Source organism: Kocuria sp. CNJ-770, from assembly GCF_001942375.1.
GTDB lineage: Bacteria > Actinomycetota > Actinomycetes > Actinomycetales > Micrococcaceae > Kocuria > Kocuria oceani.
Genome location: NZ_MKJW01000080.1, coordinates 1 through 56,483 on the forward strand (window position 1 = coordinate 1; position 56,483 = coordinate 56,483).

General features: G+C 74.0%; 48 protein-coding genes, 1 tRNA gene and 1 pseudogene (1 of these 50 running past the window's edge). 30 read left to right on the forward strand and 20 right to left on the reverse strand.

The features are described 5' to 3' along the window. Positions 1–45: 45 nt before the first annotated feature. The 5 genes from BJF77_RS05725 to BJF77_RS05745 all read right to left on the reverse strand — a co-directional run bounded on the left by BJF77_RS05725 (position 46) and on the right by BJF77_RS05745 (position 7,776). Positions 46–1,500: an NAD(P)/FAD-dependent oxidoreductase gene (locus BJF77_RS05725; RefSeq protein WP_075871556.1), complete on the reverse strand. Its 1,455-nt coding sequence runs from the start codon at positions 1,498–1,500 to the stop codon at positions 46–48. Between the two features lie 8 nt (positions 1,501–1,508). Beyond that, complete coding sequence (locus BJF77_RS05730; RefSeq protein ID WP_187347256.1) at positions 1,509–6,431, reverse strand: NAD-glutamate dehydrogenase; 4,923 nt, start codon at positions 6,429–6,431, stop codon at positions 1,509–1,511. A 132-nt stretch (positions 6,432–6,563) separates the two neighbouring features. Beyond that, positions 6,564–7,142, reverse strand: coding sequence for a histidine phosphatase family protein (locus BJF77_RS05735; RefSeq protein WP_075871557.1), 579 nt, complete (start codon positions 7,140–7,142; stop codon positions 6,564–6,566). 84 nt (positions 7,143–7,226) lie between these two features. Then, entirely contained in the window at positions 7,227–7,433 is a 207-nt protein-coding gene (locus BJF77_RS05740; protein ID WP_047804709.1) for a hypothetical protein, read from the reverse strand. Between the two features lie 64 nt (positions 7,434–7,497). Next, entirely contained in the window at positions 7,498–7,776 is a 279-nt protein-coding gene (locus BJF77_RS05745; RefSeq protein WP_075871558.1) for a hypothetical protein, read from the reverse strand. A 152-nt stretch (positions 7,777–7,928) separates the two neighbouring features. Here BJF77_RS05745 and BJF77_RS05750 point away from each other — a divergent pair, with 152 nt between their 5' ends. Continuing rightward, positions 7,929–9,311, forward strand: a complete 1,383-nt coding sequence (locus BJF77_RS05750; RefSeq protein ID WP_075871559.1) for a TIGR01777 family oxidoreductase — start codon at positions 7,929–7,931, stop codon at positions 9,309–9,311. A 91-nt stretch (positions 9,312–9,402) separates the two neighbouring features. Here the strand turns inward: BJF77_RS05750 and BJF77_RS05755 are convergent, their stop codons facing one another. Next, positions 9,403–11,598, reverse strand: a complete 2,196-nt coding sequence (locus tag BJF77_RS05755) for a catalase (protein WP_083664993.1) — start codon at positions 11,596–11,598, stop codon at positions 9,403–9,405. Positions 11,599–11,854: 256 nt separating this feature from the next. Next, positions 11,855–12,763 (reverse strand): YsnF/AvaK domain-containing protein, encoded by a 909-nt coding sequence (locus BJF77_RS20460; RefSeq protein WP_158041192.1) that lies wholly within the window; start codon positions 12,761–12,763, stop codon positions 11,855–11,857. Positions 12,764–12,908: 145 nt separating this feature from the next. On the opposite strand from BJF77_RS20460, the gene BJF77_RS05765 reads away from it, so the two are divergent. Genes BJF77_RS05765 through BJF77_RS05775 form a run of 3 tightly spaced genes read left to right on the forward strand, consistent with a single transcriptional unit; the run spans position 12,909 to position 14,853 of the window. Further along, the gene (locus tag BJF77_RS05765) at positions 12,909–13,172 is read left to right on the forward strand and encodes a PLD nuclease N-terminal domain-containing protein (RefSeq protein WP_047804712.1); all 264 of its coding nucleotides are present in this window, start codon (positions 12,909–12,911) and stop codon (positions 13,170–13,172) included. A gap of 44 nt (positions 13,173–13,216) precedes the next feature. Beyond that, a complete protein-coding gene (locus tag BJF77_RS05770; protein ID WP_047804713.1) occupies positions 13,217–13,900 on the forward strand; it encodes a tetratricopeptide repeat protein in 684 nt (227 codons plus the stop codon). Beyond that, on the forward strand, positions 13,897–14,853 hold the full coding sequence (locus BJF77_RS05775) for an aldo/keto reductase family oxidoreductase (RefSeq protein WP_222844970.1): 957 nt from the start codon (positions 13,897–13,899) through the stop codon (positions 14,851–14,853). The genes BJF77_RS05770 and BJF77_RS05775 overlap by 4 nt, the downstream gene beginning before the upstream one ends. Positions 14,854–14,859: 6 nt before the next feature. On the opposite strand, the gene BJF77_RS05780 is transcribed toward BJF77_RS05775, so the two are convergent. Continuing rightward, positions 14,860–15,333: a thioesterase family protein gene (locus BJF77_RS05780; RefSeq protein WP_083664994.1), complete on the reverse strand. Its 474-nt coding sequence runs from the start codon at positions 15,331–15,333 to the stop codon at positions 14,860–14,862. 256 nt (positions 15,334–15,589) lie between these two features. On the opposite strand from BJF77_RS05780, the gene BJF77_RS05785 reads away from it, so the two are divergent. Then, positions 15,590–16,180: a hypothetical protein gene (locus tag BJF77_RS05785; protein ID WP_075871560.1), complete on the forward strand. Its 591-nt coding sequence runs from the start codon at positions 15,590–15,592 to the stop codon at positions 16,178–16,180. A gap of 14 nt (positions 16,181–16,194) precedes the next feature. Here BJF77_RS05785 and BJF77_RS05790 read toward each other — a convergent pair whose 3' ends face one another. Beyond that, on the reverse strand, positions 16,195–16,446 hold the full coding sequence (locus BJF77_RS05790; protein WP_075871561.1) for a hypothetical protein: 252 nt from the start codon (positions 16,444–16,446) through the stop codon (positions 16,195–16,197). A 45-nt stretch (positions 16,447–16,491) separates the two neighbouring features. On the opposite strand from BJF77_RS05790, the gene BJF77_RS05795 reads away from it, so the two are divergent. Next, on the forward strand, positions 16,492–16,779 hold the full coding sequence (locus BJF77_RS05795) for a hypothetical protein (protein ID WP_047804717.1): 288 nt from the start codon (positions 16,492–16,494) through the stop codon (positions 16,777–16,779). 261 nt (positions 16,780–17,040) lie between these two features. Then, positions 17,041–17,823: a metal-dependent hydrolase gene (locus BJF77_RS05800; protein WP_047804718.1), complete on the forward strand. Its 783-nt coding sequence runs from the start codon at positions 17,041–17,043 to the stop codon at positions 17,821–17,823. A gap of 4 nt (positions 17,824–17,827) precedes the next feature. Here the strand turns inward: BJF77_RS05800 and BJF77_RS05805 are convergent, their stop codons facing one another. Continuing rightward, complete coding sequence (locus BJF77_RS05805) at positions 17,828–18,685, reverse strand: formate/nitrite transporter family protein (RefSeq protein WP_047804719.1); 858 nt, start codon at positions 18,683–18,685, stop codon at positions 17,828–17,830. A 146-nt stretch (positions 18,686–18,831) separates the two neighbouring features. On the opposite strand from BJF77_RS05805, the gene BJF77_RS05810 reads away from it, so the two are divergent. The 3 genes from BJF77_RS05810 to BJF77_RS05820 all read left to right on the forward strand — a co-directional run bounded on the left by BJF77_RS05810 (position 18,832) and on the right by BJF77_RS05820 (position 21,759). Continuing rightward, positions 18,832–18,918 (forward strand) — tRNA-Leu (locus BJF77_RS05810). Positions 18,919–19,587: 669 nt separating this feature from the next. Further along, positions 19,588–20,067, forward strand: coding sequence for a hypothetical protein (locus BJF77_RS05815; protein ID WP_075871562.1), 480 nt, complete (start codon positions 19,588–19,590; stop codon positions 20,065–20,067). Positions 20,068–20,520: 453 nt separating this feature from the next. Beyond that, a complete protein-coding gene (locus BJF77_RS05820; RefSeq protein WP_083664995.1) occupies positions 20,521–21,759 on the forward strand; it encodes a heparan-alpha-glucosaminide N-acetyltransferase domain-containing protein in 1,239 nt (412 codons plus the stop codon). Positions 21,760–21,831: 72 nt separating this feature from the next. Here BJF77_RS05820 and BJF77_RS05825 read toward each other — a convergent pair whose 3' ends face one another. From BJF77_RS05825 to BJF77_RS05835, 3 genes are all read right to left on the reverse strand, one after another. Then, a complete protein-coding gene (locus BJF77_RS05825) occupies positions 21,832–22,917 on the reverse strand; it encodes a cell wall metabolism sensor histidine kinase WalK (protein WP_255396152.1) in 1,086 nt (361 codons plus the stop codon). A gap of 80 nt (positions 22,918–22,997) precedes the next feature. Then, positions 22,998–23,735 carry a response regulator transcription factor gene (locus BJF77_RS05830; protein ID WP_075871563.1) on the reverse strand — a complete coding sequence of 246 codons (738 nt, stop codon included), beginning with the start codon at positions 23,733–23,735 and terminating at the stop codon, positions 22,998–23,000. A 266-nt stretch (positions 23,736–24,001) separates the two neighbouring features. Then, entirely contained in the window at positions 24,002–25,192 is a 1,191-nt protein-coding gene (locus BJF77_RS05835; protein ID WP_075871564.1) for a M14 family zinc carboxypeptidase, read from the reverse strand. A 329-nt stretch (positions 25,193–25,521) separates the two neighbouring features. Between BJF77_RS05835 and BJF77_RS05840 the strand changes: the two genes are divergently transcribed. From BJF77_RS05840 to BJF77_RS05860, 5 genes are all read left to right on the forward strand, one after another. Next, positions 25,522–26,154, forward strand: a complete 633-nt coding sequence (locus tag BJF77_RS05840) for a TetR/AcrR family transcriptional regulator (RefSeq protein ID WP_075871565.1) — start codon at positions 25,522–25,524, stop codon at positions 26,152–26,154. An 86-nt stretch (positions 26,155–26,240) separates the two neighbouring features. Next, positions 26,241–28,805 carry an MMPL family transporter gene (locus BJF77_RS05845; RefSeq protein ID WP_075871566.1) on the forward strand — a complete coding sequence of 855 codons (2,565 nt, stop codon included), beginning with the start codon at positions 26,241–26,243 and terminating at the stop codon, positions 28,803–28,805. A 74-nt stretch (positions 28,806–28,879) separates the two neighbouring features. Then, positions 28,880–30,076, forward strand: a complete 1,197-nt coding sequence (gene serA, locus BJF77_RS05850; protein ID WP_047803050.1) for a phosphoglycerate dehydrogenase — start codon at positions 28,880–28,882, stop codon at positions 30,074–30,076. Positions 30,077–30,133: 57 nt separating this feature from the next. Further along, the gene (locus BJF77_RS05855; RefSeq protein WP_075871567.1) at positions 30,134–33,145 is read left to right on the forward strand and encodes a glycosyl hydrolase family 65 protein; all 3,012 of its coding nucleotides are present in this window, start codon (positions 30,134–30,136) and stop codon (positions 33,143–33,145) included. Positions 33,146–33,296: 151 nt separating this feature from the next. Next, positions 33,297–34,184 (forward strand): endonuclease/exonuclease/phosphatase family protein, encoded by an 888-nt coding sequence (locus BJF77_RS05860; protein ID WP_047803052.1) that lies wholly within the window; start codon positions 33,297–33,299, stop codon positions 34,182–34,184. Between the two features lie 3 nt (positions 34,185–34,187). Here BJF77_RS05860 and BJF77_RS05865 read toward each other — a convergent pair whose 3' ends face one another. Continuing rightward, positions 34,188–35,399, reverse strand: a complete 1,212-nt coding sequence (locus BJF77_RS05865) for a CapA family protein (protein ID WP_047803053.1) — start codon at positions 35,397–35,399, stop codon at positions 34,188–34,190. A 47-nt stretch (positions 35,400–35,446) separates the two neighbouring features. After that, a complete protein-coding gene (locus tag BJF77_RS05870; protein ID WP_075871568.1) occupies positions 35,447–36,172 on the reverse strand; it encodes a DUF1028 domain-containing protein in 726 nt (241 codons plus the stop codon). A 234-nt stretch (positions 36,173–36,406) separates the two neighbouring features. Between BJF77_RS05870 and BJF77_RS05875 the strand changes: the two genes are divergently transcribed. Genes BJF77_RS05875 through BJF77_RS05900 form a run of 6 tightly spaced genes read left to right on the forward strand, consistent with a single transcriptional unit; the run spans position 36,407 to position 43,723 of the window. Beyond that, complete coding sequence (locus BJF77_RS05875) at positions 36,407–37,945, forward strand: ABC transporter substrate-binding protein (protein WP_075871569.1); 1,539 nt, start codon at positions 36,407–36,409, stop codon at positions 37,943–37,945. Beyond that, complete coding sequence (locus BJF77_RS05880) at positions 37,942–38,898, forward strand: ABC transporter permease (RefSeq protein ID WP_047805161.1); 957 nt, start codon at positions 37,942–37,944, stop codon at positions 38,896–38,898. The genes BJF77_RS05875 and BJF77_RS05880 overlap by 4 nt, the downstream gene beginning before the upstream one ends. Continuing rightward, complete coding sequence (locus BJF77_RS05885; protein WP_083664996.1) at positions 38,895–39,854, forward strand: ABC transporter permease; 960 nt, start codon at positions 38,895–38,897, stop codon at positions 39,852–39,854. The genes BJF77_RS05880 and BJF77_RS05885 overlap by 4 nt, the downstream gene beginning before the upstream one ends. Next, positions 39,854–40,885, forward strand: a complete 1,032-nt coding sequence (locus BJF77_RS05890) for an ABC transporter ATP-binding protein (protein WP_047805162.1) — start codon at positions 39,854–39,856, stop codon at positions 40,883–40,885. The genes BJF77_RS05885 and BJF77_RS05890 overlap by 1 nt, the downstream gene beginning before the upstream one ends. Continuing rightward, entirely contained in the window at positions 40,882–42,039 is a 1,158-nt protein-coding gene (locus BJF77_RS05895) for an ABC transporter ATP-binding protein (protein WP_075871570.1), read from the forward strand. The genes BJF77_RS05890 and BJF77_RS05895 overlap by 4 nt, the downstream gene beginning before the upstream one ends. Before the next feature lie 37 nt (positions 42,040–42,076). After that, entirely contained in the window at positions 42,077–43,723 is a 1,647-nt protein-coding gene (locus BJF77_RS05900) for a DASS family sodium-coupled anion symporter (RefSeq protein ID WP_075871571.1), read from the forward strand. A 12-nt stretch (positions 43,724–43,735) separates the two neighbouring features. Here the strand turns inward: BJF77_RS05900 and BJF77_RS05905 are convergent, their stop codons facing one another. Beyond that, positions 43,736–44,503, reverse strand: a complete 768-nt coding sequence (locus BJF77_RS05905; RefSeq protein ID WP_139318457.1) for an endonuclease/exonuclease/phosphatase family protein — start codon at positions 44,501–44,503, stop codon at positions 43,736–43,738. 107 nt (positions 44,504–44,610) lie between these two features. Further along, positions 44,611–45,174, reverse strand: coding sequence for a Dps family protein (locus BJF77_RS05910; RefSeq protein WP_075871573.1), 564 nt, complete (start codon positions 45,172–45,174; stop codon positions 44,611–44,613). A 209-nt stretch (positions 45,175–45,383) separates the two neighbouring features. Between BJF77_RS05910 and BJF77_RS05915 the strand changes: the two genes are divergently transcribed. From BJF77_RS05915 to BJF77_RS05935, 5 genes and pseudogenes are all read left to right on the forward strand, one after another. Further along, a complete protein-coding gene (locus tag BJF77_RS05915; protein ID WP_047805166.1) occupies positions 45,384–45,599 on the forward strand; it encodes a hypothetical protein in 216 nt (71 codons plus the stop codon). A 312-nt stretch (positions 45,600–45,911) separates the two neighbouring features. Beyond that, positions 45,912–46,193 carry a hypothetical protein gene (locus tag BJF77_RS19375; protein ID WP_083664998.1) on the forward strand — a complete coding sequence of 94 codons (282 nt, stop codon included), beginning with the start codon at positions 45,912–45,914 and terminating at the stop codon, positions 46,191–46,193. Positions 46,194–46,272: 79 nt separating this feature from the next. Then, positions 46,273–48,314: pseudogene (locus tag BJF77_RS05925) on the forward strand (FAD-dependent oxidoreductase). 111 nt (positions 48,315–48,425) lie between these two features. Further along, positions 48,426–50,057: an amidohydrolase gene (locus BJF77_RS05930; protein ID WP_075871574.1), complete on the forward strand. Its 1,632-nt coding sequence runs from the start codon at positions 48,426–48,428 to the stop codon at positions 50,055–50,057. A 19-nt stretch (positions 50,058–50,076) separates the two neighbouring features. Then, positions 50,077–50,577 (forward strand): GNAT family N-acetyltransferase, encoded by a 501-nt coding sequence (locus BJF77_RS05935; RefSeq protein ID WP_338130222.1) that lies wholly within the window; start codon positions 50,077–50,079, stop codon positions 50,575–50,577. 4 nt (positions 50,578–50,581) lie between these two features. On the opposite strand, the gene rraA is transcribed toward BJF77_RS05935, so the two are convergent. From rraA to BJF77_RS05950, 3 genes are read right to left on the reverse strand one after another with little or no spacing between them, the layout of a single operon-like run. Then, positions 50,582–51,061 (reverse strand): ribonuclease E activity regulator RraA, encoded by a 480-nt coding sequence (gene rraA, locus BJF77_RS05940; protein WP_047805170.1) that lies wholly within the window; start codon positions 51,059–51,061, stop codon positions 50,582–50,584. A gap of 40 nt (positions 51,062–51,101) precedes the next feature. Continuing rightward, positions 51,102–52,655, reverse strand: coding sequence for an MDR family MFS transporter (locus tag BJF77_RS05945; protein ID WP_255396153.1), 1,554 nt, complete (start codon positions 52,653–52,655; stop codon positions 51,102–51,104). Positions 52,656–52,659: 4 nt separating this feature from the next. Beyond that, the gene (locus BJF77_RS05950; protein WP_053005213.1) at positions 52,660–53,397 is read right to left on the reverse strand and encodes a PepSY domain-containing protein; all 738 of its coding nucleotides are present in this window, start codon (positions 53,395–53,397) and stop codon (positions 52,660–52,662) included. Between the two features lie 159 nt (positions 53,398–53,556). Between BJF77_RS05950 and BJF77_RS05955 the strand changes: the two genes are divergently transcribed. The 4 genes in view from BJF77_RS05955 to BJF77_RS05970 are tightly spaced (at most 3 nt apart) and all read left to right on the forward strand, a layout consistent with a single transcriptional unit that may run on beyond the window. Further along, positions 53,557–54,342, forward strand: a complete 786-nt coding sequence (locus BJF77_RS05955) for a DUF3662 and FHA domain-containing protein (protein ID WP_075871576.1) — start codon at positions 53,557–53,559, stop codon at positions 54,340–54,342. Further along, positions 54,343–54,846, forward strand: coding sequence for an FHA domain-containing protein (locus BJF77_RS05960; RefSeq protein ID WP_075871577.1), 504 nt, complete (start codon positions 54,343–54,345; stop codon positions 54,844–54,846). Between the two features lie 3 nt (positions 54,847–54,849). Next, positions 54,850–56,358 (forward strand): PP2C family serine/threonine-protein phosphatase, encoded by a 1,509-nt coding sequence (locus tag BJF77_RS05965; RefSeq protein WP_047805174.1) that lies wholly within the window; start codon positions 54,850–54,852, stop codon positions 56,356–56,358. Then, positions 56,355–56,483, forward strand: partial view of an FtsW/RodA/SpoVE family cell cycle protein gene (locus tag BJF77_RS05970; RefSeq protein ID WP_075871578.1) — the 5' portion only. The gene runs 1,614 nt beyond the window's last position; 129 of the gene's 1,743 nt are visible here — the first part of the coding sequence; its start codon is at positions 56,355–56,357; its stop codon lies beyond the right edge, outside the window. The genes BJF77_RS05965 and BJF77_RS05970 overlap by 4 nt, the downstream gene beginning before the upstream one ends.

The window sequence follows — 56,483 nt, forward strand, 5'->3', positions numbered from 1 at the left end:
CCACCCGCGCGCCCGCCCCGTCCCGCCGTCCCGCGGGCCGGTGCGCTACCGCCGGGCCCCGCCGGCGCCGGCGCGTTCGCGGGCCAGGCCGGTCAGGGCGCGGCGGGCCGCGTGGTAGCCGGCCATCCCGTGCACCCCGCCGCCGGGCGGGGTCGAGGAGGAGCACAGGAAGACCCCGGGCACGCCGGTGGCGTAGGGGTCGGTCCGGACGACGGGCCGGAAGACCTGCTGCAGCCCGTCCAGGGCGCCCCCGCCGATGTCGCCGCCCACCAGGTTGGCGTTCCACGCCTGCAGCCCGGACGGCGGGGTGTCGACCCGGGCCAGGACCCGGTCGCGCACGCCGGGGGCGAAGCGCTCCAGCTGCTCGAGCACCCGCTCCCCGGCCCGGGGGTCGTCGCAGCCGTGCGGGACGTGGGCGTAGGCCCACAGCACCTGCTGCCCGGCCGGTGCCCGGGACGGGTCCGCGGCCCCCTGCTGGGCCACCAGGACGAACGGCCGCTCGGGGAGCCGTCCCGCGCGGGCCTGGGACTCCGCGGCCCCGATCTGCGCGAGCGTCCCGCCCACGTGCACGGTCCCGGCCCGGGCCACCCGCGGGTCGCGCCAGGGCACGGGGCCGTCCAGCAGGAGGTCGACCTTGTAGCAGGCCGTCCCGTAGCGCCAGCGGGACAGCGCCCGGCGGTACCGAGGCGGCAGCCCGAGCCCGCCCAGGCCCAGCACCTGCCGGGGCGTGAGGTCCAGCAGGACCAGCTCGGCCGGGCGCACCTGGGCGAGGTCGGTCACCGGGCGGTCCAGCAGCACGCGGCCCCCGTGCTCCCGGAGGTCGGCCACGAGCGCGTCGGCGATCGCCTGGGACCCGCCCCGGGCCACGGGCCAGCCCGTGGCGTGGGCGGCGGCGCCGAACAGCGTGCCGAACGCCGAGGTCAGCACGTGGCGCGGGGGCAGCACGGCGTGCGCCGCGGATCCCGCGAACAGGCCCCGGGCCTGCTCGGTGCGGAACAGCGCCCGCGCCGTGGCCGCGGCCGGCCACGGCGCCCGGAGTCCGAAGGACGCCAGGGCCGCCGGGTGCTCGGGCACCCGCACGAGCGGGCCCAGGGCGGACTCCACCGTCTGCTCCCAGCGCCCGACCACGCCCCGGTGCAGCGCCGACCAGGCCCGGCCGTCCGGACCCAGCTCCGCGGCGGTGCGCTCGAGGGAGCGGTGCAGCAGCCCGGGCGGGCCGTCGTCGAGGGGATGGGCCGCGACCACCGGCGGGTGCAGCCACTCCAGCCCGTGGCGGTGCAGGCCCAGCCGCGAGAACAGCGGGCTGGCCACCCCGAAGGGGTGCACCGCGGAGCCGAGGTCCACCACCGTGCCCGGGCCGAGCGCCGCGGCGGAGCGCGCCGCCCCGCCGGGTGTGCCGGCCGCCTCGTGCACCGTGACGTCGAGCCCGGCCCGGGCCAGGACCACGGCCGCGGCCAGCCCGTTGGGCCCCGCGCCGACGACCGCGGCCGTTCCCTCCACCGGTCGGCCTACCCGGTCAGGGCGCTGCGCATGGTCCGCAGGGCCACGGACAGGGACGCGAGCTCGGTGGCGGGCTCGCCCGTGCTCTCGGCCTCGATCTCCCCGAGCACCTGGCGCAGCCGCGCCAGGCGGGACTCGTTGGCCTCCTCCCAGGCGTCGACCTTCTCGCGGGCGGTCCGCCCCGGGGCCCGGAGCGCCTGGTCGGCCAGCGCCACGAGCGTGGCGTAGACGTCCTCCCGCATGGACATCCGCGCGAGGTTCTCCCAGCGGGTGGTCTGCGGCAGGTCCGTGATGCGGTTGAGCAGGCTCTCGATCCGGTACCGGTCGTAGAGCCGGAAGTAGACCTTGGCGATGGTCTTGATCTGCTCCTCGTCGAGGGCGCCGTCCTCGGTCACGGCCTCGCCCGAGGCGTGGGCGAGGCGGGCGACGTCGAGCAGCGCGAACGCGTCCAGCAGCTGCGACCACTCGGTGGCCAGCGGGCCCGGCACGCCCTGCCGCGCGGCCGCCTCCGCGTGGGAGTCGACCCGCTGACGGGAGTCCTCCCCCAGCAGCCGGTCCTCGAGGAAGCGGATGTCCACCGTGGGCTTGTACCGCTCGATGACCTCGGCGACCGGGTTGGCGGTCTCCTGCCGGTGGATGAGCCAGCGCACCACGCGGTCCAGCAGCCGGCGCATGTCCAGGAACATCCGGTCCCACACCTCCGTGGGCACGTCGGCGGGCAGCTCCTGGTGCTGGTGGGCGTAGCGCTCGATCTCGTAGATCTGCACCGCCGCCACGAACGCGCGGGCGACCTCCACGGGCTCGCAGCCGGTCTCCTCCATGACCCGGTAGACGAAGGCGATCCCGCCGTAGTTGATCATCTGGTTGGCGACCATCGTGCCGATGATCTCCGCCCGCAGGGGGTGGGTGCCGACGAGCTCGCCGAAGCGCCGGGTGATCTGCTCCGGGAAGTACTTCTCCAGCACCTCGTCGAACCAGGGGTCCTCGGCCAGGCCGCCCTCGACGAGGGCCTCGGAGAGCTGGATCTTGGCGTAGGCCGCGAGCACGGACAGCTCCGGGGAGGTGAGGCCGTGCCCGGTGCGGGCGCGTTCGCGCAGCTGCTCGTCGGTGGGCAGGAACTCGATCGCCCGGTCGAGGTCGGCCGTGTCCTCGAGCCAGTGCATGAACCGGATGTAGGCCTCGTTGAGGTCCCGCACGCGGGCCCGCTCGGTGGTGAGCAGCACGTTCTGGGCCACGTTGGTCTCGAGCACGAGACCGGCCACCTCGTCCGTCATGGCCTCGATGAACCCGGCCCGCTCCTCGGCGGTCAGCTCTCCGGCCACGACCATCCGGTCCACCAGGATCTTGATGTTGACCTCGCGGTCGGAGGACTCCACGCCGCCGGAGTTGTCGATCGCGTCCGTGTTCAGCAGCACGCCGCCGAGGGCGGCCTCCACGCGCCCGAGCTGGGTGCAGCCGAGGTTGCCGCCCTCGCCCACCACCTTGACCCGCAGGTCCGCGCCGTCGACCCGGATCGCGTCGTTCGCCTTGTCCCCCACGTCCGTGTGGGACTCCCGCGCCGACTTCACGTAGGTGCCGATGCCGCCGTTGTAGAGCAGGTCCGCCGGGGCGGTGAGGATCGCGCGGATCAGCTCGATCGGGGACAGCTCCTCGACCCCGTCCGGCAGGCCCAGGGCCTCGCGGACCTGCGGGGAGACCGGCACGGACTTCACCGTGCGCGAGTACACCCCGCCGCCCGCGGAGATCTTCTCCCGGTCGTAGTCCTGCCACGAGGAGCGGGGCCGGCCGAAGAGCCGCTCGCGCTCGGCGTAGGAGACGGCCGGGTCCGGGTCCGGGTCCAGGAAGATGTCCCGGTGGTCGAACGCGGCGACCAGGCGGATGTGCTCGGAGAGCAGCATGCCGTTGCCGAACACGTCCCCGGACATGTCGCCCACGCCCACCACGGTGAAGTCCTCCGTCTGGGTGTCCACGCCCAGCTCGAAGAAGTGCCGCTTCACGGACTCCCACGCCCCACGGGCGGTGATGCCCATGGCCTTGTGGTCGTAGCCCACCGACCCGCCGGAGGCGAAGGCGTCGCCGAGCCAGAACCCGTACTCCGCGGAGATCGCGTTGGCGGTGTCGGAGAAGGACGCCGTGCCCTTGTCCGCGGCCACCACCAGGTAGGAGTCCTGGCCGTCGCGGCGCACCACGTGCTCCGGGTGCACCACCACGTCGTGGCCGGTCTCGTCCCGCACCAGGTTGTCGGTGATGTCCAGCAGGGAGGCGATGAACATCTTGTACGCCTCGCGGCCCTCGCGCACCCAGGCGTCGCGGTCCACGGCGGGGTCCGGCAGCTGCTTGGGGTAGAACCCCCCCTTGGCCCCGTTGGGCACGATCACCGAGTTCTTCACCATCTGCGCCTTGACCAGGCCCAGCACCTCGGTGCGGAAGTCCTCGCGGCGGTCCGACCAGCGCAGCCCGCCGCGGGCCACCGGTCCGAAGCGCAGGTGCGTGCCCTCGACCCGCGGGGACCACACCCAGATCTCGAACATGGGGTGCGGCCGCGGGGCGGCGCTGATCCGCCCGGGGTTGAGCTTGAAGGCCATGGTGGGCCGGTGCCGGTACACGTTGGTGCGCACGGTGGCGGCCATGATCTCGGTCAGCGCCCGCAGCAGCTTGTCCGCGTCGAGGGTGGGGACCTCGTCGAGGGCCTCCATCAGCCGGGACTGCGCGGCGTCGCGCTGGGAGCCGCGCACGGCGTCGTCGAGCGCGGGGTTGAAGCTCGCCTCGAAGAACTCGACCAGCCCGCGGGTGACCGCGGGGAAGGCCAGGAGCGTGTCCGCGATGTAGTCGAACGAGTTGGGGTGCCCGAGCTGCAGGAGGTACCGGACGTAGGAGCGCAGCACGGCCACCGTCCGCCACGTCAGCCGCTCGGTGAGGACCAGCCGGTTCAGGGAGTCGGACTCCGAGCGGTTGGACAGCACCGCGCACAGGGTGTCCTCGATGAGGTCCTCGGTCTGGGCGTCCTCCGGGCCGATGGCGTCCACGCCCTCGGGCAGGCGCACGCCGAAGTCGTAGAGCTGGAAGTGGCGCCCGTCGGCGGGGGTGACCTCGTAGGGCTTCTGGTCCAGGATCGTGAGCCCCAGGTTCTGCAGCATGGGCAGCAGCGCGGTGAGGGACAGGGACCGGGTGAGGTAGATGTTCAGCCGCACGCCCCCGGGGTCGTCGACCACGCGCACCTCCGCGGGCAGGTCCGGGTCGCGGCCCCAGAGCTCCTCGCAGCGCTGGAGGTCCTCGACGGCCTCCTCGATCTCGTAGTCCGCCCGGTAGGCGTCCGGGAACGCCTCCGCCCAGTTCTCGGCGTGCGTGCGGGCCACGTCCTCCGGGAACTCGCGGTGGATCGCCCGCACCAGCGCCTCGGACCAGGACCGCACGGCCGCGCGCAGCCGCGCCTCGAGGCCCGCCCGGTCGAAGGACTGCACCTGCCCGGTGTACGGCAGGCGGATGCGGAAGAACAGCCGGGCCAGCGTGGAGGCGGACAGCCGGGCGTCGAAGTCGATGGACTCGGCGTCGAAGGTCCGCCGCAGCTCCGCCTCGATCCGCCCGCGCACCGACGTGTTGTACCGGTCCCGGGGCAGGAAGAGGACCGCGGACATGAACCGGCCGAAGTGGTCCTGGCGCAGGAACAGCCGGGTCTGGCGCCGCTCGTCCAGGCCCATGACGCCGCGCATGATCTCGTAGAGCTCCTCCGCGGTCATGTGGAAGAGCTCGTCCCGCGGGTAGTCCTCGATGTTGCCCATGAGGTCCCGGGCGGAGTGGGAGTCCTCGAGGAAGCCGAAGCGCTCGGCGACCTCCGCCAGCTTCTCCTTGAGCAGCGGCGTCTCCCGTGCCGGGGTGTTGTACGCCCGGCGGGTGAACAGCCCCAGCACCAGGTACTCCCCCACGATCCGGCCCTCGTCGTCGTACTTGGCGACGCCGACGTAGTCGAGGTACTCGCGGCGGTGGATGGACGAGCGGCGGTTGGCCTTCGTGACGAACAGGGTGCCGGCCTCGCGGGCGTGCTCCCGGCCCAGGCCGGTGAGCTGCTGGCGGTGGGGCTTGCCCTCGTGCTCCACGAGCAGGCCCAGTCCCGTCCCGGGCCGGCTGGCGAGGGCCAGGCCGTCGTCGGTCTCCTCGAGGTCGTACTCCTTGAAGCCCATGAGGATGAAGTTGCCGCCGATCAGCCAGCGCAGGAAGTCCTGGGAGGGGCCGACCATCGGGGGGTGGCCGCCCCCGGGCAGCTCCAGGGTGCGCAGCCGGTCCAGCTCCCCGGCGAGCCGCTCGACGCGGGCCTTGAGCTGCTCCTGGTCCTCGTCGACGCGCTGGACGTCGCGGAGCAGGGTGGACAGCCGGTCCACGAGCTGCTGGGCGGTCTCGTCGGAGATCGGGCGGGAGAGCTCCACGGAGATCCAGGACTCCACCACGTGCCGCGTCCCGCCGGAGGCCCGGAAGTTCGCCAGGCTCGGCAGCGCGGTGGTGTCACCGCTGGCGCTCGCGGAGAAGTCGGGGACCTGCTGGAGCTCGCGCAGCTCGTGGCTGTCCTCGTCGCGGGTCGCCACCAGCACGGGGTGGATGACCAGGCGGGCGCCGCCCCACTTGGCGGCGATCTCCGCGTTCACGGTGCTCACGAGGTAGGGCACGTCCTCGGTGACCACGAAGACCACCGAGCTCGAGTCCTCCTGGCGCACCCCCACGACGATCTCGCCCGGGGCGCGCACCCGGCCGACCTCCTGGTGGTGGTCGGCGCGCTCGCGCAGCTGCTCCTCGGTGCGCGCGAGCAGGTCCTCCTGCGGGACGTGGCGGTAGTACTCGTTGATCCACGCCCGCTCTCCGTCCCACTGCGGGGTCTGCGGGATCACCCGGAGCGTCTCCGTGCGGTCCTCGTCGGGGATCGTGTACTGGTCAGGGGCCACAGCCGCATCACGCCTTCGTCGCCGTGGGCGGCACGGGCGCGGTCTGTGCGCCGCCGTCGCCGCCCCAGGGGTGGACGGCACCTCGTGGGACCGTCCCTGGTCCGTCCAGCTTATTGAACGAACACCGCCCTGTCAGGGGGCGGTGGGCTCGGGCACGTCGTCCCGCAGCCGGGCGTCGTCGAGGGCCTCGGTCCGCACCTGGACCACCTCGCAGTTCCGCACCCGGGGGTGGGTCTCGCCGTTGAGCACGGAGACCGTCAGACGGATCAGCGAGCCGTGGGCCACGACCAGGACGTTGCGCCCCGGGTGCGCGTCGCGGATGCGGCGCAGCGCGGCCGTGCCGCGGCGGGCCACCTCCTCCGCCGGCTCCCCCTCGGCCAGGATCGCGTCCCGGGCCTGCGCCTCGAGTCCGGCGAGGGTGGAGCCCTCCCACGGCCCGAAGCCGCGCTCCACGAGCCCGGGGCAGGTCTCGCTCAGCTCGAGGCCGAGGACCCCGCCGATGATCTGCGCGGTCTCCACGGCGCGGCTGAGCGGTGAGGAGACCAGCACGTCCCAGCGGCTCGCCCCGGCGTGCAGCCGCCGGGCGACGGCGCGGGCCTCGTGCCGTCCGGTGTCGTTGAGCGGGACGTCCGTGGCGCCCTGCAGCCGCTCCTCCAGGTTCCAGTCGGTCTGGCCGTGGCGGATGAGCGCGATGCGTCCGGGAGTGTTCACGCCCTCCACTGTGGGCGACGGCCCGCCGCGGGGCAAGCCCGGGCCCCGGCCCGCCGCGGACGGCGGGCCGGGGCCCGGGCCGTGCTACTGCGGGTCCTCGGGCCGCTCCGGGCGCTCGCGCTCCTCGACGGAGGAGCGCACCTCGGGGTCGTCGGTGTCGTCGACCCACGGCTCGGTCTGCCGGTGCTCCTCCACGTGGTCCGGCTGCCGGGCCTGCAGTGCGTCCTCGACCTCGTGCTTCATCTGGTCGTCGAGCTCCGACCCGTGCTTGGTGTTGCCTCTCTCGGCCATCACGTCGCTCCTTCGGTGGTGGTGTCCGGCCGGCCCGCCGGCGGCGGCCCGCCCGGGCGTGGGATCAGGCGCCGCCCTCGTCCTCGGCCAGGCCGCGCTGGGCACGGTCGGCCGCCTCGGAGGAGCCCTCGGGCAGGGGGTCGGCCGCGGGCGGGACCTGCCCGGGGGCGTAGTCCTGCAGCCCGGCGGCCACCCGCTCCTGCTCGGTGGCCGCGGCGAGGGCGTCGTCGTCGAGCTTCTCGGGCATGCCCGCGTGGCCCTGGTGGATGGGGCGGGGCAGGGCGTCCTCCTGCGGCTCGATGACGTCGTCGAGGTCGGGGGCGTCGTCGTTCGGGGTGCTCATAGGAAGCCTCCTTACGTTGTGCCGTGTGCCCACCCTAGCGAACCCGGCGGGGCCGGGGAAGGGCGCGGGGCGGCCCGGCACCGGTGGGACACGGCGGCGCCGCGGGGTCGGGGTCCTGGACGAACCGCGGCGATGGGGGTTGAGTAGCGGTCATGACCACCTTCACGTTCAGCTCCCGCGTGCCCCATCCCGTCGAGGACGTCTTCGCCTGGCACGCCCGCCCGGGAGCCCTCACGCGGCTGACCCCCGCGTGGACGGGCTCCGTCGTGGAGGAGTCCTCCCCGCCGCTGCAGAACGGCACGCGGTCCCGGCTGCGGGTCGCCGTGCCCGGCAGCTACGGGCTCGCCTCGGTGCCCTGGACGGCGGAGCACCACGGGTTCGTCCCGGGCCGGGAGTTCCGCGACCGGATGGTCAGGGGTCCGCTGGCCTCGTGGGAGCACCACCACCGGTTCGACGACGACGGGCACGGGGGGACCGTGGTCACCGACACGGTGGAGTACGCGGCCCTGCCCGGCGACAAGGCTTTCGGCGACCGGCTGATGGGCCCGGCGCTGGGCCGCCAGTTCGAGGCCCGCGCGCGCCGGCTGACCGCGGACCTGGAGTTCCACGCCCGCCGGCCCGGCCGGCCGCTGACGGTCGCGCTCACCGGGGCGTCCGGCACGATCGGCACGCAGCTGGCCGCGCTGCTGGGCACCGGCGGGCACACCGTGCTGCGCTTCGTGCGCCGCGAGGCGCGCACTGCCGGGGAGATCTCCTGGGACCCGGAGGCCGGGGCCCTGGACCCCGCCGCCCTCCGGGGCGTGGACGTGGTCGTGAACCTGGCCGGGCGCAGCATCGGGGGGCGGCTCACGCGCGCGGCGAAGGAGCAGATCCGCGGCTCCCGCGTCCGCGGCACGGAGCTGATCGTGCGCGCCCTCGCCGCGCTCGGCGACGACGCCCCGGCGGCCCTGGTCAACGCCTCCGCGATCGGCTACTACGGGGCCGACACGCACGGGCAGACCGTCACCGAGAAGTCCCCGCCGGGCGAGGACTTCCTCGCCGAGGTCTGCACCGCCTGGGAGCGGGCCGCCCAGGGCGCCGAGGCCACCGGGACGCGCGTGGTGACGGTGCGCACCGGGGTGGTGCAGAGCCCCGCCGGGGGCGCGCTCAAGGCGCAGCTGCCGCTGTTCCTCGCCGGGCTGGGCGGGCGGCTGGGCTCCGGGAACCAGTGGCTGAGCTGGATCTCCCTGGACGACGCGGTGGGGCTGTTCGCCCACGCCGTGCTCTCCGCCGGGCTGCACGGCCCCGTCAACGCCGTGGCTCCCATGCCGGTCACGGGCCGGGACTACGCGCGGACCCTCGGCAAGGTGCTCGGCCGGCCCGCGCTGCTGCCCACGCCGGGCTTCGGGCCGAAGCTGGTGCTCGGGGCCGAGGGCGCGGAGCTGATGGCGCTCGCGGACCAGCGGGTCTCGGCCGACCGCGCCATCGACCGCGGCTACCGGTTCCGGCACCCCGACCTCGGCTCCGCGCTGCGCGAGGAGCTCGGCCGCTTCTGAGGACGGACGCCGGAGGACCCCGCCCGGCGGGGCCGGACGGGGTCCTCCGGTGTCGGCGCGGCGCCGGTGCCGCGCCGGTGCGGCGACCGGCTCAGAGCCGCCCGGTGACCGGGAAGCGGTCCCAGGCCCGGTGGCTCTTCATGAGCGCGACGACCTGCTCCACCACGGCGGCGGAGTCCTTGCCGGCGACCACGCCGGGCGCGCCCTCGGGCAGGCCGGCCGCGGCGAGCGCGCGCCCCTTGTCGCCCCAGACGCCGATGGCCTTGGCCTGGCGGAACACCTCGCCGAGCAGCAGGTGCACGCGCGGGTCCAGGGCGCCCGTGGACACGGCGCCGGCCTTGGCGTCGAGGCCCGGCCGGGCGTCCGGCGCCGGCGGCACGGCACCGGCCACGAGCACGGAGTCGAACTCGACGGAGCGGGCGGTGAGGTAGGTGCGCTGGGCCACGACCTTCCCGCCGCGCCCGACCGGCCCGCCGTGCGGGGCGATCACGAGCGGGACCATGCCCGCGGCGTCGATCGCCTCGACCACGGCCAGGAGGTCGGCCTCGTCCGGGTCGGGCCCGACCACGACCCCGACCTGCCGGCCGTCGAGGGGCCACTGCCCGCCGATCTGGGACAGGGCGGGGCTCGGCGCGATCCGGCCGTGCTCGACGGTGGGCCGCGGCGCGGGCAGGCCCAGGCCCTCGGCGACCACGGCGCACAGCTTCGCGTCGATGTTGGCCAGGGACTGCAGCTGGCGCTCCTTGACCGACTGCTCCCAGCACTTGCCGAGCTCGAAGGTGTAGGCCTGCGCGATGTGCTCCTTCTCGACGTCGCTCATGGACAGCCAGAACAGGCGGGCCTGGCTGTAGTGGTCGTCGAAGGACGCCGGGACCCCGCGCTCCTTGACCGACTCCGCCACCGGGGCCGGGTGGTCGATGAAGGGACGGGCCGGCTCGTCGGCCGGGAACGGGTTGTTCCCGTCGAGGGTGTTCGGGTGGTAGGGCGCGACCCCGGTGTGCACGGCGGTCTGGTGCATGCCGTCCCGCAGCATGTCGTTGACCGGGGCGTGCGGGCGGTTGATCGGCAGCTGCGTCCAGTTGGGCCCGCCCAGCCGGCTGAGCTGGGTGTCCAGGTAGGAGAACAGCCGGCCCTGCAGCAGCGGGTCGTTGGTCACGTCGATGCCGCGCACCAGGTTGTTGGGGTTGAAGGCGACCTGCTCGGTCTCGGCGAAGTAGTTGGAGGGGTTGCGGTCCAGCGTCATGAGCCCCACCGGCTGCACGGGCGCGAGCTCCTCCGGGACGATCTTCGTGGGGTCGAGCAGGTCGATGCCCTCGAACATCTGCTCCTCGTTGTCCTCGAAGACCTGCACGCCGAGCTCCCACTCGGGGTGGGCGCCGGCCTCGATGGCGTCGGCGAGGTCGCGGCGGTGGACGTCGGGGTCCATGCCGTTGGCGATCTGCGCCTCCTCCCACAGCACGGAGTGCACGCCCAGCTTCGGCTTCCAGTGGAACTTCACGAGCACGCTGCCGCCCTCGTCGTCCAGCAGGCGGAAGGTGTGGATCCCGAAGCCCTCCATCGTCCGGTAGGAGCGCGGGATCGCGCGGTCGGACATGTTCCAGATCGTGTGGTGCTGCGCCTCGGTGTGCAGCGAGACGAAGTCCCAGAACGTGTCGTGGGCGGACTGGGCCTGCGGGATCTCCCGGTCCGGGTGCGGCTTGCCGGCGTGGATGACGTCCGGGAACTTGATCGCGTCCTGGATGAAGAAGACGGGGATGTTGTTGCCCACCAGGTCCCAGGTGCCCTCGGACGTGTAGAACTTCGTGGCGAAGCCGCGGGTGTCCCGGGCCAGGTCGGCCGAGCCCCGGGAGCCGAGGACGGTCGAGAAGCGCACGAAGACCGGGGTCTCCACGTCCTTGCCGAACACGGCGGCCGAGGAGATCCGGCTCGCGGTGCCGTAGGAGCGGAACACGCCGTGGGCGCCGGCGCCGCGGGCGTGGACCACCCGCTCGGGGATGCGCTCGTGGTCGAAGTGGCTGATCTTCTCGCGGAAGTGGTGGTCCTGGAGCAGCACGGGCCCGCGCCGGCCGGCCTTCAGCGAGTGGTCCGTGTCGCTGCGCCGGGACCCGTGGGCGGTGGTCAGGTACTCCCCGCCCTGGGCGGCGAGCGTCGGGTCGGCCCCGGTGTCCCGGCCGGTGGGGCTCACGGGCGCCGGAGCCGCCTGGTCGGGCTTCGGCGGCAGCGGGGGCCGGGGCTCGGTGGGCTCCACGGCCGGGGCCTCCTCGCTGCCGGGAACGCCCGGGGGCATCGGCGCCTGCCCACCCGCTCGGTGTCTCGTCCTGTTCAGCCGCTTGCGCATGTGCATCTCCCGCTCGTCCTCGTCGTGTGGTCGTCGCCGGCCGGACCGGCCCCGGAGGGGCGCGGAACAGCCAGTCCACTGACCATTCAGTCACCGGCGGAAGGGACCGCACAAGCCCCCCACGCGGGACTCCGCGCTCGGTGAACAGCCCCGGGCACGGCACGGCCCCCGCCGGCCGGAGCCGGCGGGGGCCGCAGGACGGGGCTCAGGCCCGGCCGTCCTGCTCCTGCACGTCGATCCGCTCCTGGCGCACCGTCTCCTCGATCACCTCGGTGCGCTCGGTGCGGCGCACCGCCAGGCGCACCCGCTGGTAGGGCACCCGCACGGTCTGCACCACGGGCACCTCGCGGTAGAGGATGACCTCGTCCTCCCCCACCGGCAGGTCCTGCCCGGCGAGGAACGCCTCGCGCTCCTCCTCGGTGATCGGGGTGCGGATCTCCTCGACGTCCTCGGAGGCCAGGGTCTGCTCCTCGCGCACCGGCTCCTCGACCACGTACTTGCGCAGGCGCAGCCGCCCGGACTCGACCCGCTCCGTGCCGGCCCGCAGCCGTTCCTCGTGCCGGACCACGGTGGCCGCGTCCTCCTCGGCCCGGCCCCCCTCGTACCGGCCGCGCGCCGGCACGGCGTCCCCGAACCGGTCGCCCTCGAACCGATCGCCCCCGGGCCGGTCGTGGCGCGCGGCGGACTCCTGGTCGAAGGCCTGGTCCCCGGCGCCGCCGGACGGTTCGCGGCGCTCGTCCGCGACGCTCTCCCGGGCCCGGCCGGCCGTGGCGTCGGCGCCCGGGAGGGACTCCCCCGTCCGGCGGACGTTCGTGCCGTCGTCCTCCCCGGCGTCGTCGCCGTGCCGGTGGGCGTCGTCGTCCCCGGCGTCGATGTTGTAGGCGGGCGCCCCGCCGCGCGGGTCCCGCGTGTCGGTCGGCCCGGATGTCGGGTCCCCGCCGACGTCGCGGCCCTCCCGGCCGTAGGCGTTGTGGTCCCACAGCTCGGTCGACGAGCTGGGGGCGTGGCGCTCCACGCCCGTGTCGTCCACGTCGCGTGTCCGGTCGGGGCGCGTCCCGGGGCGCTCCGTGTGGGCAGTTTCCTGGTCGTACGGGCGGTCGTCGGAGGTGGACATCGTGGGCTCTCCTCAGGATTGCTGTGGTGGTCGAATTTTATCAGCGTGCTGAGCGGTGCTTCCGCCCACTCTACGGGGGACCGGCCCGGGACACGCCCCGGCGCCCGCCCTTGTCCGCCCGCCCCCGCGGTGCCAGTATCGATGCATGAGCGCCTGGATCGTTCTCGCGGCCGGCGGCACCGAGGCCGCGCGGACCGGGGTGTGGGAAAGTGGTGCGACGGTGGCCGGCGCGGTCGTCGTCGTGCTGATGGTGGCCGCCGTGACCTCCCTGCTGCGCACCCCGGGACAGGACCCGGTCCTGCGACTGTTCTGGCTGCTCGTGATCCTCGCGTTCCCCGTGGCCGGCGCCGGCCTGTGGTTCGTGCTGGGCCGCCGCGCGGGGCACGCACCCGGCGCGCACCCCGCGTAGTCGATCCCGTCCCCGTGGAGGACCCGGCCGAGAAAGGAATCCGCATGAGCTACTCCCAGGACGGGCACGGGTTCTTCACCCAGGCCCTCGACGCCGAGGACCGCGGGCGGCTCGACGAGGCCGAGACCGCCTACCAGCAGGCCATCGTCCTCTTCGAGGAGGAGGGCGACTCCCTGCAGGAGCAGGCCGCCTGCCACTACAACCTGGGCCACCTCTACCTGGGGATGAACCGGCCGGGCCGGGCCGTCACCGCCTACGAGGAGGCCCTGGGCCTGTTCCACCGCATCGGCGGCAGCGGCAAGCACCAGGCCCGCACCCATCTGATCCTGGGCAGCCTGTGCCTGGAGCTGGACCGCGCCCACGACGCCGAGGAGCACCTGCTGGACGCCCTGGGGCAGTACCTCGACGCCCCGCACGACGCCCACGACCAGGCGCAGTGCCACGTCAACCTCGGCCGGGTCTACGAGCTCGGCGAGCGGCACACCCAGGCCATCACCGCCTACAACCGGGCCCTGGACTTCTACCAGGAGACCGAGGCCACCACTGCGGACCAGGCGGAGTGCTTCACCGCCCTGGGGCGGCTGTACGAGCGCGCGGGACGGCTGAAGGAGTCCGGCGCGGCCTACGCGGCCGCGGCCCGGCTGCGCTGGGCGGCCGAGCAGCAGCGACTGGAGAGTGCCGATCCCGCCCGGGACGCCGGCGTGCCCGACGGAGAGGACCGCACGTGAGCTCACGCCTGATCTACGGGTGCATGACCATCGGCGGCTCGTGGGACGACGCCCCCCACGACGCCGCCACCGTGGACCGCGCCCGGGCGGCGGTGCACGCGGCCCTCGACGCCGGCATCACCGACTTCGACCACGCCGACATCTACGCCCACGGCAAGTCCGAGGCGGTCTTCGGGGAGCTCCTGGCCGAGGACCCGGCACTGGCGGGCCGGGTGCGGCTGCAGACGAAGTGCGGGGTGCGCCTGCCCGGCAACACCGCCGCCCCCGGCGCCCCGGCCCACTACCGCCTGGACCGGGGAACGATCCGCGCCGGGCTGGAGGGCTCCCTGCGCCGGCTCCGCGTGGACTCGGTGGAGCGCTTCATGCTGCACCGCCCCGATCCCCTCGCCGACCCCCACGAGGTCGCGGACGCCCTGGACGAGCTCCGCAGGGAGGGACTCATCCGCTCGGTGGGCCTGTCCAACATGTCGACCCGCCAGGTGGCCCTCTACCAGCAGCTGCTCACCACGCCGGTCACGGCCCTGCAGCTGGAGCTGAGCCTGCGCCACCGCGGGTTCGTGGAGCAGCAGATCCTCGCCAACCACCCCGAGGGCGCCGAGCACTCGTTCCCCGAGGGGATCCTGGAGTACTGCGCGGCCGACGGCATCGAGGTGCAGGCGTGGGGCGCCCTGGCCCGGGGCCTGTACACCGGGGCCCCGATCCCGCCGGAGGACCAGCACGCCGCGGCCACGGCCGAGACGGTGCACCGGATCGCCGCCGCGCACGCGGTGTCCGGGGAAGCGGTGGTCCTCGCGTGGCTGATGCGCCACCCCGGCGGCATCCGCCCGGTCCTGGGCACCACCGACCCGCGCCGGATCGCCGCGTGCGCCGAGGCGGAGGCGCTGGCGCCCCGGCTCGGCCACGAGGACTGGTACGCCCTGCTCACCGCGGCGCGCGGCAACCCGGTGCCCTGACCCCGCTCAGCGGAACAGGGGCGGACCGGAGTAGGGGGCGAGGATCTCCTGCTGCTCCGGGGTGATCCGCAGGACCGTCCCGGTGGCGGGCACGAAGAACGCGAGCTGGGTCTCGGCGCGCACGCACGCCCGGCGGCTCACCACGTCCGTGATCTCGAAGCCCAGGGTGAGTGCCCCGCCACGGGCCGAGACGACCCACACGCGCACCTCCACCGGGGTGTTGCGGTACTCGAGGGAGCGCAGGTACTTGATCCGGTTCTCGGTGATCAGCGCCTGGGTGCCGGCGGGGAGCACGGAGAAGAACGGGATGAGCGGGGCCTCCACCTCGTGACCGGTGCCCACGGGCACACCGAGCGCCGCGATCCGCGCCTCCTCGAGCAGCCGCACGACCTCGACGTTGTTCACGTGGCCGTACGGGTCCATGTCGCCCCAGCGCATGGTCACCCGGCACAGCACCCCGGACTGCTGCGTCACCGTCATGCGGTGGTCCTCCTCGGTCGTTCGGGCCCGGGATCGGGCGGACCGGCCGCGGCCGCCGCCCCACGGGCGTCCCCATCGTAGGCCCGGGGCCGGGCCGGCCCCGCACCCCGGCGACACGGGCCGGGGTGACAGAATGGGCGGGGACCCCGGGTCCTCCCGACGAGCGGCAAGGAACGACGGAATGACCGGAAGCTCCCGCACCGTCCCGCGGACGCGGCGCCCGACACGGCCGGCACCGCGACGTCCACCGCGGTGGGTGACGTGGGGCGCCGCCTCGGTGCCGGCCCTGCTGCTGGCCTGGCTGCTGGGGTGCTGGGTCGTGCTCCAGCACCCGCGCACCGACGAGCCGTCCCGGTCGGACGCCCTGTTCGTCCTCGGCCCCCCGGACCGGACCCGCCTGGCGGAGGCGCAGCGGCTCATGGACGCCGGGATCGCGCCGGTGCTCGTGATCGCCGTCCCCGGGGCCGGGGACCTCGGCGACGACTCGGGACCCGTCTACTACACCCGGGCCCAGCAGGTCTGCGCGGCGGAGCCGGCCTACGAGGTGATCTGTTTCCGGCCGGACCCGTCCACCACCCAGGGCGAGGCCCTGCAGCTGCGGGAGCTCAGCCGCCAGCGGGGCTGGGACCACGTCAGCGCGCTCACCTACCGTCAGCACGTCACCCGGTCCCGGCTGATCCTCGAGCGCTGCTACGCCGGCGAGCTGGACGTGCTCGCCTTCGACTACCCGGAGCTGCCACGGGGACTGCTGCGGGAGTTCGCCTACCAGTCCGGCGGATTCGCGAAGGCCTGGGTCACCCCCGGCTGCGACCAGCAGCTGCCCTGGCGGCCGAAGTCCCGGGACTGAGCCGGGGCGCCGGCTCAGCCGCCGCGGTCGGCGAGGTCGCGGATCCACTCGACGGAGCGGCGGTCGCCCTCGGAGGAGACCGTGTGGGCGTCGTCGCGGCCGGAGAGGACGTCCGCCGCGGAGGTCCTCGGCGCGCCCGGACGGTGCGGCCCGCCGGACGCGGCGATCCCGGCGATCCAGCCCTCGCCCTCCACGCCGCGGTGCGCGTCGGCGGCCAGGCGGGCCCGGGCGGCGGCGACGGTGATGGGGTCCACGGGGTCGGCCATGGCTCCATTCTTCCCCCGCCGTCGCCCGGGAGGAAGACTGGGACCATGACCGACCTGCAGTGCCCGGCCACCGCCGTCCTGCTCGACGACGCCGCCGCTCCCCCGCCGTGGACGGCGCGGCTGCGGGTGGCCGAGCGGTTCACGGCCCGCGACGAGGCGGAGCTGACGGCGCTCGTGGAGGACGCGGCCGATCTGTTCCGCGGGGAGACCTTCGTGGTCGCCGCCCCTGCCGGTGACATCGAGGAGGCGCTGCGGCGGCGGGGCGTCGTCGGGCGGGCACCGGCCGTCGTCGAGGTGGACTCCGCGGGATGGCGGTCCCGGCCCGCACCCTGACGCGGACCGGTCGGGCGGAGCGCTCGAGGAGCAGCGGTGTCCGGTCGGAGCGGTCCCGCACGGCCTCGAGCGCGCGGAGCCCAGTACGGCCCGTCCGTCGGCGGAGTCCTGGCCGTCGGCCCACGGACCCGGCGGTTCCGGTGTCACCGGGCGCTCGCCGGGGCGGCCGGCGCTGTGCTGTCCGGCCCGCCCTCTAGTGTTTCCGCTGGTGAGGTCGGCCTGGCCTCACCGCACCGGGAATCCGAGGAGGACATCACTTCCATGATGGGACCGAGCCATGCGGCCTGCGGGGCAGCCGCATGGGTGGCGCTGACCGCCGACTACCAGCTGCACCTGCAGGGCCTCAGCATTCCGATCGGGTGGGGGCTGCTGGACGTCGGCGACGCCGGGGTGCTCACCGGCGCCCTGGTCACCGCCGGCGCGGCACTGCTGCCGGACCTGGACCATCCGGGCGGGACCGTGGCCCGGTCCCTGCGGCCCCTGTCCACGTGGCTGTCCCGCGGGATCTGCCGGCTCTCGGGCGGGCACCGCCGCGGCACCCACTCGGTGCTGGGGGTGCTGGCGTTCACCGGCCTGGCGGCGGGCGCGCAGAAGATCGGCATCCCCGTCGGGGACCTGGGCCGGGTCTGGCCGCTGGCGGCGGTCATGTCCGTGCTGCTCATCGCGTTCGCCGTGCAGGTGCTCGCCTTCGTGCCGGAACGGGTGGCGAAGCTCAACTGGGTCGTGGGGATCGGGCTGGGCGTCGTCGTGGGCCTGTACCCGCCCGCCCACGAGTGGTGGTTCGCCGCCGCGGTGGGCACGGGCGTGGCGGCCCACCTGGCGGGGGACCTGGTGACCACGCGCGGGATCCACCTGCTCTACCCGCTGCGGATGCCGCTGCCCCTGCCGCGCTCCGTGTACAAGAACCGTTCGTTCCTCACCGTGCCGCTGATCGGCAACGCCGGGTCGGCCGCGGAGCTCGCGCTGCTCGCCCCGATCACGCTCTTCGCGCTGACGGGCCTGTGGGGCGCCTTCGCGCTGGCCACCGGGCTGGTGGTCGCCTGACCCCTCAGACCACCCGCCCGTCGTGGGCGTGGCGGCGCTCCTGCTCCGCGCGCTCCTTCTTGATCAGCTCCAGGGTGCGGACGAGCCGCGGCAGGGTGATGACGACGAGACCGCCCACCATGTTCAGCGGGATGACCCACAGCATCCACAGCAGCCACTCCGTGTAGGAGATGTCCGCGCCCGCGTGCATCGCCCCGAAGATGATGGCCGAGTTCAGCGCACCGTGCAGCATGCCCAGCCCGACGACCAGCAGCCCGTCGATGATCGCGATGACGGCGTGCACCACCTCGTTGCTCGAGCCCTGGCTCATCCGCGTGCCGAGCGTGATGGTGCTGCCGGCCAGCAGCGCCAGGGCGGCCGACTCGACCGTCAGGCCGCCCTCGAGGTACTTGGTGGCCGACTCCTCCAGGACGTCGTGGAACTGCGGGAACGCCGCCACGACGAACCAGGTGAACAACCACCCGCCCAGGAGGTTGGTCAGCAGGGTCACCACCCAGAACCGTGCCAGCTGCAACCAGGTGCTGTGCCGGGAGACCACGGCGTAGATGGGCACCAGGAAGTTCTCCGTGAAGAGCTCCGAGTGGGCGAGCTGGAGGGCGAGCAGCCCGAATCCGAACGCCGCGCCGGCCAGCAGGTCCGATCCGGTGGCCTCCTTGACCGCCAGGAAGGCGAGGATGCCCACGCCCACGTCGATGCCGCCGAAGAGCCCGGTGATGATCAGGGCCCGCCACGTGCGGGTCAGGCGTTCCGCCCCCTCGGTGACCGTGTTCTCGAACCCTTCGACGAGCTCGTCCTCGAGCGGCTCGTCCGTCCGGCCCAGCTCTCTGCGCTTCTCCTCGAGATTTTCCCTGTCGGGTTCCATCGGTGCCCCCTGTGCGGCGTCGTCGGCCCCTGTCGGGGACACGACCAGCCTAGTGATGGCCGCCCACGGCCACGATTCGCCATTCCGGACAAGTGTGGGTAGGATTGTCGTCGTTGCTCACGGCGGTCCGCCGCCGGGGTCGACGAGCGCGAGTGGCGGAATAGGCAGACGCGCACGGTTCAGGTCCGTGTGCCCGAGAGGGCGTGGGGGTTCAACTCCCCCCTCGCGCACCACAGGTTCGATGCAGGACTCCACAGTTCTGCGCAGAGAAGCATCTGGTGCTGCTGAAGGCCGGTTGTTCGGGATGTCCCGAGCAACCGGCCTTCGGCGTTTCCGGAACTCATGTCGCCGCACGGGGCCGTGCCGAACGGCCGGTCGGCCCGCTTCCACTGCGCCCCGGCCGCCGGTCGGCTCCCCCGGCACGTCGGACCGCTCCCCGCACCGGGCGCAGCGGTCGTGTCACACAGCGCGTCGGGCCGTCATGTTCCCGCCAGTCCCCCGACTCCTCCAGGCGGGGCGATGCCTCGTGCGCGACACCTCGCGCACCCCGGTCCGGACGCGGCGGCGGCCGTGGCCGACCTGCGCCATCCCGGGTCTGACACCCCCGTGGCCTGCGGAAACACCGGGTACTGACCGGTCAGGAACGAGTGCCGGACCCGAGAGGGCCGGGTGGGCGCACTCCCCGGGGGCTCAGGCGCCCGCCCGGGGCCGCGGGTGTCGACCAGGGGCGTGGCAGCACCGTTTGCCCTAGTGAAAGCCTTGAACGTCGCGCGAGGCTCCTCTTACGGTGAGGCCACCCGATTCACGGGGACGACCTGTCTCACAGGTCCGGACATGCCTTCCACATGTTCTTTCTCGCATGCATGACGGTCTCGTCGTCATGCCCTTTTCTAGGGGACACCATGGATGATCTGCGCAAGACCCTTGCCGGTGCGGCCATCGCGACCGCCCTCCTCGGCGGCTCGCTCGCCACTCCCGCCTTCGCCGGTGATGACTGGCACGACAAGTCCGAGGACGACAACGGACACGAGTACGGCAACGGCCACGAGAAGGACAAGGACGACAAGGACGAGAACGGCGACGAGAACGGCGACGAGAACGGCAAGGACGAGAAGGACGAGGACGACGAGGAGTCCGAGGACGAGAAGTACGTCCACGAGTACACCTGGAAGCACGACGGCAAGGACTGGTACCACGACGCCGACGACGACGACGAGAAGGACGACGACGAGAAGTACGACCACGAGCACAACTGGAAGCACGACGGCCACGGCTGGTACCACGACGCCGACGACAACGACGAGAAGAACGACGAAAAGGAGGACGACGAGAAGAAGGACGACAAGGACAAGTACGAGCACTCGTCCCACCACAAGAACTGAGCCGATCGGCACCCGGGCCGAGCGACGGCACCGGCACGGCATGCGCTGACAGGGCCTTGCCCGGGTGCTGTGGTCGGTCCGGGAGGGCCGGTGGCCCACCCCGGCTCCCTCCCGGTCGGAGCGCACGGACGGGCGCTCGCCGGGGCCGTTCTGAGCATGCAGGAGCACCCCATCCGGTCAGCGGATGGGGTGCTCCTGCGTGCTCGGCCCCGCTGTCCGCCGGTGCCGGGAGATCCCGCCCGGTCACGGGCAACGACGCGGGCCGGGGCGGGCCGGCCGGTTTCTTGACCGAATCTCCATGTGCTCTCGACACGACCGCCACTCGGACGCCCCAGGCTGGGGGCAGCACCCCGGGAAGGTGCAGGACGTGTGGACGGGTTCCGGACTCCTGCCGGGTCCTCGTGATCGGGACCCTGCTGCCGCCCGGGTCCGGTCACCACCAGGAGGGGAGACATGAGCACCGGCGAGGACTCCGCTGTTCGTCCGCAGGACGGCCACGCCTCCGGTCGCACCGGACGAGAGGCCGGCACGCCGCGCCTGGCCGGTGTGGACGCGGCCCGCGGTCTGGCGCTGATCGGCTTGATCGCCGTGCACGTCCTGCCGGAGGAGAACGACGCCACCGGGGAACCGACGTGGAGCTACCTGCTGTTCGCCGGGGACTCGGCCGCGTTGTTCGCGCTGCTGGCCGGGGTGGGCCTGGCGCTGTCCACGGGCAGGACCCGCCCGCACCGGGGCCGGCAGCTGGCCGCCGACCGGATCGGGCTGGCCGTGCGGGCGGCGCTGATCGCCTGTGTGGGCCTGCTGATCGGCTACGCGATGCCCGAGGACGCCCCGGCCAACGGCATCCTGCTGTTCTACGGGATGTTCTTCCTGCTGGCGATCCCGTTCCTGTCCCTGGGCCCGAGATCTCTGTTCGCCGCCGCCGGTGTGTTCGCGGTGGTCGCCCCGCTGCTGATCCTGGGCCTGCAGGACGCGCTCCCGGACTACTCCTCGTCCAATCCCACCTTCCAGCATCTGCTGAGCGAGCCGACGGCGGTGCTGGCGCAGCTGCTGCTCACGGGCGCCTATCCGGCGCTGGCGTACCTGACCTACATCCTGGCCGGCATGGGGATCGGGCGGCTGGACCTGCGGGCGAGGGACGTGCAGGCGCGTGTGGCCACGATCGGGGCGGGCCTGGCGATCGCGGCCCAGTTCGTCTCCTGGATCCTGCTGTACGCGGCCGGCGGATTCCGGCAGCTGGTCGGGTCGTCGCCCGGCCTGGACGAGGAGGCGCTCATGGAGGCGTTGATCTTCGAACCGGACGTCGACAGGCTGAACTCGCCCTGGTGGCTGGCGGTGACCACCCCGCACATGAGCACGCCCCTGTCCATCGCCTGGAGCCTCGGAGCCGGGTTGACGGTCCTGGGGGTGTTCCTGCTGGCCTCGCGCCGGCTCCGGGTGTGGCTGCGACCGCTGGCGGCGATGGGGGCGATGACGCTGACCCTGTACTCGGCGCACCTGGTGGCCCTGTCCTTCGAGGTCCACTACGACGAGCCCTACCTGTGGTTCCTGGTGCACCTAGTGGTGGCCGCACTGTTCGCCCTCACGTGGCAGAGCCTGGTGGGTCAGGGGCCGCTGGAGAAGGTCGTGGGCACCGCGGTGAGGGCCGCCCGCCGGGCGGTGCTGCGCGGAGCCACCGCCCACCGGACCTAGATCTCCGCCCCGCACGGTGTGCGGGGCCCGCCGCACACCCCTCCGGCCCGGCGGCCCTCGTGCGTGCGGCGCTCAGCCGCTGGACCGGTCGGGCAGGAGGAGCCGGAAGCTGGCCCCCTGGCCGGGTCCGGGGCTGGCGGCCTCCAGGGTCCCGCCGTGCGCCTCCACGAGGGCCTTGCTGATGGCCAGGCCCAGGCCCGACCCGCTGCGGTCACGGTCGTGCTCGCGCCCCGGGGCGGCGCGGTAGAAGCGCTGGAGGACGTGCGGCAGGTGTTCCGGCGCGATGCCCTCGCCGTCGTCGGAGACGGTGATGCTCAGGGCGTGGTCGGCCCGCTCGGTGCGCACGTGGACGTGCCCGCCGGGCGCGGTGTGGCGCAGGGCGTTCTCCAGCAGGTTGGCGAGCACCTGCCCGATCCGCTCCGGGTCCAGGAGCACCGGCCCGGTGCCCGCTCCGGTGCCGGAGGTCGTCACGGTCACGTCCTTGGCGGTGGCGGCCGGGTGGATGCCGGCCACCGCCTGGGCCACCAGGTGCTGCGGGTCCACCGGGGACGGGTGCAGGCGGGTCAGGCCCTCCTCGGCCACGGTCAGTTCCCGGATGTCACGGGCCAGACGCTCCAGGCGGGCGATCTGGGCGGCCAGGATCGCCTGGGTGCGCTCGTCGAGATCCACGACCCCGTCCTCGATGCCCTCCAGATGGCCCTTGAGACTGGCCAGTGGAGTGCGCATCTCGTGCGCGAGATCGGCCAGCATCTGCCGGCGGGTGGTGTCGATGGCCGCGAGCCGGGCGGCCATGTCGTTGAAGGCGACGGCCAGGACGTCGAACTCCTGGCCCAGTCCGGTCGTGGGCACCTGCACGTCGTAGTGGCCGTCGGCGACCTCCCGGGCCGCGGAGGTGAAGGCCCGCAGGGAGCGGCCGACGGTGCGGTGCAGGTAGAAGCTGAGCAGCCCGGCGATGTAGAGCGCGGGGATCCCGCCCGTGGCCATCGCGGTGAGCCCGACCTCCCGGAAGGCGTCCTGCAGGTGGTCCAGCCCGGCGGCCTCGTCGGCGTGCCCGGCCAGGATCAGCTCCCGGTAGAACATGGCCGGGCCGATCAGCGCGGCGGTGAGGATCACCGTGACCAGCCCGGCGGCCAGCACCGCGGCCTGGGCAAGCATCATCCGCGCGGTCAGGCTGCCCCAGTGCCGCGGCGCCCCGGTCCTGGTGGCCGGCGGCGCCCCCGTGGACGGTGCTGCGGCGCTCATCGTCCGGTGCCCATCCGGTAGCCGATGCCGCGCACGGTGTGGATGAAGCGGGGAGCGGCGGCCTCGTCGTGCAGCTTCTTGCGGATCCGCCCGATGTGCACGTCCACCAGGTGCTCGTCTCCGGTCCAGTGGGTGTCCCAGACCAGGTCGACCAGCTGCCGGCGGCTGAGCACGGTCTGCGGGTGGGCGGCCAGGGCGGCCAGCAGGTCGAACTCGATGCGGGTCAGCGCCACCGGCTGCCCGTCCAGGTGCACCTCGCGCGCCAGGGGGTCGACGGCCAGGCGCCCGATCCTGTGCGAGCCCGGCACGGCCTCCGCAGCTCCGGCGCCGCGCCCGAGGACGGGGCCGGAACCGGCCTGGTGGACCCGGCGCATCATGACCTGCACGCGGGCCACCAGCTCGCGGGGGCTGAACGGTTTGGTCATGTAGTCGTCGGCGCCCACCGACAGGCCCACGAGCTTGTCCACCTCGTCGTCGCGGGCGGTGAGCATGAGGATGTAGCAGTTCGAGAAGGTGCGCACCTGCCGGCACACCTCGACCCCGTCCATCCCCGGCAGGCCGAGGTCCAGCACCACGACCTGCGGGTCCTGCGCGCGCACGGCCTCCAGCGCCTCGGTGCCGATGTGACGGACCGTGACCTCGAACCCGGCCTTGACCAGGTAGCCCTGGACCAGGTGCGCGAGGTCCGCCTCGTCGTCGACGACCAGGACCCGGCCCACCGGCGTCGTGGACATTGACTTCTCCTTCGCAGGGGATGCATGACCGGACAGGGCGGCGAGAACGCCGTGCGGGCCCGGACGGGTCCACCCCTCGGTCGTCACCGGCGCCCCGTGGCTCTCATCCTCCCGTGGAACGGGGGCCGCCACCAGACCCGTCACGGGACAGCGCAGAAGGAAGGCGGAAGGAGGCGCCAGGAGGGCGGCAGCAAGAAGGAGCGGGACACCCGAGGGGTGTCCCGCTCCTTCGTCCGCGCCGGGGGCGCGGGTCCGGCCGGCGGGGCTCAGCCGACCGGGACGACCCCGGCGTAGTCGGTCTGGTAACCGGTGACCGGGGCGTGCGGGATCTCGTCCCAGCGCTCCGGGTCCTCCTGCTGGACCTCGCCGGTGGCCAGGCCGAGCAGCAGCTCCTGGAGGGCGAGCACGTTCTGCCGCACGCTCTTGCCGCGGGCCTTCTGACCGAGGCTGCCGTCCGAGGAGTTGCCCGAGGTCTCGAAGAACACCACCGGGTGGGAGTGACCCTCGGGGTTGAGACCGTCGTGGTCCAGGCCGAGCATCATCGCCGAGACGACACCGCCCTTGATGTCGATCTCGTAGCTGCCGCCCACCTGGTAGCGGTCGATGTTGATGGAGCCGTACTTCGAGAGCTCGTCGTAGACGTGCACGTTCATCTGCCGGGTGAGCCGGTCGTAGGCCCCGTCCGCGAGCCCCGGCAGGGTCGGCCCGCCGGGGGCCAGGGAGATGCCCAGGGACAGCGTGACGTCGTCGCCGGTCCCGTGCTCCGTCTTGAGGCCCTGGTGGTGGATGTCCACGCCCCAGGACGGGTCGACGGTCGTCCAGTACTCGTAGAAGGCGCGGGACTCGTCGGCCGCGAAGCCCTCGGCCGTCCAGTCGCGGTTGAGGTCGATGCGCTGCGGCGTCCCGCCCTCCGGCGCGCCGGAGACCTGGTCCCACAGGACGGTGTGCCGGATGTTGGCCTCGGCGCCGTCCGGGTTGTACATGGGGATGACGTGGAAGGTGAACTTCTCGCGCAGCAGCTCGTACTCGGCCGAGCCGTTGGTGCCGAGGTCCTTGAGCAGGGTCAGCAGGGCGTCGGTGCCGTAGGGCTCGTTGCCGTGGATGCGGCCCTGGAGCCACACGTGCTCCTCGCCGGAGCCCACGGTCGCGACCCACAGGTCCCGGCCCTGCTCGGAGGTGCTCACCTCCATCCCGGCCTCCGCCAGGGTGAAGGCGTCCACGCCGTAGCGGCTGGTCCGCTCGAGCTTCTGCAGCTCCCGCACCACGTCGTCGGCGGTGAGGATGCTCGAGATGTTGGTCCGCCCCTCCGTGGAGGGGAAGTTCGCGTCCGCGGCGGCGGGCGCGGCCGCGCCGAGGGGAAGGGCGACGGCGAGCGCGAGCGCCGCCGCGGTCCGGCGCCGGCGGCGCGGGCGGTCCGAGGGGCGGGGGGTCGCGGGGTCGTGGTGCTGAGGGATCACGTGCTGGTCCTCCGGGGGTGAGCGGTGCTGCCGGCGCGTCCCTGGGGTGGTCGGCGCCGGCACGGGGTGCTGGTGATGCTAATCACCATCGCACACACCCGTCACCGCCCCGGGCGCAACAGCAGAAGTACTGCTCGGTAGCGCGGTGTCCGGGGGCGGATCGTCCACGCGCTCCGCCCGCGGCCGGGGTCCGGACCCGCGCAGCGGCCGTCCGCCCGTCGCCCCGGGCGGCGGACGAGCGCGCCGGCACGACCGGTCGGACGGACGCACGGCAGCCCGTTCACACCCCTCGTTTGCACACCGTGCAACGTTGCACTTAGTGTAAGCACGTGCTGCACTCCGACGACCGCCGACGCCAGGTCAAGTCCGCCAACCGCCGCGCCATCATCGACGCCGCGGCCGCCCTCGCCGAGGAGCGCGGCCTCGGCCGCTTCACCGTCGAGGACCTCGCCGAGCGCGCCGGTGTCTCGCGGCGGACGATCTTCAACCACTTCGCCTCGGTCGACGACGCCGTCTACGCCCGGTGCAGCGAGCTGCTGGGCGTGATCGTCGACGACTTCGTCGAACGCGCCGACGCCACCCCGGCGCCCGCCACCCCGAGCACGGGCGCGGTCTTCGAGCAGCTGGCGGACGTCATCGAGCGGACCGACCTGGTCCGGCCCCTCTCCCGCATCGCCCGGCTCGTGGGCACCGGGGAGAACCACCCGGCCACCGTGATATGGGGCCACGAGGTCCTGCAGAACGTCACGGCCCGGCTGACGGACGAGGTGGCCCGGCGCAACCCGCACTCCGACCCCTTCACCGTGGCACTCCTGGCCAGCTCCCTGATCAACGCCATGGAGGTGGCCTTCACGCAGTGGGCGGCGGAGACCGGCGCGGCCGACACGCCCGGCAGCCGGCTCGTCTGGCAGCGCCTGCTGCGCACCGCGGTGGAGCACCTACGGCACGGCTTCGCCGGCTGAACCGCCGCAGCGTCCGCCCCGCACGCGTTCCCCGCCCGCTCCATCCCTCCCCGGGCCCGTCCCGGAACGACCGACAGAGAAGAGCCATGGCCCAATTCCTGTACCGACTCGGGCGCCTCGCCGCCCGCCGCGCCTGGACCGTGATCGCGGCCTGGGCGGCCGTGCTCGTCATCGCGGGCAGCGCCTTCGCCGTGGCCGGCGGCCAGCTGACCACCGCGATCACGATCCCCGGCACCGAGACCCAGCGGCTGTCCGACCGCCTCCAGGACGAGCTGCCCGACGCCGGGCACGGCACCGGGCGGATCGTGTTCCGCACGGAGTCCGGCGAGCCCTTCACCGCCGAGCAGCGCGAACAGATCGGCACGGCCCTGACGGCCGCCGGCGACTCCGCCGGGGTCGACGGCGTGCTGAACCCCTTCACCGCCCAGGCGGAGCGCGAGGACCAGCAGCAGCAGCTCGCCGACGGCCGCGAGCAGCTGGCCGACGGGCGGGACCGGCTCGAGGAGGGACGCGCGCAGCTCGAGGACGCCGAGGCCACCCTGGAGGAGAACCAGGAGAAGCTCGACGACGCCCGCGAGCAGGCCGAGCGGGCCGACGCCCCGGGCCCGGTGCGCGACGAGCTCGAGGAGCGCCAGGAGGCCCTCGACGACGGGCGCGCGGAACTGGAGCGCAACCGGGCCGAGCTGGAGGCCGGCGCCGAGGAGCTCGAGGCCCGCGCCCCGGAGGTGGCGCGCGGCGAGCGGCTGCTGGCCCTGGCCGAGGACACCCGGACCGTCTCCGAGGACGGGACCGCGGCGATGGCCGTGGTGACCTTCACCGCCCAGCAGCAGGCGGTGACCGCCGAGGACAAGGAGTCGCTGCAGGCGGCCGTGGACGAGGTGCCGATCGACGGCGTCCAGGTCGAGTACTCGAGCGAGATCGCCCAGGACATCTCCCAGCTGTTCGGTCCCGCCGAGGTGATCGGCGTCCTGATCGCGGCCGTGGTGCTGCTGGTGATGCTGGGCACCCTGGTCGCGGCCGGCCTGCCCATCCTCACGGCCCTCACCGGCGTGGGCATCGGTGCCCTGGCGACCCTGTCCTTCTCCGGGGTCGTGCAGATGACCTCGGTGACCCCCATGCTCGGGCTCATGCTCGGGCTGGCCGTGGGCATCGACTACTCGCTGTTCATCCTGAACCGGCACCGCCAGCAGCTGCTGCGGGGCGTGGGGCTGCACGAGTCGATCGGCCTGGCCACCGGCACCTCGGGCAACGCGGTGGTCTTCGCCGGGCTCACCGTGATCATCGCCCTGGCCGCCCTGAACGTCACCGGCATCGGGTTCCTGGGAATGATGGGCACCGCGGCGGCGGTGTGCGTGGCCGTGGCCGTGCTGATCGCCGTCACCCTCACCCCGGCGCTGCTGTCGCTGGCCGGGCACCGGCTGCTCTCGGCCAGGGCCCGGGAGCAGGCCGCCCGCACCCCGGCGCACCGCGGCGAGCGGCGTGAGGGCGTGGCCACCCGCCGTCCGGTGCTGACCCTGCTCGCCGGGGTCACGGCCCTCGTGCTGATCGCCCTCCCGGCGGCCTCGATGCGGCTGGGCCTGCCGGACGCCTCCTCGGAGCCGGCCGACTCCACCCAGTACCGGGCCTACCGGATCATCGACGAGCAGTTCGGGGCCGGCGCCAACGGGCCGGTGCTGGTGGTCGCGGACCTGCCCGAGGGCACCGACGCGGCCGGGGCCGCGGACCTGCAGGTGGCCGTCGGCGAGGAGCTCATGGAGCGGGAGAACGTCGTCTCGGTCGTCCCGGCGGGGCTCTCCGAGGACCGGCGCACCGCGGTCTTCCAGGTCACCCCGGCCGAGGGACCGGCCGCGGAGTCCACCGAGGAGCTCGTCGACGACCTCCGCGCCCTCTCCCCCGCCCTGGAGGAGGAGTACGGCGTCGGCATCGGCGTCACCGGACTGACCGGCGGCAACATCGACGTCTCGCAGAAGCTCGCCGCCGCGCTGCCGGTGTACCTGGCGGTGGTGCTGGGCCTGTCCCTGCTGCTCATGGTGCTGGTGTTCCGCTCGGTCCTCGTCCCGGTGATCGCCACCGCCGGGTTCATGCTCACCCTCTTCGCGGCCTTCGGCGCCGTGGTGGCCATCTACCAGTGGGGCTGGCTGGGCGCCGTGTTCGGCGTGCACGACCCGGGCCCGGTGCTCAGCTTCCTGCCCACGCTGCTCGTGGGCGTGCTGTTCGGGCTGGCCATGGACTACCAGCTGTTCCTCGTCTCCGGGATGCGGGAGGCCTACGTCCACGGCCGCTCCGCCCGTGCCGCCGTGCGGGAGGGCCTCGACGCGGGCCGGGCCGTGGTCACGGCCGCGGCGATCATCATGATCTCGGTGTTCACCGGCTTCGTCTTCTCCCACATGGCCATGGTCCGGCCCCTCGGCTTCGGCCTGGCCTTCGGGGTGCTCGTCGACGCCTTCGTGGTGCGGATGACGCTGATCCCCGCGGCCATGCACCTGCTCGGGGACCGGGCCTGGTGGCTCCCCCGCTGGCTGGACCGGGTGCTGCCCGACGTCGACGTCGAGGGCCAGTCCCTGGAGCGCGGTCCCGGGACGGCTCCCCAGGAGCCCGCTCCGGCGCGCGCGGGCACGGAGGAGGTCCGGGAGCCCGTCGCCGCACGGTGACGGGCAGCACACCCGGCGCGGAGGCGACGGCCCACGTCGTCGTCCTCCGCGCCGGAGTCATAGACTGGACCATTGTGAAAGCACTGCTGCTGGAGAACGTCCACCCCGAGGCCGAACGCATCCTCAACGAGAAGGGCATCGAGGTCGAGACCCGCAAGGGAGCCCTCGACACCGAAGAGCTCATCGACGCCCTCGACGGCGTCGAGCTGCTCGGCATCCGGTCGAAGACCCAGGTGACCCGGGAGGTGTTCGACGCCCACCCCGAGCTGCTGTCCGTGGGCGCGTTCTGCATCGGCACCAACCAGATCGACCTCACGGCCGCCACCGAGCACGCCGTGACGTGCTTCAACGCCCCGTACTCCAACACCCGGTCGGTGGTGGAGCTCGCGATCGCCGAGATCATCTCGATGGCGCGGCACCTGACCGACAAGAACCAGGCCATGCACGAGGGCGTGTGGGACAAGTCCGCCACGGGCGCCCACGAGGTCCGCGGCCGCACCCTGGGCATCGTGGGCTACGGCAACATCGGCTCCCAGCTCTCCGTGCTCGCCGAGACGCTCGGCATGCGCGTGTACTACTACGACATCGTGGACCGCCTGCCGCTGGGCAACGCCCAGCGCTGCGACACCCTCGAGGAGCTGCTGGAGCGGGTCGAGACCGTGTCGCTGCACGTGGACGGGCGGGCCGGCAACGACAGCCTGTTCGGCCGCGAGCAGTTCGAGCGGATGCGCCCCCGCTCCCTGTTCCTCAACCTGTGCCGCGGCATGGTGGTGGACTACAACGCCCTGCGCGACGCCCTCGTCAGCGGGCACATCGCCGGGGCCTCGGTGGACGTCTTCCCGAACGAGCCCAAGGCCGCCGGTGACCGGTTCAGCTCGGTGCTGCAGGGCCTGCCCAACGTGATCCTCACCCCGCACATCGGCGGCTCCACGCAGGAGGCGCAGGTGGACATCGGACGGTTCGTGGCGGGCAAGCTCTCGGCCTTCGTGACCTCCGGCTCCACGAGCCTGTCGGTGAACATGCCGCAGGTCCAGCTCAACAGCGCGGTCAACGGCACCCGCATGCTGCACCTGCACCGCAACGTGCCGGGCGTGCTCGCGACCGTCAACAGCGTCCTGGGCAGCCACGGGATCAACATCGACCGCCAGCAGCTGTCCACCCGCGGGGACACCGGCTACCTGGTCACGGACGCCGCCAACGGCGTGACCCGCGAGGTGATCGAGCAGATCCTGGCCCTGCCGGAGACCATCCGCCTCAGCACCATCAACTGAGGCCCCGTCACGCGCCCGTCCCGGCCGCGTGACGGAGCCAGGTGGCACAATGACGGCATGAGCGGCGTCCAGGAGCAGCCCGCCGGCCACGGCAGGAGCACCTACGGGGCGGTCGTGCTCGCCCTCGCTCCCGCGGGGGCGGCACCGGAGCCCGCGGACGGCGCCCGCCCGGGCGAGGACGCCGGCCCGGTCCCGATACCCCCGGGCGCCGGCGCCCTGCACCCCCGCCACCGGGTCGACGCGGCCGCGCTCCTCGCCCGGCTGCGCGCCGAGGGCGTGCTCACCGCCCTGGTCACCGCCCACCCGGAGCTGCCGGTCGACCCGCCGGCGGACATCGTGGTCTCCGCGGATCCGCCCGCGGACCGGACCGCCGGGGCGGGCGGCCCGGACCGGCACCCGCCGGCGGCGTCCCTGCTGCTCGCCGCCCGTCGGCTGGCCGTCGAGCCCGAGCACACCGTGGTGGTCAGCGACAGCAACCGCCTGATCCGCGCCGCGGTGCGCCACGGCTTCGGGCTCGTGGTCGGCGTGGACGGGGCGGCCCGGCGGGGTCCGCTGCTCGCCGCGGGCGCCCACCTCGTGGTGGACAGCCTGGAGGACCTGGACATCCCGGTGCGCGCCGGGCCCGAGGACCCGGGCTGGGGCGGCGGCTCGGGCGGGGAGAGCCCGTGGAACCTCACCTACTCGTGCCTGGACCCCCCGCAGGAGGGCCTGCGGGAGGCGCTGTGCACCCTGGGCAACGGGTACCAGGCCGTGCGCGGGGCAGCGTGCGAGTTCCGCGCCGACGGCACCCACTATCCGGGCACCTACCTCGCAGGCGTCTACGACCGGCTGCGCCAGGAGGTCGAGGGCCGCACGGTGGAGCACGAGGACCTCGTCAACGCGCCCAACTGGCTGCTGCTGCAGTACCGCGTCCAGGACGGGTACTGGTTCGCCCCCACGCCCTCGAACGTGCTCGAGCACCACCAGGACCTCGACCTGCGCGTCGGGGTGCTGACCCGCACCCTGCGCTTCCGGGACGAGGCCGGGCGCACCACCCGCGTGACCACCCGCCGCTTCGTCTCCCAGGAGCAGCGCCACCTCGCCGGCCAGGAGAGCGTCTTCGAGGCCGAGGACTGGAGCGGGATGCTGACCGTGCGCAGCCTGGTGGACGGCGACGTCGACAACCACAACGTCGCCGCGGACTCCCCGCTGACCGGACACCACCTGGAGGAGCCGGAGCTGCTGGACCTGGGCCGCGGCACGGTGCTGGTCGACGCCGCCACCACCCAGTCCAGGATCCGCGTCGCCGTGGCCGCCCGCACCCGGGTGCTGCGCAGCGGGGCCGAGGACCGGATGCACGCCCGCAGGTCCTGCCGCCCGGCCCCCGGCGTGATCGGCCACGAGCTGACGCTGCGGATGACCCCGGGCGCGCGCGTGCGGGTCGAGAAGATCGCCGCGCTCGTGACCTCGCGGGACCGGGCCGTCTCCACCCCCGCGCTCGCGGCCGCCACCCTGCTGGAACGGGCCGGCGGCTTCGACGATCTGCTGGGCGCCCACGTGGCCGCCTGGCAGGCCCTCTGGTCGGCCTTCGCGGTGGCCACCGACGCCGGCGGCCGCCAGGGCCTGGCCGTGAACCTCAACACCTTCCACGTCCTGCAGTCGGTGGCGGCCGCGCACCCGGACCTGGACGCCGGCGTCCCGCCCCGCGGCCTGCACGGCGAGGGCTACCGGGGCCACATCTTCTGGGACGAGATGTTCGTCCACCCCATGCTCACCCTCCGCCGCCCCGAGTGGACCCGGGCGCTGCTGGCCTACCGGTACCGGCGCCTGCCCGAGGCCCGGGCGGCGGCGCACGCGGCCGGCCACGAGGGCGCCATGTTCCCCTGGCAGAGCGGCAGCGACGGCCGGGAGGAGACGCCACGGGCGCTGTTCAACCCGCGCACGAGCCGGTGGATCCCCGACCACTCCCGGCTCCAGCGCCACGTGGGGCTGGCGATCGCCCACAGCGTGTGGCAGTACTACCAGGCCACCGGGGACGCCCGCTTCCTCGTGGAGCAGGGCGCGGAGCTGCTGGTGGAGATCGCCCGGTTCTTCGCGAGCCTGGCCGTGCACGACCCCGAGGACGACCGGTACGTCATCGCCGGGGTGATGGGCCCCGACGAGTTCCACGACGGCCGCCCGGGCGCGCCCGGCTCGGGGCTGCGCAACAACGCCTACACCAACGTCATGACGGCGTGGCTGCTGACCCGGGCGGCGGAGATGGTCGCGCGCCTGGGCCGGGACTACGGCGGGCCCCTGTGGCGGCGGCTGAACCTGCGCGAGGACGAGCTCGCCCACTGGGACCGGGTCCGCACCCGGCTGCGCGTGCCGTTCCTGGCCGGCGGCGTGCTCGCCCAGTTCGAGGGCTACGGGGACCTGCCGGAGTTCTCCTGGGCGGACTACCGGGCCCGGTACGGCCGGATCGGGCGGCTGGACCTCATCCTCGACGCCGAGGGCCTGTCCACCAACGACTACCGGCTGGCCAAGCAGGCGGACGTGCTGATGCTGCTGTACCTGTTCTCCGCCGAGGAGCTGCGCGAGCTGCTGGGGCAGCTGGGCTACGAGTTCCCGGCCGAGGCGGTCCGGGCCACCGTGGCCTTCTACGGCGACCGCTCCTCGCACGGGTCCACGCTCTCCGACGTGGTGCACGCCTGGGTGGAGGCCCGCCGGGACCGCGGCCGCTCCTGGTCCTTCCTGACCCGCGCCCTGGACAGCGACCTCCTCGGCACCCCGGGGGGCACGACCCGGGAGGGCGTCCACCTGGGGGCGATGGCCGGTTCCGTGGACATCCTCACCCGCTGCTACACGGGCCTGGAGGTCCGGGACGACATGCTGTGGCTGCACCCGGCCATCCCGCCGGAGCTGCCCCGGGTGTCCTTCTCGATCAGCTACCGGGACCAGCCGATCCAGGTGGAGCTGACCCGCACCCTGCTGCGGCTCTACCTGGCGCCCGGCACCGCGGCGCCGGTGCGGGTCAGCGTGGACGGCCTGGTGCACGAGCTTACCGCCGGGCAGATCCGGCAGTTCCCCCTGGCGGTGCGCGATGGCTGAGCCCGGCACCGTCCGGCGCGGACCCCCCGCCCCGGACACCGGGATGTCGTTCCCCGGTCACCGCACGTTCCCCCGCGGTCCGGCCGTGAGCGGCCCGCCCGGCCCATTCTGGATCGACGACGCCCCCGACCGCCCCCACCCTGGAGCACCGATGTCAGCAGAGCCCGTCCTCCTCGACCACCGCACGACCCAAGGGTCGCCGGACCCCGACGTCCCGCTCATCGGCCCGGCCACGGGCCGCGCCCTGCACGTGATGAGCTACAACATCCGCTTCCACCACGAGCGCACCCGGCCCGGGGACCCCGACCACTGGCCCGACCGCGCACCCCGGCTGGGGCGGCTGCTGCGGCTGGAGCAGCCGACCCTGCTCGGCGTGCAGGAGGCCCTGTACCACCAGCTGCCGGCGGTGGCGCAGGCCTTGCCCGCCGGCTACGGGATGCTCGGCTACGGCCGCGCGGGCGGGAGCAAGGGCGAGTACTCCGCGATCTTCTACGACGCCCGCCGCCTGGAGGCCCTCGAGTGGGACCAGTTCTGGCTCTCCGACACCCCGGAGCTCATCGGCTCGACCACCTGGGGCAACGACGTCCCCCGCATCGTGACCTGGGGCCGGTTCCTGGACCGTGGCACCGGCTCCGAGCTCGTGCTCGTCAACACCCACTTCGACCACGACTCGGAGACCGCCCGCGAGCGCAGCGCGGACGCCGTGGTGGAGCTCGTGCACAGCTTCCCCGCGCGCACCCCCGTCCTGGTCACCGGGGACTTCAACGCCGACGCGGACGGCTCCGGGCCCTACGCCACGCTCGTGGGCTCGGGGGTGCTGGACGACACCTGGACCACGGCCGAGCGGCGGCTCACCCCGGCGTGGGGCACGTTCCCGGACTACGGGGAGCCCGTGCGCGGCGACGAGCGCATCGACTGGGTGCTGGCCACCCCCGGCATCCGGGTGCGGCGCAGCGCGATCAATCCCGCCCGCTTCGGCGGGGGCCACCCCAGCGACCACGCCCCGGTGCAGGTGCTCGTCTCCGTCGGGCCGAGCTGAGCGCTACGGCCCGGCGGTGAGGGATCGCCACGGGCGGGCGCCGTCGGCGGCGGCGCCCATGGACTCCACGGTCGCCGCCGTGCGGGCCAGGGACGCGGCATCCTCCTCGGGGGAGCGGCACACCTGCTCGGCGGGCAGCGCGCACCAGCGGATCGGGTCGAGGGTCAGGATGTGCGGGATCCACACCGGGTCCCCGGCCACCCACCGTCCGTCCTGGCGGGTGAAGCTCATCCGGACCGTCAGCCCCTCGTTGTTGACCGGCACGCGGGTGGCGTGCTCGGAGAGGCTGTTGCCCAGGCCGTGGACGATCCAGGTGTCCCCGTGCTTCTCGAGGGGCAGCGCCGAGTGCGTGTGGTGGCCGTAGACGAAGTCGAAGGCGCCGCTGTCGGCCAGCGCGTGCGTGACCTCGAGCTGCTGGGCGTTCGGCGCGGAGGAGTACTCCTCCCCGGCGTGGACGGCCGCCAGGACGATCTCGGCGCCTGCCGCCCGGGCCCGGCGGGCCTTCTCGACCATGTCCGGCACGTCCAGCAGGTCCACCCGCCACGGGGCGTCCGGGACGTTGCCGTTGAGGCCGTAGGTGCCCGCCACCAGCCCGACCTGCACCCCGCCGGCGTCCAGGACCAGGGGGTCGGCGGCCTCCGCCGCCGACCGGTACGTGCCGGTCGAGGCGATCTCCGCCCCGTCCAGGACGCCGAGGGTCCGCTCCAGCCCCTCCTCCCCGGCGTCCAGGGCGTGGTTCGTGGCGGTGGTGCACGCGTCGTAGCCGATCCCGGCCAGGGCGGGCACGATCTGCGGCGGCACCTCGAACGCCGGGTAGCCGGTGTAGGGCCCCCCGGCCGCGGCCAGCGGGGTCTCCATGTCGCAGATCGCCAGGTCGGCGTCCTGGGTGAACGGGCGCAGGCCCTCCACGAGCGGGCCGAAGTCGAGCTCCCCGCCGCCGTCGGCCTCCGCCTGCGCCCACAGCCCCGGGTGCAGCAGGACGTCGCCGGTGACCACGATCTCCAGCTCGTCCGGCGCCGCGGGCCCGGTCGGCTCCGCCGAGGAGGACCCGCCGGTGGGGGACGCCGCCGGGTCGCCCGCGCCGGCGCCCGCTTCGGCGCCCGGGTCTCCGGGGGCGGAGCAGCCGGCGAGGCCCGGTCCGGCGCCGAGCAGCACGGCGAGCAGGGTGGCGGCGGCAGCGCGGCGCCCCGGCCGGTCGAGGGGTCGAGAGGTCATGGACCGAGGGTAGGCCACCGGTGGCCGGGCCACTCACCGGCCGCCCGTCAGGACAGCACCGTGGACCAGAGCTTCTCGTCCTCGGGGCGGTGCGGCACCTCGGTGCTGGGCACCAGCTCGGCGGGCGCCGCGTGGGCGCGGTCCTTGAGCGCCAGCATCTCCACCAGGTCCTCCAGCGGGGTGGCCGAGTTGTCGGCCCGGAGGTCGACGTCGAGCAGCACCGGGTACTGGAACCCCGCGAGGGTGTCGGCCACGACCACGGCGGCGCTCTGCTGGCCGCGGCTGTCCCCGCCCGCGTCCTGCCCCGCGCGCAGGCAGGCCACGAGCGCGTGGGCGAGGTCCATGCTGCTCAGCGCGGGCACGGCGAGGGCCTCGTCCACCGAGGCGCGCATGGCCTCGACGACCTCCGGGCCGGCCAGGAAGTTGCCCACGACCACGAAGTCGGCGCCGGCCACCCCGCCGGCCCAGGGGGTGCACAGGCTGCCGGTCAGGTGCGCGCCGGGGCCCGCCACGGGCAGCGCCGCGACCTGGCGCAGCGCCAGGTCGCGGTCGGCGTCGGCAAGGCCCGCGATCGCCTCCTCGGCCGTGCCGCCGTGGTGCAGGGTGCGCAGCATCTCGTAGCGCAGCCGCCGGTTGGTCCACGCCTGGGAGGCGACCACCCCGGCGGTGGGCACCAGGGCGGGCACGGCGTTGCCCACGGCGAGCGAGCAGCTCGCCGTGGCGGCGCCGAGGAGGCGGGAGTCCGCGCTCCTGGCGATCACGGTGTAGGTCACGAGCACCTCCTGGCCGTCGGGACGGCCGTTTCGTCGTACCGGGTCGTTGTCCCGCCGGCCGCGGCGGACCGGGTGCTCCCGGCGCGCCCGGGACGGCGGGTGTGGTCGGGGGGCGTCCCGCCTGCATAGGGTGGGAGGACACCGACGACCAGGTGTGCACCGGCAGGGCGGCCGGATCCGGCCTGCCGGAGCCCACGGGGCGGACGGCTCATTCCTACCACCGGGAGGCGGCCCATGGCACGCGGAGCACGGATCGTCGGGCTGGCCGCCGCCGCGGGACTGGCCCTGAGCGCCTGTTCGGTGGGCGAGGGCGTTGACCTCGCGGGGGCCGGGGAGCTGGACACCGACGACTACCTCCGGGTCGCCATCGCCGGGGAGCCGGACCAGCTGGACCCTCACAACACCAGCGCCTACTTCTCCTTCCAGATCCTGGAGAACGTCTACGACACCCTGGTGGAGCCGGACGAGAACCTCGAGATGCAGCCGGCCCTCGCCGAGTCCTGGGAGGTCAGCGAGGACCAGCTGTCCTGGACGTTCCGCCTGCGCGAGGACGTCGTCTTCCACGACGGCTCCCCGTTCACCGCCGAGGACGTCGTCTACTCCTACGACCGGATCATCGACGAGCAGCTGGCCAACGCCTACCGGCTGTCCGCCGTCGAGGACGTCGTGGCGGTGGACGAGCACACCGTGCGCATCGACGTGTCCCAGCCGACGCCCGCCCTGCTCGCCGCGATCGGCGGGTACAAGGGCATGGCCATCGTCGAGCAGCAGAACGTGGAGAGCGGGGACGTCCAGCTCGACCCGGTGGGCACCGGCCCGTTCGAGGTGGTGGGCAACACCGCCGGCACGGCCGTGACCCTGCGGGCCAACGACGACTACTGGGGCGAGGGGCCCCACGTGCCGGGGGTCGTCTACCGGTTCATCTCGGAGGGCAGCACCGCGCTCGCCGACCTCACCGCCGGGGAGGTGCACTGGACCGACTCCATCCCGCCGCAGCGGGTGAACTCCCTGCGGCAGAACCCCGACGTCGAGGTCGCCGGGGTCCCCTCGACGGACTACTGGTACGTCACCATGAACCAGGCCCGCCCGCCCTTCGACTCCCCCGAGGCGCGCCTGGCCGTGGCCCGGGCCATCGACCGGGAGGCCATCGCCCAGGTCACCTGGTACGGCAACGCCACGGTCAACCAGACCGCCGTCCCGGAGACCTCGGTCTGGTACCACGAGTACGCGCCCTTCGAGCAGGACCCGGAGCGGGCCCGGGAGCTCGCCGAGAGCTCCGGGCTCACCGGGGAGACCATCGACCTCATGGTCACCAACGAGTACCCGGAGACGGTCACGGCCGCCCAGGTGATCGCCGCGAACCTCTCCGACATCGGGGTGTCCACGAACATCCGGACCCTGGACTTCGCCACGTGGCTCGACGAGCAGGCGCAGGGCAACTTCGACATGCTGCTGCTGGGCTGGCTCGGCAACGTGGACGTGAACGACTACTACTACAACCAGCACCACTCGGAGGGCTCCAACAACGCCCAGGGCTACAGCAACCCCGAGGTCGACCGGCTGCTGGAGGCCGGGCGCACCGAGACCGACCCGGACGCCCGCAAGGAGTTCTACGACCGGGCGGCGGAGCAGATCGTGGACGACGCCAGCTACGTCTACCTCTACAACCCCGACGTGGTCCAGGCCTGGGCCCCCGAGCTGCAGGGCTACGAGGCCCGCCCGGACCGGGCGATCCGGTTCAAGGACGTCCGGCTCGAGGAGGACACGGAATGAACAGCCCGCTCCTGAGATTTCTCGCCAAGCGCCTGCTGCACACCGCGGTGGTGCTCTTCGGGGTGCTGGTCGTGGTCTTCGCGCTCCTGCAGCTCGTCCCCGGCGACCCGGTGCGGGTGGCCCTGGGCACCCGGTTCACGCAGGAGTCCTACGACGCGCTGCGCGAGGCCTCCGGGTTGGACCGGCCCCTGCTGGTGCAGTTCTTCGCCTACGTCGGCAACGCCCTGACGGGGAACCTCGGGGTGAGCTTCCGCAGCGGCGAGCCGGTGACGCTCATCCTCCTGGACCGCCTCCCGGCCACCGTGTCCCTGGCCCTGGCCGGGATCGCGATCGCGCTGCTCATCGCCTTCCCGCTCGGCACCTGGGCCGCCCTGCGCCGGGGTTCCGCGGCGGACGGCGGGATCCGCGCCGTGAGCCAGTTCGGCGTCTCGGTCCCCGACTTCTGGCTGGGGCTGCTGCTGATCATCGTGTTCTCCACGATGCTCGGGCTGCTGCCGCCTTCCGGCTACGTGCCCTTCACCGAGGACCCGTGGGGGTGGGTCCAGCGGGTGATCCTGCCGGGCCTGGCCGTGGGGGTGGTCTCCGGGTCGATCATGACCCGCTACGTGCGCTCGGCGGTGCTCGACGTCGTCGGCTCCAACTACGTCCGCACCGCCCGCTCCAAGGGGCTGCCGCGCCGGGCGGTCGTCGGCCGGCACGTGCTGCGCAACGCCCTCGTGCCGATCCTGACCGTGGCGGGCGTGCAGGCGGCGACGATGCTGGGCGGGCTCATCGTGATCGAGGTGGTCTTCGCGTGGCCGGGGCTGGGGCGGCTGGTGTTCGACGCCGTCGCGGCCCGCGACTACCCGGTGGTCCAGGGCACGGTGCTGCTGATCGCCCTGATGTTCCTGCTCATCAACTTGCTCGTGGACATCCTGTACGCCGTCGTCGACCCGAGGATCCGTGTGTCATGACCACCTCCCGGACGCCCCCGCCCGAGCGCCGCGCCCCGAGCGCCGGCCCCGCCCGCACCGGACCCGTGCCCGGTCCGGCGGAGCTCCCCGAGGAGACCGCCCGCACGGGCACCGTGCGGATGCTGGTCTCCAACAAGGTCACGGCGGCGGGACTGGTGATCCTGCTGCTGGTGGTGCTGCTGGCGCTGTTCGGGCGCTGGATCGCGCCCTACGGCGCCAACGACATCGACGTGGTCAACGCCCTGCGCCCGCCCTCGGGCGCGCACCTGTTCGGCACCGACGAACTGGGCCGGGACGTGTTCTCCCGGGTGGTGCTCTCCGCCCGCGTCTCGCTCACCGTGGGGCTCGTGGCGGTGGGCATCGCCCTGGTGGTGGGGGTGGCCGTGGGGCTGGTGGCCGGCTTCTTCGGCGGCTGGCTGGACACGGTGATCATGCGCAGCGCCGACGTGCTCTTCGCGTTCCCCATCCTGCTGCTGGCCATGGCGATCGTGGCCGTGCTCGGGCCCGGGCTGACCACGGCGATGATCGCGATCGGGGTGGTCTACACGCCCATCTTCGCCCGGATCACCCGCGCCTCCACGCTGGCCGTCCGCGAGGAGCTCTACGTCAAGGCCTCGGTGTCCGTGGGGGCGTCCAACGGGCTGATCCTGCGCCGGCACGTGCTGCCGAACATCATGGGCCCGATCACCGTCCAGACCTCCCTCTCGCTGGCCTTCGCGATCCTCTCCGAGGCCGCCCTGTCCTTCCTGGGCCTGGGCATCCAGCCCCCGGAGCCCTCCTGGGGCCGGATGCTCTACGACGCGCAGGCCTTCATCTACGACGCCTGGTGGATGAGCGTGTTCCCGGGCCTGGCGATCTTCCTCACCGTGCTGGCGTTCAACCTCGTGGGCGACGGCATGCGCGACGTCCTGGACCCGCGCCAGCGCACCGCCGACGAGATCCGCAGGAGCGCCTGATGCCCACGACCGAGCACCGCCGGCCCGCCCCGCCGTCCCCCACCGGAGGGGACGTGCTGCTGGACGTGCGCGACCTCGCCGTGCGCATCGGCCCGGCCGAGATCGTCAACGGCGTGTCCTTCTCCGTCCCCCGCGGGGGCACCCTGGGCATCGTGGGCGAGTCCGGCTCCGGGAAGTCCATGACGGTGCTCGCGGCCACCGGGCTGATCGACTCCCCGCCCGCTCGGGTGAGCGGGCAGTCCCTGCTGGACGGCCAGGACATCGTGGCCATGGACCCCCGGCGGCTGCGCGGCGTCCACGGCAAGCGGATCGGCTTCGTCTTCCAGGACCCGTCCACGTCCCTGAACCCCGTGCTGACCGTCGAGCAGCAGCTCACCGAGGCCCCGCGCTTCCACCTGGGCCTGACCCGCCGCGAGGCCCGCCGCCGCGCCCTCGAGCTGCTCGAGGCCGTGGGCATCCCCGACCCGCAGTCCCGCCTCGCCTCCTACCCGCACCAGCTTTCCGGCGGGATGAAGCAGCGCGTGATGATCGCGCTGGCCCTGGCCTGCGACCCCGAGCTGCTCGTGGCGGACGAGCCGACCACCGCCCTCGACGTCACCACCCAGGCCCAGATCCTCGAGCAGGTCAAGCAGCTGCAGGCGTCCCGCGGGATGAGCGTGATCTGGATCAGCCACGACCTCGGGGTGGTCGCCGGGATCGCGGACCGGGTGGCCGTGCTCTACGGCGGGCAGGTCGTGGAGTCCGCGCCGCTCGAGGAGCTCTTCACCGACCCCCGCCACCCCTACACCCGGGGGCTGATGGCCTCCCGGCCGCAGACCGCCGGCCGCAAGGGCGAGCTCGCCGTGATCCCCGGCAGCCCGCCGGACCCCAAGCACCTGCCCCAGGGCTGCCTGTTCTGGGACCGCTGCCCGGTCCGCGGGAACCCCCGCTGCGAGACGGAGCGCCCGCCGGAGACCACGGTGGGCCCGGAGCACACGGTGCGCAGCTTCTACGGCGCGGAGCGCACCGGCCGGACAGGAGGAGCCCGATGACCGACGACGAGCGCCCGCTGCTGAGCGTGCGGGACCTGCAGGTCCGCTTCCCCGTCACCACCGACCGGGGCAAGGGCGTGGTGCACGCGGTGGCCGGGATCGACTTCGACATCCACCGGGGCCGCACCGTGTCCCTCGTGGGCGAGTCCGGCTCCGGGAAGTCCACGGTGGCCAACGCGCTGATGCACCTCGTGGAGCCCAGCGCCGGGACCGTGCTGCTCGACGGCCGGGACATCACCTCGGTGCGGGGCAAGGAGCTCAAGGCCCTGCGCCGGCGGATCGCCATGGTGTTCCAGGACCCGTTCGCGTCCCTGGACCCGCGCCAGCACGTCTCCCGCGCCGTCGAGGAGCCGCTGGAGGTGCACGGCCTCGGCGGGGACCGGGCCGGCCGCCGCCGCCGGGTGGCGGAGCTGTTCGAGCTCGTGGGGCTGTCCGGCCGGTTCCTGGACCGGTACCCCCACGAGCTCTCCGGCGGGCAGCGCCAGCGCGTGTCCATCGCCCGGGCCCTGGCGGGGGAACCGGACCTGATCATCCTCGACGAGGCCACCGCCTCGTTGGACGTCTCGGTGCAGGCCCAGATCATGAACCTGCTCAACCGGCTGCAGGGCGAGCTCGGGCTCACCTACCTGTTCATCGCCCACGACCTCGCCGTGGTGGAGCACATGAGCGACCACGTGCTGGTGATGTACCTGGGACGGCTGATGGAGGACGGGGACGTGCAGGACGTCTTCGACGCCCCCGCCCACCCCTACACGAAGGCCCTGCTCGCCTCGGCCCCCGCCGCGGACCCGGTGGCGGAGCGGCGGCGGAGGACCGCGCCGCTGGAGGGAGAGGTCCCCTCCCCCCTCCACCCGCCCTCCGGCTGCGTCTTCCGCACCCGCTGCCCGTGGGCGGCCGACGAGTGCGCCGGCACCGTGCCCGTCCCGGTGCCGCCCCCGCCGCACCCGAGCGCCGGGCCGCAGCCGGAGCACGGCGGCCGCGGACCCGCCGTCCGGGAGCACGTCGCCGCCTGCATTCGGCTGCCGGAGGTGCGGGCGTCGTCGGGCACGGGCACCCCGTCCCCGGAGGTCCCGCCCACCGGGGCGCACTCCGCGACGACCCCGGCGGGCGCGACGCGCACCGCGCCGTGGGACGCCGGCGCCCCCGATCCCTGATCCGGAGCACGACCGACCCGACCACCTTGGAGCCGAGATGAGCGACCGACCCTCCGTCCCCGGAGCACACGTGCGGGACGACGACACCACGCCGCGCGACGGCGGTGACGCCGACCTCCTGTCCCCCGGGGAGCTGGCCCCCGCCGAGCACCGGAAGACGCACCGGATCCGGTGGGCGGGCCTGGTGGCCGGTCTGGCCCTGTCCCTGCTGGTCTACGCCGTGCTGCCCGCGGACCTGGCCCACCCCGCCAAGCTCACCGCCGCCACGGCCGTCCTGATGGGCGTGTGGTGGATGACCGAGGCGATCCCGATCCCGGCCACCGCCCTGCTGCCGCTGATCGTCTTCCCCGTGCTCGGGGAGGACGTGGCGGTCGACGACGTCGGGGCCTCCTACGGCAGCAACATCATCTTCCTGTTCATGGGCGGGTTCCTGCTCGCGCTGGCGATGCAGCGCTGGAACCTGCACCGCCGGATCGCCCTGCGCACGGTCCGGGTGATGGGGACCCGGCCGGCCCGGATGGTGGCCGGGTTCATGGTCGCCACGGCCTTCCTCAGCATGTGGGTGTCCAACACGGCCACCGCGGTCATGATGCTGCCCATTGGCGTGTCCGTGCTGCTGCTGCTGCCGAATCTGCTGAAGGACTCCGGGCCGGGCTCCGAGGGCGCGACGGAGGGCGCCCTGCAGGACGCTGAGCTGGGAGACGCGGACCCGCAGAGCGCCGAGGTGAAGGAGGCCGTCATCACCTCGGACTTCGGGACCTCGCTGATGCTGGGCATCGCCTACGCCGCCTCGATCGGCTCGCTGAGCACGATCATCGGCACCCCGCCCAACACGCTGATGGTCGGTTACCTGCAGGAGGCCCACGGCATCACCGTGGGCTTCGGCCAGTGGATGCTCGTGGGCGTCCCGCTGTCCGTCGTCATGCTCGGCATCGCCTGGTTCCTGCTCACCAAGGTGCTGTTCAGGCCCGAGATCGACGAGATCCCCGGGGGCCGGAAGCTGATCGACGGCGAGCTGCGCAAGCTCGGTCCCATGTCCACCGGGGAGAAGCTCGTGCTCGCCGTGTTCGTGCTGGCCGCGCTCAGCTGGGTGTTCGTGCCCGTCCTCTTCGACGACCCGCCGATCAGCGACGCCGGCATCGCCATGGCCGTGGGGCTCCTGCTGTTCCTGCTGCCCGCCGGCGCCCGGCGCGGGGTCCGGCTGCTGGACTGGGAGACCGCCGTCAAGCTGCCCTGGGGCGTGCTCCTGCTCTTCGGCGGAGGCCTGGCCCTGTCCTCCCAGTTCTCCTCCTCCGGGCTGACCGACTGGATCGGGGAGGGCGCCGCCGCCCTGGGGGCGGTCCCGGTGGTCCTCGTCGTCGCGATCCTCGCGGCCGGCATCCTGTTCCTGACGGAGCTCACCAGCAACACGGCCACGGCCGCCACGTTCCTGCCGGTCTCCGGCGGAGTGGCCCTGGGGCTCGGGCTGGACCCGATGCTGCTGGCCGTCCCCGTGGCCCTCGCGGCCACGTGCGCGTTCATGCTGCCGGTGGCCACGCCGCCCAACGCGATCGCCTTCGGCTCCGGCTACGTGACCATCGGGCAGATGCTCCGCGGCGGGCTGTGGCTGAACCTCATCGGCATCGCCCTGGTCACGCTCGTCACGATGACCCTGGCCACCTGGGTGTTCGGCATCGTGTACTGACGGGGACCCGGCTCAGCCGCCGGTCCCGCCGTCGTGCTCCAGCTCGGCCAGCACCGGGAAGTGGTCCGAGGCCCACACCCCGCCCGGTCGCTCGGCCAGGACCCGGGAGCCCAGCACGCGGACGGGGCCGCCGTGCAGGATCCAGTCCAGGCGCGGCGTCCTCGCCCCCGGCGGACGGTAGCGGTGGAAGGTGCCGGGGGCGTCCGGGGGGAGGGTGTCGCGCAGCCCGCCGGCCACGGCGGCGTCCCACGTCCGGGACCGCCCGGCGGCCGCGTTCCAGTCCCCGAGGAGCAGCAGCGGCCCCTCCCAGCCGAGGAGCAGCCCCTGCAGGGCGGCCAGCTGCCGCAGCCGGGCGCGCTCCGGCCACGGGTCCAGATGGGTGGCGACCGCCCGCCAGGCCACCCCGGTGCGCCGGTCCGTGAGGTCCGCGAGGACCGCGGTGCGCGGAAAGGCGTCCCCGGCCCCCCGGGAGCCCGGGACCTCCGGGGTGCGGGACAGCCACCGCTGCCGCCACCGGTCCACCGTGAAGCGGGTGGTGTCCACGGCCAGCACGCAGCGCTCGCCGCGTCCACCGGCGTCCCGGCCCGTGCCGAGGAGGACGTGCCCCGGTCCCAGCGCGTCGCGGAGCGGGTGCAGCTGCTCCGGGTGGACCTCCTGGAGGGCGGCCAGGTGCGGCCGGTGGGCGCGCAGCAGGGCCTGCACCGCCGGCACCCGGGTGAACCACGCGTCCGGGGCGCCGCGGCGGTACCGCGGCAGGGGGCGGCGGACGTTGAAGGTCATGGCCGTGAGCACGCCCCGGCCCCGCGGACCGCGGGGGTCGGCGGGGCCGGGGCGACCGGTGGCTGCCACGGTGGCGGCAGGTTCCGCTGCGCGGACGACGGCCTGGACTACTGCGCGGCGGACTCGGCCGCGTCCTGCTCCGTGCGGGCGCCGCCGTGCTGCAGGGCACCGCCGCTGTTCTCGAGGTGGGCGCGCATGAACCACTGGAAGAGCTCGAGCTCCTTGACCTGGCCGATGAGCATGTCCTCGGTGACGGGATCGAGCTCCCCCACCTTCTGGATGGCGTCCCGGTGGTCCTCGATGATCCCGTTGTAGACGAGGTCCAGGGCCGCGAGGTGCTCCACGGCGGTGGCGCGGTGGACCGAGTAGTCGTCCCAGGTGCGGGCCCGCACGAGGTCCCCGGGCAGGCCGCTGGGGCCCACGCCCATGGTGGCCATCCGCTCGGCCAGCTCGTCGACGAAGCCGCGCACGAGCTCGATCTGCGGGTCCAGCATCTCGTGGACGGAGATGAAGTTGGGCCCGACCACGTTCCAGTGGGCGTGCTTGAGGGTCAGCTGGAGGTCGTTGAGCGCGTGCAGGCGCTGCTGCAGGGTCTGGGCGACCTCGTGACCGTTCTCCGTGGACAGGCCGGGCACGGTGTAGGGGGCGGCGCTCTGGTTCGTGGTGGCCATGGGATCGTCTCCTGGTTCCGGCCGCCGCCGGACGGCGGCCTCGATCGACAACAGTGGGCGGCCCGCCGGAGCGGGCCCTCCCGACCCACTATCCCACGCCCCCCGAGGACTGTCAGCACCCTGTCCATTCGCTGAGCGCGATATCCGCCCCCGGCCTCCCCTCCCCGGAACCCTTGCCAGGACCCCGGAGCCGCTGGTGGGATGGGACCATGACGATCCCCGGCAACCAGCTCCCCGACGACCCGCACCTGGCCGACGACGTCGGCGTGCCCGACACCCCGGCGCGCGACCTCGAAACCGCCCAGGACCCGCTGGGCCAGACCAACGCCGGCCAGCGCGTCCCGAGCGCGGGCGACGCCGAGGACCCCGCCGACCCGGACTTCGGCGCCGGCGCGGACGGCCCCGGCCCCACGGCCGGGGACTGAGCCGCACCGGCCGCGCTCCGCGTCCGGCCACCGCTACCCTGGGCCCATGAGCACCCGGGGCACCAGCACGCGCGGCATCACCGAGGCCACGGGCATCCCGTGGGAGACCTGGACGGCCCGGCTCGAGGCCCACGGCGCCCGCCGGATGAGCCACGCCCAGATCGCCGGGCACCTGGCGGAGCAGCTCGACGGCGTCGTCGCCAATCCGGGGTGGTGGGCCCAGCAGATCACGGTGGCCTACGAGCAGCACATCGGCGCCCGGCGCCCGGCCAGGCCGGGGACGGGAGCTGGGCCGTCAGCGCCGGCCGGACCGTGCCGGGCACGGCGGACGAGGTGCTGGCCCGCTGGGAGGACCTCATGGGCGGAGCCGCCGAGGTCGCCGGCGTGGCCTCCGAGGGCCCACCCGGCACCAGCGCCACCGGGACGTGGCGGTACTGGCGGATGCGCCTGGTCGACGGCTCCCGGGTCACGGTGCACCTCAGGGCCAAGGACGACGACCGGTGCACGGTGGGCGTGAGCCACACCGGACTGGCCTCCCCCGAGGACGTCGAGCACCGGCGGGCGTTCTGGAAGGAGCGGCTGCGCGAGCTCTGAGGCCCCCTCCGCGCCGAACTTGTGGCGTGCATCACTTCTCGCCTACGGTGACCCAGGTACCTGAGACGAGGAGTATCGGATGAATCTGCCCTATCCGCACCTGCTGTCGCCCCTGCAGCTGGGCGGCACGACCCTGCCGAACCGGGTGCTCATGGGCTCGATGCACACCGGACTCGAGGAGCAGCCCGGCGGGTTCGAGCGGCTCGCGGCGTTCTACGCGGAACGGGTGCGCGGCGGCGTCGGGCTCATCGTCACGGGCGGCGTCGGGCCCAATCCCGAGGGCGCCACCCGCGCCGGCGGCGCCCTCCTGCGCACCCCCGAGGAGGTGGCTCGGCACCGCCTGGTGACCGAGGCCGTGCACGCCGAGGGCGGGCGGATCGCGCTGCAGATCCTGCACTCCGGCCGCTACGCCAAGGCCCCGGCCGCGGTGGCCCCCAGCCCGCTGCGCGCCCCCATCAGCCCGGTGGTCCCGCACGAGCTCACCGGCGAGGAGATCGAGCGGACCATCGAGGACTTCGCCCGCACCGCGGCCCGGGCCCGGGAGGCCGGCTACGACGGCGTGGAGATCATGGGCTCCGAGGGCTACCTCATCAACGAGTTCGTCGCCGCCGAGACCAACCACCGCACCGACGAGTGGGGCGGGTGCTGGGCGAACCGGATGCGCCTGCCCGTCGAGATCGTCCGCCGCGTCCGCGAGCGCACGGGCCCGGAGTTCCTGCTGATCTACCGGCTGTCGATGCTGGACCTGGTCCCGGGCGGCTCCACGGTCGAGGAGGTCGTGGAGCTGGCGCGGGCGGTCGAGGCCGCCGGGGCCACGCTGCTCAACACCGGCATCGGCTGGCACGAGGCCCGGATCCCCACCATCGCCACGGTGGTCCCCCGGGGCGGCTTCTCCTGGGTGACGCGCCGGCTGAAGGGCGAGGTCGGGATCCCGCTGGTCGCGGTGAACCGCATCAACACCCCGGAGACGGCGGAGCGGGTCCTCGCGGAGGGCGACGCCGACATGGTCTCCCTCGCCCGGCCGCTGCTCGCGGACCCGGACTTCGTGGCCAAGGCGCGCGGGGCCGCGCCGACGCCATCAACACCTGCATCGCCTGCAACCAGGCCTGCCTGGACCACACCTTCGCCGGGCGCACCGCCTCCTGCCTGGTCAATCCGCGGGCGGGCCACGAGACGCTGCTGCGCCTGGGGCCCACCCGCCGGGCCGAGCGGATCGGCGTGGTCGGGGCCGGCCCCGCCGGGCTCGCCTTCGCGGTCGGCGCCGCGGAAGCCGGCCACGCCGTGACGCTGTTCGAGGCCGAGGAGCACATCGGCGGGCAGTTCTGCATGGCCCTGCGCATCCCCGGCAAGGAGGAGTACGGCGAGACCCTGCGCTACTACGGCGTGCGGCTGGCGGAGCTCGGGGTGGACGTGCGGCTGGGGACGCCCGCCACGCCCGCGCACCTGGACGGCTTCGACCGGGTGGTGCTCGCCACCGGCGTGGTGCCGCGGGTGCCCGCGATCGAGGGCGTGGACCACCCCTCGGTCGTGGGCTACCGGGACGTCCTGCAGCACGGCGCACCGGTCGGGCGGCGGGTCGCCGTCCTGGGCGCCGGGGGGATCGGCTTCGACGTCGCCGAGTACCTGCTGCACTCCCCCGGCACCGGGACCGACTTCTACCGGGCATGGGGGGTGGACACCACGCTCGCCGCCCGCGGCGGCCTGGTCCCGCCCGCACCGCCGCGCCCTGCCCGCGAGGTGACGCTGCTGCAGCGCTCCCCCGGCAAGCCCGGGGCCGGCCTGGGCCGCACCACGGGGTGGATCCACCGGGCCTCGCTCAAGGCCGGGGGCGTGCGCACCCTCAGCGGCGTGAGCTACCGGCGGATCGACGACGACGGGCTGCACCTCGCCGTCCCCGGACCCGACGGCGCCGCGGCCGTGGAGCAGGTGCTCGCCGTGGACACCGTGGTGTTGTGCACCGGACAGGAGCCGCTGCGGCAGCTGCACGACGCGCTGCTCGCCGCCGGCCACGACGCCGGCGCCGTACCGGTGCACCTCATCGGCGGGGCGGACGTGGCGGCCGAGCTGGACGCCAAGCGGGCGATCCGCCAGGCCACGGAGCTCGTCGCCGCCATCGGCTGACCGGTCCCCGTCCCGGGACCCCGGCGGGGGGCGGCACCGGCGCGGCACGGGTGCCGTGCGGGACCGGGCCCGGGGTGCCACGATGGGACCAGCCCCGCGGAAAGGACCTCCATGCAGCTCGATCTCCTGCTCGTCAACGCCACGGTCCGCACGATGGACCCCGCCCGGCCGCGGGCGTCGAGCCTGGGGGTGCACGGAGGGCGGATCGTGGTCCTCGACGACCCCGGAGTCCCGGCGGCCGAGACCGTGGACCTGGGCGGGGCCACGGTGCTGCCCGGGTTCGTGGACGCGCACTGCCACACCACGTGGTTCGGGCTGGGCCTCGCCGAGGTGGACCTGTCCGGATGCACCTCCCTGGACCGGCTCTACGATGCCCTGGAGCGGGGCATGGCCGCCAAGCCGCGGGACGAGGAGTGGCTCATGGCCACCGGCTTCTACCCGGCCACCGTGGGCGGGGCCCTGCCCGACATCGACGTCCTGGACCGCATCACCGGCAGCACGCCGCTGTTCGTGCGGCACACGTCCGGCCACGCCGCGGTGGTGAACTCGGAGGCGCTGCGCCGTGCCGGGGTGCTCACCCCCGGCACCCCGGATCCGGTGGGCGGGCGAGTGGTGCGCGACGACGCCGGGCGGACCACCGGCCTGGTCGAGGAGACGGCCCAGGCGATGGTCCAGGAGCTGTTCCGCCCGTACCCGCTGGGCAAGATCGTGGCCGCCCTCGATCGCGCCACCGCCCGCTACGCCGCCGAGGGCATCACCACGTTCGCGGAGGCCGGGATCGGCGGCGGCTGGATCGGGCACAACCCGGCCGAGCTGCTGGCCTACCAGCGGGCCCGCGAGGAGGGCGCCCTGCACGCCCGCGCGCAGGTGATGCCCGTGCTGGACGTGCTGCACGAGATCGGCGGGCTGGGGGACGGCTCCGCCCGCGGGCTGGACCTCGGGCTGCGCACCGGGTTCGGCGACGACGAGCTCGTGCTGGGGCCGGTGAAGGTCTTCGTCGACGGCTCGCTGCTCGGGGAGACCGCCGCGGTGACCGAGGCGTTCTGCGGCAGCGGGCACTCCACGGGGTACTTCCAGGAGAACCCCGAGCAGATGGCGGCGGCGGTCCGGGAGGCCTACCGGGCGGGCTGGTCGGTGGCCGCCCACGCGATCGGGGACCGGGCCATCGACTTCGCGATCGACGTGATCACCGGGTGCCAGGACGCGCACGGGCGCCGCCGCTTCCCCAACCGGATCGAGCACGCCAGCATCACCCGCCCCGACCAGCTCGCGCGGCTCGCCGCCGCCGGGATCTGCGTCACCCCGCAGATCGGCTTCCTGCGCCCCATGGCCGTGCAGTTCCGCCGGCTGCTGGGCCCGCAGCGCACGGACTGGACCTACCGGGGCCGCAGCTTCCTCGACGCGGGCGTGCGGATCGCGGGCAGCTCCGACCGCCCGGTCGCCGACGGCGACGTGCTGCGCTCCGTCCAGGCCTGGACCGACCGCCTCGACGGGGACGGACGCCGCTTCGGCCCCGCCGCCGAGCGGCTGGACGTCATGGAGGCACTGGCCGCCTACACCTCCGAGGCCGCGGCCGCCCTGGGCATGGCCGACCGGATCGGGTCCCTCGCCGTCGGCAAGCAGGCGGACCTGGTGGTGCTCGAGCAGGACCCGGTGGAGGTGCACCGGCGCGGGGAGTCGGTGGAGCACATCGGCGTGCGCGCCACGTGGCGCGGCGGCCGCCTCACCCACCGGGCCGGTTGAGCCGGTAGCCTGCTGCCCCGTGGACGACTCCGTGACCGACTCCGTGACCGACTCCGTGGGCGGGCGCCCGGGTCCCGTGCCCCCGCCCGTGCGCTGGGCGACCGCGGCCGAGCTGTCCTCCGCCCAGCTGTACGGCCTCCTGCGGCTGCGCACCGACGTGTTCGTCGTGGAGCAGGCCTGCCCCTATCCCGAGCTCGACGGCCGGGACCTCGAGCCCGGCTGCCGGCACGGCTGGATCGAGCGGGACGGGCGGGTGCTCTCGACGCTGCGGCTGCTCGTGGAGGACACTCCGGACGGGTCCGCGCTGCTGCGGATCGGCCGCGTGGCCACGGCCGCGGACGCGCGCGGGCAGGGTCTCTCCGCCGCCCTGCTGCGCGCGGCGCTGGCCCGCTGCGGTCCGGCCCCGGTCGTCCTCGACGCCCAGGCCCACCTGGAGGGCTGGTACGGGCGGTTCGGCTTCGCGCGCGCCGGGGAGACCTTCCTCGAGGACGGCATCCCGCACGTGCCCATGCGCCGGTAGGCGCTCAGCTCTCGACCAGGATCCCGTCCTCGTCCGCCCACACGGTGCGGCCGGGGCGGAAGGTCACGCCCTCGATGACGACCGGCACGTCCTGCTCCCCGACGCCGTCCTTGGCGGACTTGCGCGGGTTGGAGCCCAGCGCCTTGACCCCCAGGGGCAGCCCGGCGAGGGCGACCCGGTCCCGGACCGGACCGTTGACGATGACGCCGGCCCAGCCGTTGCGCACGGCGGACTCCGCGATCATGTCCCCCATGAGGGCGGTGCCCATCGAGCCGTGCCCGTCCACCACCAGGACCGCCCCGTCACCCGGGGAGTTGAGCACCGCCTTGACGAGGCCGTTGTCCTGGAAGCAGCGCACCGTGCGGACCGTGCCGGTGAAGGCGCGCACCCCGCCCAGGTCGAGGAACTGGCGCGGGCAGGACATCAGCTGCTCCCCGCGCTCGTCGTAGAGGTCGGCGGTGGTGAACGGGCGCGGATCGGTCATCTGCTGCTCCTCGGCATGCGGTGGCGGTCTCGGTGCCAGCCTAGTCAGCGGCGCCCGGCGGGCGGGCCGCCGCGCGCTCCTCCGCCCCCGCGGCGGTGGAGCCGGTGGCCGTGCCCAGCGGGAGGTCCTCGATCAGCAGGGACAGCACCAGGCACGCCGCGGCCACCGGCAGCCCCCACAGGTAGAGCGGAGGCAGGGCCTGGGCGAAGGCCTGGGCCACCGCCTCCTGCGCCGGGGCGGACAGGGAGGCGAGCACCTGCGGGCTCAGCGCGTTGACGTCGGCCCCGGCCGGGGACGAGACGTCCCCGAGGGCGCCGTCGAGCCGGGCGACGAACACCGAGCCGAACACCGCGATCCCGAAGGAGGCGCCGGTCTGCCGGAAGTAGTTCGAGGCGGACGTCGCGGCCCCCACGTCCGCCGGCGGCACGGCGTTCTGCACGATCAGCACGAGGTTCTGCAGGAGACAGCCGATCCCCAGACCGATCACGGCCATGCCGGTGGCCGTCAGCGCGTAGGGGGTGCTCTCGTTGATCGTGGAGAGCAGCACGAGGCCCGCGGCCATCACCGCCGAGCCCAGGACCGGCCACAGCCGGTAGCGGCCGGTGCGCGCGATGCGCCGCCCCGTGCCGATGGTGCCGGCGAGCATCCCGGCCGTCACGGGGATCATCATCAGACCGGCCGCCGTGGCCGAGGCGCCCTCCACCATCTGCAGGTACGTGGGCAGGTAGGTGATCGTGGCGAACATGATCACGCCCATCCCGACGGCCGCCGCCGTGGGCACCACGAAGTTGCGCACCCGGAACAGGTGCAGCGGGATGATGGGTTCCGCGGCACGGCGCTCGACCAGTACGAACATCCCCGTCAGCACGGCGACCGCCCCGGCCAGCCCGAGGGTCGGCGGGCTCGCCCAGGGGTGGACGGTGCCGGCCCAGGTGGTCAGCAGCACGAACGCGACGCTGCCCGCGGCCAGCAGCGCGGTCCCGAGCACGTCCAGCCGCACGCGACCGCGCGGGACGTGCGGCAGGTGCAGGAAGCGCGGGATGAACACGAGCGTGACCAGGCCCAGCGGCAGGTTGATGCAGAACACCCAGCGCCAGCTCACGAGGTCGGTGAGGAACCCGCCCAGCAGCGGCCCGCTCACCGAGGCGAGGCCGAAGGCCGCCCCGATCACGCCCATGTACTTCCCGCGCTCGCGCGCCGGGACGAGGTCCGCGATGATCGCCTGCGCCCCGATCAGCAGACCTCCGCCGCCGAGGCCCTGCAGGGCACGGAACACGATGAGCTGCGTCATGTCCTGGGCGGCGCCGGCCAGGACCGAGCCCAGGAGGAAGACCACCACGGCCACGAGGAAGATCCGCTTGCGCCCGTAGAGGTCGCCCAGCTTCCCGTAGACCGGCAGGCCCACCGTGGCCGCCAGCACGTACGCCGTGACCACCCACGAGATGCGGTCCAGCCCGTCGAGGTCCCCGACGATCGCGGGCAGGGCGGTGGCCACGATGGTCTGGTCGAGGGCGGCCAGCAGCACGGCCATCAGCAGGCCGAGGAACGTGAGCCGCAGCTGCCGCTGCCCGGAACGCCCCGGGGCTCCTGTCACCGGGTCAGCGATCGACCTTGACGACGGAGCCGTTGGCCACGTTGACGTACACGTCCACGGACGTCCCGTCGGGGTCGTCGACGTCGACCTCCCAGACGGTGGTGCCGTCCTCCGTGTCGAGCTGGGCGCCGTCGAGCGTGCCGTCCACCTCGTCCAGCGCGGTCCGGACGGCGTCCTCCAGCGGGACCTGGACCTGGGCGACCCGCTCGCGGTCCTCCTGGTCCAGCTGGTCGTCGCCCTCCTGGGGGGTGACCTCGGAGCCGTCCTGGGAGACGTCGACCTCCTTCTCCCGGTCGCCGACGGCGAGCTTGACCTCCCAGCCCTCCTCGCCGTCCTTGCGGTCGATCTCGAACACCTGGCCTCCCGTCACGGCCTCCTCGGCGGCGACGACCGCGCCCACCACGGCGGCGGCCTCGCCCCCGGTCTCCGGCGAGGAGGTCGAGGTGGCGGTGCCCGACGGTGAGGCGCCGGGGCTCCCGTCGGCGGTGGCCGTGCCCGAGGGCGTCGCGGACGGGCTCTCGTCGCCGGTCGCCGTGCCCGACGGCGTGGCCGAGGGGCTCCCGGCGCCGGTCGCCGGGTCCCCGGTGCCGGTGGGCTCGGCGGGAGCGCTGGTCGCGGCTCCGTCCGTGGCCTCCGCCCCACCTCCGTCGCCACCACCGCCGCCGTCACCGCACCCGGCGAGCAGCAGCGCCGAGAGCGCGAGCGCGGTCAGGGACAGGGCCTTTTGATCAGTGTGCTTCATACCAGGATTCTTCCCCCGGCGCGGCGTCCTGGCAAGGGGTCCGCCGCCGCGCCTGCCGCCGTCGACGCGGCTCCCAGGCACCACGTCTACTATCCTGGAGAGCGCCTGACCCGAGACCGGGGGCATGCACACCGCGATCGACGCCAGGAAGGAGGCGGCATGGGATTCCTCGAAAGCCTCGAGAAGAACATCGAGAAGGCCGTCCGCGCCGCCTTCACCACGGGCTCCCGCAAACGGGTGGAGGCGGTCGAGATCGCCAGCGCACTGCGCCGCGAGCTCGACCAGGAGGCCTTCACGATCTCCGCCGGGCGGACCATGGCCCCCAACGTGTTCGTCGTGGAGTTCTCCGACGAGGACTTCCCCCGCGCCCAGGACTGGGGCACGCCGCTGGCCGAGGAGCTGTGCGACGTCGTGATCAAGCACGCGCGCAGCCAGGCCTACACGCTGCAGGGAGCGGTGAAGGTCTCCTTCACCCACAACCCCGAGGTCGAGGCCGGCGAGTTCCGCGTGCACTCCTCGGCGCAGCGCACCGCCGAGTCCCCGAACACGCCGGCCACCCCGAGCGGGCACCGGATCGCCCGCGGCCACCGGGACCCGGAGGACGAGCCCACGCAGGCCGCGCCCGCGCAGGCCGCGTCCGCGCGGCGCTGGATCCCGGTGCTCGACGTCGAGGGCGAACGGTTCTCCATCAACGCGGACTCGATCGTGCTGGGCCGGTCCGCCGAGGCGGACATCACCGTGGAGGACACCGGGGTGTCCCGCAAGCACCTCGAGATCCGCCGGCAGGGCGAGCACTTCCTGGCCGTGGACCTCGGCTCGACCAACGGTTCCTACGTGGACGGGGAGCGGGTGATCGGCCGCTCCGAGCTGGTCAACGGTTCCGTGATCACCATGGGACGGACCCGGATCACGTTCCGCCTCCTGACCCCGAAGGGGAACCGCTGAATGTCCGAGCTGACCGTCACCCTCCTCCGCTTCGGGTTCCTGGCCCTCCTCTGGATCTTCATCTTCAGCATCGTGGCCAGCCAGGGTCGTGACCTGGCAGTCGGCGGGAAGCTCCCGGCCGTCCTGGGCCGGTCCCGCGCCGCGGCCGCACCGGCGGCTCCCGAGCCGACCGCGCCGCCCGCCGCCGGTCCCGGCACGGGCCAGCAGCGCTCCCGCCCGCAGACCCTCGCGGTGCTGGAGGGCCCGCTGCAGGGCCACAGCTACGCCCTGGGCAACGCCCCCGTCCTGCTGGGCCGCTCCCCCGAGGCCACCGTCCCCCTCGGCGACGACTACGCCTCCGGGCGACATGCCCGGCTCTTCCCGCAGGGCTCCCGCTGGTTCCTCGAGGACCTCGGTTCCACCAACGGCACCTTCGTGGGCCAGCAGCGCCTCTCCCGGGCCGTGCCCCTCGACGCCGGGACCCCGTTCCGGGTGGGCAAGACCGTCCTGGAACTGAGGTCCTGACGCATGGCGATCGCCTTCCGCTACGCCGCGCGCTCCGACGTGGGCAGGGTCCGTTCGAAGAACGACGACTCCGCCTACGCGGGCCGGCACCTCGCGGTGGTCGCCGACGGCATGGGCGGGCACGTGGGCGGGGACGTCGCCTCCGCGTCCGCGGTCATGGACCTCACCTCCCTCGACCGGCCGGGGCACCACGGCGACGGCGCCACCGTGCTCGCGGACGAGATCCAGAACGCCAACCAGAACCTGGCCCGGCTGGTCCTGGGCAACCCCCGCCTCGGCGGGATGGGGACCACCGTCACGGCGCTGCTGGCCGACGAGGACGAGATCGTCGTCGCCCACATCGGCGACTCGCGGGCCTACCGGCTGCGCGGGGACGAGTTCCACCAAATCACCCGGGACCACACGTTCGTGCAGCGGCTCATCGACGAGGGACGGCTGCGCCCGGACGAGGCGGAGTCCCACCCCCACAAGAACGTCCTGATGCGCGTGCTCGGGGACGTGGACGCCTCCCCCGAGATCGAGGTGGAGACCGTCCGCCCCGAGATCGGCGAACGGTGGCTGCTGTGCTCGGACGGGCTCAACGCCGTGGTCCGGCCCGAGACCATCGAGTCCGTGCTGCGCTCCGGGGACGACCTCAACCAGATCGTGGACACCCTCGTGGAGCTGACCCTGGACCGCGGGGCACCGGACAACGTCACCGTGGTGGTGGTGCAGGTGTTCGCGACCGACGACGACGCCCCGGTCGCGCCGCAGACCGGCGAGGCGCGCGGCGCGGTCCCGGACCCCGGCTTCGCCCGGACCTCGGACGAGCTGACCGGGGATGCGGCCGCCGGCCCGGAGTCCGCGGAGTCCTCCGCCGCGGTGCTTCGCCGCGACCTCGCGGCCCGTCCGCACCTGCTGGTGGGCGCCGCCGCCAACGCCACCCAGACCGGGCGCATCCCCACGGTGAGCGACAGCATCCTGCAGCGCCGCGCGACCCTGCTGCAGACCTCCGCGCCGGACACCCTGGCCGATCCCCAGGAGGTCGAGTCGGCGCTGCACCGGGCGGAGGCCACGGCCCCGTCCCCGCGCCGGCGCCGGAACCGGCGCGCGTTCACCGTGCTCGCCCTGGCCACGGTCGGGCTGCTGCTGGTGGCCGGCGGGTGGCTGACGACGAACTGGATCAACTCCCAGTACTACGTGGGCGAGCAGCAGGGCAGCGTGGCCATCTACAGCGGGGTCTCCCAGTCGCTGGGCCCCGTGAGCCTCAGCGACCTGGAGCGGACCACTGACCTGCGGGTCGAGGACCTGCCCGGCTACACCCAGGAGCGGGTCCGCAACGCCATCCCGGCGGGGAGCCTGGAGGAGGCCTTGCGGATCGTGCAGGAGCTGCGCGAGTCCGCCCCGGGCGCCGGCCCCGGGGCGGAGCCGCGCCCCACCGGCACCGTCCGCCGGGCCACCTCCTCGCCCACCACGGCCCAGGACGCGTCCCCCACGGCGTCGCCCGCCGCGAGCCCCGGAGGTGACCGATGAGCTCCACCGCCGGAACCCGCTCCCCCGAGGAGCCCGCCGAGGCCCGGCAGAAGCCGCGGCGGCTCACCGAGCTGCTGCTGCTGGTCGTGGCCGTGGCCATCGGCGTGGGCGCCAACATCCTCGTG

Excerpts from the sequence above, each read along its gene's own strand:
- BJF77_RS05880 (WP_047805161.1), top strand. The coding sequence starts at position 37,942 with ATGAACAGCCCGCTCCTGAGATTTCTCGCCAAGCGCCTGCTGCACACC.
- BJF77_RS05965 (WP_047805174.1), top strand. The coding sequence starts at position 54,850 with ATGGCGATCGCCTTCCGCTACGCCGCGCGCTCCGACGTGGGCAGGGTC.
- BJF77_RS05790 (WP_075871561.1), bottom strand. The coding sequence starts at position 16,446 with ATGGCCGACCCCGTGGACCCCATCACCGTCGCCGCCGCCCGGGCCCGC.
- rraA (WP_047805170.1), bottom strand. The coding sequence starts at position 51,061 with ATGACCGATCCGCGCCCGTTCACCACCGCCGACCTCTACGACGAGCGC.
- BJF77_RS05875 (WP_075871569.1), top strand. The coding sequence starts at position 36,407 with ATGGCACGCGGAGCACGGATCGTCGGGCTGGCCGCCGCCGCGGGACTG.
- BJF77_RS05750 (WP_075871559.1), top strand. The coding sequence starts at position 7,929 with ATGACCACCTTCACGTTCAGCTCCCGCGTGCCCCATCCCGTCGAGGAC.
- BJF77_RS05805 (WP_047804719.1), bottom strand. The coding sequence starts at position 18,685 with ATGGAACCCGACAGGGAAAATCTCGAGGAGAAGCGCAGAGAGCTGGGC.
- BJF77_RS05900 (WP_075871571.1), top strand. The coding sequence starts at position 42,077 with ATGAGCGACCGACCCTCCGTCCCCGGAGCACACGTGCGGGACGACGAC.
- BJF77_RS05955 (WP_075871576.1), top strand. The coding sequence starts at position 53,557 with ATGGGATTCCTCGAAAGCCTCGAGAAGAACATCGAGAAGGCCGTCCGC.
- BJF77_RS05795 (WP_047804717.1), top strand. The coding sequence starts at position 16,492 with ATGACCGACCTGCAGTGCCCGGCCACCGCCGTCCTGCTCGACGACGCC.
- BJF77_RS05960 (WP_075871577.1), top strand. The coding sequence starts at position 54,343 with ATGTCCGAGCTGACCGTCACCCTCCTCCGCTTCGGGTTCCTGGCCCTC.
- BJF77_RS05895 (WP_075871570.1), top strand. The coding sequence starts at position 40,882 with ATGACCGACGACGAGCGCCCGCTGCTGAGCGTGCGGGACCTGCAGGTC.
- BJF77_RS05885 (WP_083664996.1), top strand. The coding sequence starts at position 38,895 with ATGACCACCTCCCGGACGCCCCCGCCCGAGCGCCGCGCCCCGAGCGCC.
- BJF77_RS05950 (WP_053005213.1), bottom strand. The coding sequence starts at position 53,397 with ATGAAGCACACTGATCAAAAGGCCCTGTCCCTGACCGCGCTCGCGCTC.
- BJF77_RS05865 (WP_047803053.1), bottom strand. The coding sequence starts at position 35,399 with ATGACCTCTCGACCCCTCGACCGGCCGGGGCGCCGCGCTGCCGCCGCC.
- BJF77_RS05890 (WP_047805162.1), top strand. The coding sequence starts at position 39,854 with ATGCCCACGACCGAGCACCGCCGGCCCGCCCCGCCGTCCCCCACCGGA.
- BJF77_RS05910 (WP_075871573.1), bottom strand. The coding sequence starts at position 45,174 with ATGGCCACCACGAACCAGAGCGCCGCCCCCTACACCGTGCCCGGCCTG.
- BJF77_RS05745 (WP_075871558.1), bottom strand. The coding sequence starts at position 7,776 with ATGAGCACCCCGAACGACGACGCCCCCGACCTCGACGACGTCATCGAG.
- BJF77_RS05755 (WP_083664993.1), bottom strand. The coding sequence starts at position 11,598 with ATGCCCCCGGGCGTTCCCGGCAGCGAGGAGGCCCCGGCCGTGGAGCCC.
- BJF77_RS05780 (WP_083664994.1), bottom strand. The coding sequence starts at position 15,333 with ATGACGGTGACGCAGCAGTCCGGGGTGCTGTGCCGGGTGACCATGCGC.
- BJF77_RS05860 (WP_047803052.1), top strand. The coding sequence starts at position 33,297 with ATGTCAGCAGAGCCCGTCCTCCTCGACCACCGCACGACCCAAGGGTCG.
- BJF77_RS05740 (WP_047804709.1), bottom strand. The coding sequence starts at position 7,433 with ATGGCCGAGAGAGGCAACACCAAGCACGGGTCGGAGCTCGACGACCAG.
- BJF77_RS20460 (WP_158041192.1), bottom strand. The coding sequence starts at position 12,763 with ATGTCCACCTCCGACGACCGCCCGTACGACCAGGAAACTGCCCACACG.
- BJF77_RS05930 (WP_075871574.1), top strand. The coding sequence starts at position 48,426 with ATGCAGCTCGATCTCCTGCTCGTCAACGCCACGGTCCGCACGATGGAC.
- BJF77_RS05825 (WP_255396152.1), bottom strand. The coding sequence starts at position 22,917 with ATGATGCTTGCCCAGGCCGCGGTGCTGGCCGCCGGGCTGGTCACGGTG.
- BJF77_RS05915 (WP_047805166.1), top strand. The coding sequence starts at position 45,384 with ATGACGATCCCCGGCAACCAGCTCCCCGACGACCCGCACCTGGCCGAC.
- BJF77_RS05820 (WP_083664995.1), top strand. The coding sequence starts at position 20,521 with ATGAGCACCGGCGAGGACTCCGCTGTTCGTCCGCAGGACGGCCACGCC.
- BJF77_RS05800 (WP_047804718.1), top strand. The coding sequence starts at position 17,041 with ATGATGGGACCGAGCCATGCGGCCTGCGGGGCAGCCGCATGGGTGGCG.
- BJF77_RS05770 (WP_047804713.1), top strand. The coding sequence starts at position 13,217 with ATGAGCTACTCCCAGGACGGGCACGGGTTCTTCACCCAGGCCCTCGAC.
- BJF77_RS05765 (WP_047804712.1), top strand. The coding sequence starts at position 12,909 with ATGAGCGCCTGGATCGTTCTCGCGGCCGGCGGCACCGAGGCCGCGCGG.
- BJF77_RS05845 (WP_075871566.1), top strand. The coding sequence starts at position 26,241 with ATGGCCCAATTCCTGTACCGACTCGGGCGCCTCGCCGCCCGCCGCGCC.
- BJF77_RS05815 (WP_075871562.1), top strand. The coding sequence starts at position 19,588 with ATGGATGATCTGCGCAAGACCCTTGCCGGTGCGGCCATCGCGACCGCC.
- BJF77_RS05905 (WP_139318457.1), bottom strand. The coding sequence starts at position 44,503 with ATGACCTTCAACGTCCGCCGCCCCCTGCCGCGGTACCGCCGCGGCGCC.
- BJF77_RS05830 (WP_075871563.1), bottom strand. The coding sequence starts at position 23,735 with ATGTCCACGACGCCGGTGGGCCGGGTCCTGGTCGTCGACGACGAGGCG.
- BJF77_RS05855 (WP_075871567.1), top strand. The coding sequence starts at position 30,134 with ATGAGCGGCGTCCAGGAGCAGCCCGCCGGCCACGGCAGGAGCACCTAC.